Source organism: Streptomyces sp. NPDC050508 (assembly GCF_040655155.1).
Taxonomy (GTDB): Bacteria; Actinomycetota; Actinomycetes; order Streptomycetales; family Streptomycetaceae; genus Streptomyces.
In genome coordinates, this window is the sequence record NZ_JBFAJJ010000027.1 from 57,672 (window position 1) to 106,142 (window position 48,471).

Below are 48,471 nucleotides of genomic sequence, written 5' to 3' on the forward strand. Positions count from 1 at the left end.
GAGGCCTCCCTCGTCGCGAAGATGCACGAGCAGGGCGACGCCACCCGCTACTACCGCGCCACCAACATGCCGGAGTCGGCCTACCCCAGCATCCAGCGCGGGTTCACCGTGCCGACGATCGCCGTGTCCAACCTGCTGATGACCCGCAAGGACCTCAGCCCCAGGCTCACCGAGTGGATCACCAAGACCGTGATCAAGAGCCGGGACGGCATCGGCGCGCACGTGCACTCCGCGCAGCTCGTGGACCTGCGTACGGCGATCTACACCGACCCCCTGGTCCTGCACGAGGGCGCCCGGCGCTACTACCGCTCCGTGAAGCCGTAGGAGCGCTCAACCCGTGGGCCCGTGCGGGCCGTTGACGCCCCCTCAGGCCGTCGGCGCGCTCCTGGGTACCGACACGGTCACGCGCAGCCCGTGCGGCTCGTGGTGGTCGTACGTGAGGGAACCGCCGCCCGCGGCCAGCAGGACCTGGGAGATGGACAGGCCGAGGCCGGAGCCGTTGATGTTCTGGTGGCGGCCGCTGCGCCAGAAGCGGTCGCCGACGCGGGCGAGTTCCTCCTCGGTGAGGCCCGGGCCGCGGTCCGTGACGACGACGGTCGTGGTGTCGCCGTTCGACGCGACCGTCACCTCGACGGACTCGTCCTCGGGCGTGAACTTCACCGCGTTGTCGATCACCGCGTCCAGGGCGCTGGACAGCGTGACCGGGTCGGCCCAGGCCGTGGTGGGCGGGCAACTGCCCACCAGGCGCACGCCCTTGGCCTCGGCGGTCGGTGACCAGGCCGCGACGCGCTCGGCGGTGAGCGCGCCGATGTCGGTGATCCTGAGGTCCGCGTCGGCGTGTTCGGCCAGTGCCAGGTCGAGCAGGTCGTCCAGGACCTGGGTCAGACGCTTGCCCTCGGTGCGGACCGAGGCGATCTCGTCATTGTCCTCCGGCAGTTCGAGCGCGAGCAGTTCGATGCGCAGCAGCAGCGCCGAGAGCGGGTTGCGCAACTGGTGCGAGGCGTCGGCGACGAAGGCGCGCTGCTGCTCCAGCACGTCCTCGACGTTGTCCGCCATCTCGTTGAACGAGCGGGCCAGGCGCTGAAGTTCCGGCGGTCCGCCGGCGGGTGCGACGCGGGACTTGAGGCGTCCGGTGGCGATGTCGTGGGTGGTGGCGTCGAGGATCCGTACGGGCCGCAGGACCCAGCCGGTCAGCCGTAGGGCCGCGCCGACGGCCAGCAGCATCGCGCCGATCTCACCGGCGCCGATCGTCAGCCAGCCGCGCAGGGTCCGTGAACGCATCGGACCGGTGGGCGAGTCGGTGACCACGACCGCGATGACGTCGCCGTCACGGATGACCGGGGAGGCGACCACCAGGCGGTGACGCTGCCAGGGCCAGACCTGCTCCGGGTCGTGGCTGCGGCGGCTGAGGAGCGCCTCGTCGAACGCGTCGCGCACCTCACCGGTCCTGGGCAGCAGGAAGTCGTCCGGCGCGTTCGCCATGGAGGTGTCGGTGCGGTAGAAGACGCCCGCGCGGATGCCGTAGACCTCGTAGTAGCTGGCGAGTTCACGGTCCAGGGTCTGCTGGCGCTCGTCCGGGACCGTGGTGGCGGGGCGCGACCCTGTGGGCGCGTCAGTGACGAACTGGGCGAGTGCCGCGAACCGCGCGGTGTCGTCGATACGGTCGACGATCACCTTCTGCTGCTGCGCCCTGGCGACGCTGATGGCGAGCGGGACGCCCAGCGCGAGCAGGACGGCCGCCATCAGGACGATGAGCAGCGGGAGGAGACGTGTACGCACCCGTGCCCGCTACGCGGCCGGGGCGACGAGCCGGTAGCCGACGCCTCGTACGGTCTCGATCAGCGCGGGCATCCGCAGCTTGGCGCGCAGGGACGCGACATGCACCTCAAGGGTGCGTCCCGTGCCCTCCCAACTGGTGCGCCACACCTCGCTGATGATCTGCTCCCGCCGGAAGACCACCCCCGGGCGCTGCGCCAGCAGCGCCAGCAGGTCGAACTCCTTGCGGGTCAGTTGGACGACCGAACCGTCCACGCTGACCTGGCGGGTGGGCAGTTCGATGCGCACCGGGCCGAGCAGCAGCGCGGTGTCGCCGTCGCCGCTCGCGTCCTCGTGCACGCTGCGCCGGCTGACGGCGTGGATGCGGGCCAGAAGCTCCCCGGTGTCGTACGGCTTCACCACGTAGTCGTCGGCTCCGAGGTTGAGGCCGTGGATGCGGGAGCGTACGTCGGAGCGGGCGGTGACCATGATCACCGGAGTGCTGGTGCGTTTGCGGATCTTGCCGCAGACCTCGTAGCCGTCCTGGTCGGGCAGGCCGAGGTCGAGGAGGACGACACCGAAGCCGTCGCTCTCGGGGACGAGTGCCTGGAGGGCCTCCTCGCCGCTGCGGGCATGGGTGACGTCGAAGCCGTGCCGCGCCAGAACCGCGGACAGAGCGGCGGCGACATGGTTGTCGTCCTCGACGAGGAGCAGTCTCATCCCGGCCCCCTCCGGTTCATCGTTCGTATGGTCTCGGGCTGTACGAAAGCACGTCTCACGCGCGCGTGCACCCAGGCAGTCACGCTGATGGACGAAGACGCCGTCAAGCGGGTTCCGGTTGCGTCCGGCTTCCGTTACCCACCCGGTACGCGCCCCACCCGGTACGCGTCCCGCGACAAGTGCTACGACACGTGTCCGATTGCTATCCGATCGTGATGCTCAGATCTCGCTCAGATGTGATGACGCTGGTCGTAGGGCCTCACTACTGTCCTCCGCAACCGAGGAGGACGGAGCCAGCAAGCGATGACCAAAGTATCGGTGGCCAAGGAAGACGTGGTCGCGACCGGCGAACTGGTCGTCCTGAAGAGCGTCAACAAGCACTTCGGCGCGTTGCACGTACTCCAGGACATCGACCTGACGATCGCCCGCGGCGAGGTCGTCGTGGTGATCGGACCTTCCGGATCCGGAAAGTCCACCCTGTGCCGCACCATCAACCGGCTGGAGACGACCGACTCCGGCACGATCGAGATCGACGGCAAGCCGCTGCCCCAGGAGGGCAAGGAGCTGGCCCGGCTGCGCGCCGACGTCGGGATGGTCTTCCAGTCCTTCAACCTCTTCGCGCACAAGACCGTGCTGGAGAACGTGATGCTGGGCCAGGTCAAGGTCCGCAAGGCCGACAAGAAGCAGGCCGAGGAGAAGGCCCGCGCCCTGCTCGACCGGGTCGGCGTGGCCACCCAGGCGGACAAGTACCCGGCCCAGTTGTCCGGCGGCCAGCAACAGCGCGTCGCCATCGCGCGGGCGCTGGCCATGGACCCCAAGGTGATGCTCTTCGACGAGCCGACCTCGGCCCTCGACCCGGAGATGATCAACGAGGTCCTGGAGGTCATGCAGCAGCTGGCCCGCGACGGGATGACGATGATCGTCGTCACCCACGAGATGGGCTTCGCCCGTTCGGCCGCCAACCGAGTGGTGTTCATGGCCGACGGCCGCATCGTCGAAGAGGCCGTGCCGGACCAGTTCTTCAGCAACCCGCGCAGCGACCGGGCCAAGGACTTCCTGTCGAAGATCCTGCACCACTGACGATCAGCGCCGACGACCACTGACGATCAGCCACGCACGCTGACACACCGCTACAGCCAGCCACTGGCGGCCCGCCGACGACGGGCGGCCGCCGACTGCCGCTGGGGGCCCCGCACGCCCTCAGGGCCCCTGTCACGCGCCCTGACGGGCCCTCATCTCCTCACCAGCCAAAGGATGTTCCTCATGAAGCTCCGCAAGGTCACTGTCTTCGCGACCACCGCGCTCGTCCTCTCGCTCGCCGCGACGGCCTGCGGGAGCAGCGACAGCAACGACTCCGGTTCGGGCTCCAGCGGCGGCGGCAAGATCAAGGTCGGCATCAAGTTCGACCAGCCGGGCCTCGGCCTGAAGCAGCCGGACGGGACGTACGCCGGCTTCGACGTGGACGTGGCGACCTATGTGGCCGGGCAGCTCGGCTACAAGCCCAGCCAGATCGAGTGGGTCGAGACCAAGAGCGCCGACCGTGAGAACGCGCTGGCGCGCGGCGACGTCAAGTTCATCGCGGCCACGTACTCGATCACCGACGAGCGCAAGCAGAAGGTCGACTTCGCCGGCCCCTACCTGCTGGCCCACCAGGACCTCCTTCTCAAGAAGGACTCCACGATCTCCAAGGGCACGGACCTCAACGGCAAGAAGCTGTGTTCCGTGACCGGCTCCACCTCGGCGCAGAACATCCAGAAGTCGATCGCCCCGAAGGCCAACCTCCGTGAGTACAGCGGCTATTCGGAGTGCATCGCCGGCCTGCAGAGCGGTGCCGTGGACGCGGTGACCACCGACGACTCGATCCTCGCGGGCTTCGCCGCGCAGGACAAGTACAAGGGCCAGTTCAAGCTCGCCGGCCTCAAGCTCAGCAACGAGAACTACGGCATCGGCGTCAAGAAGGGCGACTCCGCGACCGTCACCAAGATCAACACCGCGCTGGAGAAGATGGTCAGCAGCGGCGCCTGGCAGACGGCGGTCACCAAGAACCTCGGCCCGGCCGACTACAAGAACGAGGCCGCCCCGAAGATCGGCACCATCGTCAAGTAACCCGAGAAAACACCGGTAAGGCAGGCCCCATACCCGGAAGCGCGGGAGATCGTGTTCGACTTTCTTCAAGGTTATGACGTCCTCGGGGCGTTCTGGATGACGGTGAAACTGACCGCCCTCTCCGCCCTCGGCTCCCTGGTCTGGGGCACGCTGCTGGCCGGGATGCGGGTCAGCCCGGTCCCACTGATGCGTGGTTTCGCGACCTTCTATGTCAACACCGTCCGGAACATCCCCCTGACGGTCATCATCGTCTTCTCCTCGCTCGGTCTCGCCGACATCTTCGGCGTCACCATGGGCGCGTCCGACGACTTCAAGGTGCAGGGTTTCCGGCTGGCACTGCTCGGATTCGTGGCGTACCACGCGGCCTTCGTCTGTGAGGCGGTGCGCTCCGGCATCAACACGGTGCCCGTCGGACAGGCGGAGGCGGCCCGCGCCATCGGGCTGAGCTTCAGTCAGGTGCTGCGGATCATCATCCTTCCGCAGGCGTTCCGCGCGGTCATCACACCGCTGGCCAACGTACTGATCGCGCTGACCAAGAACACCACCGTGGCCGCCGCGATCGGTGTCGCCGAGGCGGCCGCCCTGATGAAGACGATGATCGAGAACGAGGCCCAGACGATCGCCATCGGCGCGGTCTTCGCATTCGGCTTCGTGGTACTGACCCTGCCCACCGGCCTCCTCCTCGGCTGGCTGGGCAAGCGACTGGCGGTGAAGCGATGACCTCCGTCCTCTACGACGCGCCCGGCCCCCGCGCCAAGCGGCGCAACGTGATCTTCTCGGTCGTGTTCTTCGTCCTGCTCGCCCTCTTCTTGTGGTGGATCTGGCAGACGATGCACGACAAGGGCCAGCTGAAGTGGGCCCTGTGGCAGCCGTTCACCACGTCGGACGCCTGGACGACGTATCTGCTGCCCGGCCTGGGCACCACCCTGAAGGCCGCCGCGCTCTCCATGCTGATCGCCCTCCCTCTGGGCGCGCTGTTCGGCATCGCCCGGATGTCCGACCATCGGTGGGTGCGCATCCCGGCCGGCGTGGTGGTCGAGTTCTTCCGGTCGATCCCGGTCCTGCTGATGATGCTGTTCGCGAACGAGTTCTATGTCCGCTCCACGAGCATCGGCAGCGAGGAACGGCCCCTGTACGCCGTCGTCACCGGCCTGGTGCTCTACAACGCCTCGGTGCTCGCCGAGATCGTACGGGCGGGCATCCTGTCCCTCCCCAAGGGGCAGACGGAGGCCGCGTACGCGGTCGGGCTGCGCAAGGGCCAGACGATGACGAGCATCCTGCTCCCGCAGTCCGTCACCGTCATGCTGCCGGCGATCGTCAGCCAGCTCGTGGTGATCGTGAAGGACACCGCTCTGGGCGGCGTGATGCTGGGCCTCACCGAGCTGCTCAACTCGCGCAGCACCCTCGCGGCCAACTACGCCAATGTGGTGGCGAGCTTCATCGTCGTCGGGATCATCTACATCCTCCTGAACCTCGTTCTCACCACCTTCGCGAGCTGGCTGGAGCGCAGGCTGCGGCGCAGCAAGAAGAGCACGGGCGCGACCGTCGCCCTCGAAGACGCCACCGGGCTCAACCCCGCGCAGGTGGGGGGCAGTTTCGGAACCGGCGCCGGCGGCACGATCTGATGATCGGTCAATTGGCGTGAACGACACGGAGGCAGTGGCATGATCGCCACTGCCTCCGTCACTTGACGCAAGCACCGGCAATGGGTTGCATACGTTCTGTGATCGTGCACCCTGCTCCAACTTCCTGTTCACATGCGTCCCTGAGGACACCGTCATGGGCAGGAGGCGCCGCACCGTGGACCCGGTGATCATCGTCGGAGCGGGGCCCGTGGGGCTCACGCTCGCCCTGGCGCTGGCGCGGCAGGAGGTGCCCTCCGTCGTCCTCGACGAGGGCCCGGGCAAGGACGAACCGCGCCCGGCGCGCACCATCGTCCTGCGCGAGGACACCGCGGCGCTGCTGGAGCGGCTGACCGGCGCGCCGCTCGCCGAGCTCGGATCGCACTGGGCCGGATGGCGGTCGATGCGGCGCAAGCAGGTGATGCGCGAGATCACGTTCGACGGGACCGAACCCGCTCCGCTGCACATCGCCCAGCACGTGCTCACCGGCGCCCTGCGTCATGCGCTCGCGGGCGAACGGCTCGTGAAGATCTCCGTGGACAACCGCCTCGACTCGGTCGAACAGGAGTCCTCGGGCGTCACCGCGCACACCCGCGGCCCCAAGGGCACCTGGTGGCGCGGCAGTTACCTGGTCGGCTGCGACGGCCCGCGCTCCACCGTCCGCAAGCTCCTGGACATCCGTTTCCCCGGCCGTACGGCGGTGGAGCGACACGCCGTGGCCGCGCTGCGCACGGAACTTCCGTGGCCCGACGAGGCGTTGTTGCATCGGGCGCCGCCGTGGCGGACGTCGGGACCCTCGGCCGGGGAGGTCACCGGACGCCCCCTCCCCGACGGCGTGTGGCGCCTGGACTGGCTGCTGCCCCCGGGCAAGGACCTGGTCACGCCCGAGCTGCTGCTCGCCCGCATCCGGGAGACCCTCGCAGGCTGGACCGACGGGTCGACACCGCCGTACGAACTGCTCGACACCGGAGTGCACACCGTGCACCACCGGCTGGCGCGCCGTTGGCGGGTGGGGCGGGTGTTTCTCGCCGGGGACGCGGCGCATCTGCTGGGGGCGCTCGGGACGCAGGGGCTGGACGAGGGGCTGCGGGACGCCGACAACCTCGCCTGGAAGCTGGCGTCGGCCTGGCACCACGGGCCGCACGAGGCGCTGCTCGACAGCTATCAGGCGGAGCGGCGGGCGGTCGTCGCGGCCCGGCTGCGCGCCGCCGACCAGGCGCTGCCGCTGGTGCGCGGCGGCGCCGGGCTGCGTGCGGTCGTACCCGGCTCGGCACGCGGCCACGACTCACTGCTCACGGACGGTCACTTGGGTCGCGGCCCACTCGGTGCGCCGGGGGCGTACGCCGACTCGCCGCTCGCGCCCCGGCACCTGGAGGGAGAGGTCCCCGTCGACACCCTGCCCGGTGCGCCGGTCGCCGATGTCCTGGTCACCGCGGAGGACGGCTCCTTCGTACGGCTGCGGGACCGCCTCGGGCGCGGTTCCCTGCTGGTCGTGCTGGTCGCGCCGGGCACGGGCGTGTGGGAGCGCAAGCACTGGGTGACCGCCGGGGTCATGCCACGTCTGGCCGCCGCGGTGACGGCGCTGCCGCACCCGGCCGAGCTGCTGGTCGCCGAGAGCTACCCGGGCGCCGCGGCCCACACCGTCCTGCTCGTCCGGCCCGACGGCCACCTGGTCACCGCGCTGAGCGGGGTGCGCCCGGCCGACCTGTACGCGGCGGCCGAGGCGGCCCTGGGCGGCCCGGCTAAGACGGAGGCCACGGCCGGCTCGCGCTGAGGCCTCCCTGTCCAAACTGTCCACATAGTGACGCTGAGTTGACCGGTACGCACCGCCGTGCTGTACTCCGGATCGTGACCAACACCTCTGTCCACCTGTGGCGGAAGGTCCATCTGGACCTCGTCCGCTATGTGGGCTGTGTGTGTCACATCTCCTGCTGAATTCGCATCTCTCTCACTCGCGCGCGCCGCTTCGTGCCTGCGCGCGCTCTTCGCGAACGCTCATCAGGACGGTTTACGACGTGTCTGTCTCCCCTTCTGTCTCCAGCCCTGCGCCCGTCCAGGCGCCCACGCAGGCCGACCTCCTCGACTTCGTCCGGCGTACGGCCGCCGACGCGGAGCTGATCGCCTCGCTCCCCCTCGACCCCGAAGGCCGCACCTGGGTCCGGCTCGAAGGGCCCGGCGGCAGCGAGGCCTGGCTGATCGGCTGGCCGCCCGGCAGCGGAACCGGCTGGCACGACCACGCCGAGTCGGTCGGCGCCTTCCTCACCGCCGCCGGTGAGCTCAAGGAGAACTCGCTCGCCGCCCGGCTCCCGAGCGACGGCTGGAAGACCCTCGAACTGGAGGAGGGCGTGGACCGCGAGCGCCGGCTGCCGACCGGCAAGGGCCGCGCCTTCGGCCGCCACCACGTCCACGAGGTGCTCAACGAGTCCACCGAGGAGCACGCGATCTCGGTCCACGCCTACTACCCGCCGCTGCCGCAGATCCGCCGCTACAGCCGTACGGGCCCGGTGCTGCGCCTGGAGCAGGTCGAGCGCCCGGCGGACTGGCAGTGAGTGCCGTACGCGAACAGCCCCTTGGCATAGACGAGTTGCTGGAGCGGGTACGCGAGCGCTACGAGCGGATCGAGCCGCAGGCCGCGTACGAGGCGGCCCGCGACGGCGAAGCACTCCTGGTCGACATCCGCTACGCGACCCTGCGCGACCGGGACGGCCTCATCCCCGGCGCCCTGGTCGTCGAGCGCAACGAACTGGAGTGGCGCCTCGACCCCCGCGGCAGCCACCGCGCCCCCGAAGCCACCGATCACGACCTGCGTGTCGTGGTGATCTGCAACGAGGGCTACGCGTCCACCCTGGCTGCCGCGTCCCTGCACCAACTGGGCCTGCACCGCGCGACGGACCTGGTCGGCGGCTTCCAGACCTGGAAGGCAGCGGGACTGCCTGTCGCGTCGTAAACACTGTGTCTACGACGTGACACACCGGCCCGCTCAGGTCCCGTCGGAGGGGCAGTAGAGCGGTGCGGTGTCCGCGTTGGCCCTGGTGATCAGGCGGGCCGGTGTGGTGGCGATCTTCTCCACCTTCTCCTTACGGAGAAGGCTGATGGCGTTGGTGACGGCCAGTTCGCCGGTGTCCTTGGCCGAGTTGGAGACGGTGGCTGCGAGACGGCCGTCCTTGAGGGCGGCGAGGGCCTCGTCGGTGCCGTTGACCGTCACGATCTTGACGTCCTTGCCGCCGCCTGCGTCGAACGCCTTGCGGGCGGCGAACGCCATCTCCTCGTTGGCGACGAAGGCGTAGTCCAGATCGGGATGCGCCTTGATCATGCCCGCGGCGACGGTCTTCGCCCTCGCGGCGACGAACATGGCGGGCTGGTTCGCGACCACCTTCACGTTCGCCGGCAGCCCCTTGGTGAAACCGCCGACGAGCAGGTCGGAGGCTGCGCCGGGCGCACCCGCGATGACGGCCACCTGCACCTCGCGCCCCGCCGCGTCGTCCTCGATCCAGTCGGCGTCCAGCTTGCCCACCGCCTTCAGGTCGACCACGACGGCCCCGAGAATGTCGGACGGATCAGGGCTCACCGAGGTCAGGAAGATCGGGATGTGTGCGCTCTTGGCCTTGGTGATGTCGCTCTTGAGCGCATCGGTGTCGACGGTCTGCACGATGATCGCGTCGACATGGCGCACGATCATGGCCTGGATGTTGGAGAGTTCCTGGGCTGCGTCCTGATGCGAGTCGGCCGTGACGAGCTTCGCGAAGTTGCTCCTGGCCGTGTTCGCGATCGACTCCTGCAGACAGGTGTGGAACTCGGTGCTGCCGCCGTTGACGAACCCGAGGGTGATCGGCCCGTCGTCGGCGGGCGTGGCGCCGGACTCCAGTCCGCAGCCACTCAACAAGAGACCGGTACCGACCAGGGAGGCCACCAGCGTTCTTCGGTGGCGGGCGGGCAGGGACAAGAACAAGGCCGGCCGCCTTTCAGGGCGTACGAGAACCGGTCGGCGAAGCGGCCGGAGGCACTCAGGCAGGCCTGGCTGCGGCTCAGCAGGCGGGGAGGGCCGAGGGACGGCAGCAGAAACTACTCCCGCCCCAAACACACGCACCCTTCACGGAACGCACACTAAGTCTGCGGAACGTGGATCCCTGGCCGGTTCCCGCGCCCACTCCCCTACTCCCTGGCGGTCGCCACGGTCACCGCCCGCACCCGGAGCGCCACCCGCCCCGGCAGTGCCGTGGCGACGAGCGCGAGCACCGCGGCCACCGCCACCACCGCGAGGTACACGAGAGGAGTGACCGATGGTGCGGCCCTGCCGGTCATGCCGACGCTGAACGCGGTCAGGACGGCGAGGGCGATACCGCTGCCGAGCGCCGTGGCGAGCAGCACCACCGACAGTGCCTCGGTGCGCAGCATCCGCAGCACCTGACGGCGGGTCGCCCCCGCGAGACGCAGCAGCGCGAACTCCCGCACCCGCTCGGCGACCGACATGGCGAGCGTGTTGACCACGGCGATGGCCGTGAAGGCCAGGACGAGGCCCATGGCCAGGTAGTTGACCTCCGCGTTCGCCTGCTGCCGCTGCGCCTGGAGCGAGTCGGCGGCGGCCGGCGCGAGGACACGGATGCCCGGGAACTCACGGAGGGTAGTCGCGAGTTGTGTCTGTGTACGGAGCGTGCTGACGAGGACGGAGGAGGCGAGCGGGTTGTCGACATGCCGGGCGACGAAATCGTGCGCAAGGGTGAGATCGCCGAAACCGAGACCCCTGGCGTAGACGGCGACGACGGCGAGCGTGGCGGGCGTGCCGTCGCCGAGCGTGAGCTTCAGGGTGCTGCCCGGCCTCAAGTGGAGCTGATCGGCGGCCAGTTCGCTTACGGCCGCGGTGTGCTGGGTGAGTCCGTCGAGCGATCCGGCGGTGACGTCGGGGTCCCAGGTGCGGGTGAGTCCGGCGGGGGTGACGCCTTCGGCCGCGTATTTGGCGAGGCCCACGCGCACGGTCGTACGGACGACTTCGGTGACGACGTCGTGCCGCGCGCGGAGTCGCCCTGCGGCCTCGGCCGGGACGCCCGGCCCCTGGGAGGCGACGACCCAGTCGGCGCGGACGCCTTCGCGGGCCTGGGCACGGGCGGCGTCACCGAGGGTGGGCTGAACGAACAGGACGGTGCAGGTCATGCCGATCAGAAGGGTGAGCGGGGTGACGACGGAGGCCATGCGGGTGGCGTTGCCTCGGAGGTTGGCGACGGCGAGCCGACCGCTCGGACCGGTGATCCGGAGCGGGCCGCGGAGGACGAGGACGGCCCCCTTGACGAGGAGCGGTCCGAGGAGGGCGACGGAGGTGGACAGGACGACAACGGCCAGGAAGGTCACGGGAGTTGAGGCAGGCTCGGTACGCAGCGCGCTGAGCACGGCGACCAGCACGACACCGCCGGCGAGGAGAACGATCCCGGCGAGGAGGCGGCCCCGCGTGAGTCGGGTGCGTGTGAGTCGGGTGCGCGTGGACCCGGGTTCGGCCCCCGGTTCGGCTCCGCCTCCGGCTTCGGCGAGTGCCTGGGCCGGGCGGATCCGGGAGATACGGCGGGACGCGACCCGGGCGGCGGCCCAGGCGCCGAACACGGTCGCGGCGAGGGCGGCCAGCGGCGGAACGACGCCGGTGGTGTGCTGGAGTGCGGCCGGGACGGCGCCCAGCGCGACGAACCTGTCGTAGAGCCAAGTGCCCAGCGGCAGCCCGAGCAGAGCGCCCGCGACACCGGCGGCCGCGCCGACGATCAGGGCCTCGCGGCCGAGGAGTCCGCGGATCTGGCCGGAGGTGGCGGCCACCGCGCGGAGCAGGGCGAGTTCGCGGTGGCGCTGTTGGACGGAGAGCACGAAGGTGCCGACGACCACGAGTACTGCTACGAGCAGCGAGGTGCCGCCCATCGCACCGCCGATGCTGACCAGCCGGGTCCTGGCCGTGGCGGCATCCAGGAACTCGACGGGGCCGCGTGCGTCGCCGGTGGTGACTTGAGCGGTGGTGCTGCGCATGGCGGTGGTGCCGGGGGCCGCTGTGGTTGCGTGCGGACCGGTGGTTCCCTGCGGACCGGTGGTTCCGTAGAGGGCTGTGGCGAGCGCCTGCCGCAGCCGGGCCACGCTCGTGCCCCTGTCCGGGAGCACTCCGAACGCGGTGACCTGGCCGGGGTGCGCGGCCAGGCGGCGGGCCTCGCCAGCGGAGAAGAAGAGCGACGTCTGATGGCGTACGGCTGTGGCGGGAGCGGCGATTCCGGTGATCCGGTAGCTGCGCGGGGCCTGTGTGGACTGGACGGTGAGCCGGTCGCCGGGCCGGAGCCGGGCCCGCTCGGCGAGGTCGCGGTCGATCACGAGATCGGTGGCGGCCCGTGGAGCGCTGCCGGTGACGAGCCGGTACGGCGTCAGCGCGGCGGAGTCCCAGGCGTGCCCGTAAGGGGTCCGGCCGCCTGTGCCGGTGGGTGTCAACGGCTGGGCGAGGAAGGTCAGTTCGGGGATGACCCGGGCGACACCCGGGGTCCGTGCGAGCGTGCTCTCCAGGCTCTCGGGGAGCCAGGCGCGCTCGGCGATCGGTTTCGCCTTGTGCTTGACCTTGGTCTTGCCCTTCTTGTGTTTGACGGTGGTCCGGTGGACGTTCTGGTCGGCGGAGACCACGACGGGGCTCGCCGCGTAGCGCTCGGTGCGGATGGTGCCGCGCAGGCCGGTGTCGAGGAGGGTGCCACAGGCCGTGATGAGGGCGGCCGCGCACATCAGGGCGAGAAAGGCGCCGAGGAAACCGGCCTTGCGGGCGCGGACGGTCCGGAGCGCGTAGCGCAGCATCATGAGGGCTCGGTCTCTTTCCTGTTGTGCGCCGGGTCGGCTTCGGCCAGCGGTGCCGGGTAGGCGAGGAACCTGGTGAGCACAATGCGGGCACCGGCCGGAGTATCGGCTTCGGGGCGCTTGTAGCGGTTGAGGAGGGCGATGTACTCCTCGAAGAAGGCCCCGAGTTCGGGCAGGGTCAGCCGGATGGTGCCGCGGGAGTACGGGAACGCGTCCGCCCACGGCCCGGTCTCGGCGGAGTCCCGCTGGAGCTGCTCGAAGAGCTCCAGGTCGGCGGCGTACGCATGGTGGTTGAGCTCGTCCATGACGTGCCGCATCTCGGCGCTCTGGCGGCTGCGCGGCGGGAAGCGGCGGTCGCCGGGAACGACCCGCCACCAGCGCTCGCGGCCATGCCCGGGTGTGCGCCCCGTCTCCCCTTCCAACCCCTCTTCCACCTCCGCCTCTGCCTCCGTCTCCTCGACGAAGCCGTAGCGGGCGAGTTCACGGAGGTGGTAGCTGGTGGAGCCGGTGTTCAGGCCCAGTGCGCGGGCGAGCGTGGCCGAGGTCGCGGGGCCGTGCAGGGTGAGGTGCTGGAGCACGCGTTGCCGGCGGGGCTGCGCGAGGGCCTTCAGCGCGGCGAGGTCGGAGAGTTCGACCGGTGCGGGTGTCGCCGGGGTCCGCTCGGCGGGCGTCTCCGCGCCCGGTGTGCCGGGTTCCTGTGCCATGCGTACACAGTTGTTTGTGCACAGGTGTCTGTGCACTGGGGCAATCCGGCGTCTTCAACCGGGGGTTGGCCCTACCTCGGGCACGGGCCCGGTGCTTGCCTGAACGCGGTCGGCGCCCCCGCGCGTCCACCGTGTTCAGGACGTTTGCACCATCGAGGGGTCAGAGCCGGATCAATTCCGGGTCAGTACCCCTCGTCCCCGAGGAACTCCGTGTCCTCGCCCTCTTCCTCCAGCGCCTGCCGGACCACTCTGAGGGCCATGCCCTGGGAGTAGCCCTTGCGGGCCAGCATGCCCGCGAGGCGGCGCAGCCTCTTGTCGCGGTCGAGGCCCCGGGTGGACCGCAGCTTGCGGTCGACCAGTTCGCGTGCCGTCGCCTCTTCCTGCTCGGAGTCGAGCTGGGAGACGGCCTCGTCGATCAGCGTCGGGTCGACGCCCTTGGTGCGCAGTTCCTGGGCGAGCGCGCGCCGCGCCAGTCCCCTGCCGTGGTGCCGGGACTCCACCCAGGCGTCCGCGAAGGCACCGTCGTTGATCAGTCCGACCTCCTCGAACCGCGACAGCACCTCGTCCGCCACCTCGTCCGGGATCTCCCGCTTGCGCAGGGCGTCCGCGAGTTGCTTGCGGGTGCGCGGGTTCCCGGTGAGCAGGCGCAGACAGATCCCCCGCGCCCGCTCAGCCGGGTCCGCCGACGGCTCCTCCTTCTCGGCCCTCGACGAGGAGAAGTCACCCCCGTCCTCTCCGGACGGCTCTCCGAAGCCGCGGCCACGGCGCCCACGCCTACCGCGTGCGCCGTCACCGCGCGTCATACCCCCGCGCGAGCCGCCCTGGTCACGTGCTCCACGGCTGCGGCGCGAGCCGCGGCCGGGTGCATCGTCGTCGGCGGACCCGCCGCGGGGCGAAGTGTCGCCAGGCGCCGAGCTTCTGAAAAGCCGACCGGTGTCCGCTGAAGCATCGCCGGACTCCGAGCCGCCGAAAGGCGGACCGGCCTCACCCGCGAAGCCACCGGCCGACCACTCGCCGTACGGCCCGTCCATGCCGTACGGCTCCTCGGACCCGCCGTCCGCGCCGTAGGCCAGGCCGTCGCCGCCTCCCCCGCGCCCCTGCGGGGCGCCGGGATCCGCGTACTCGGCCCAGTCCGTTCGTCGTGTCACGGGTCAGCTCTTGGCTGCCGTGGCCTTGGACTTGGTGACCTTGGCCGCAGCCGGAGCGGGCACCGCCTTGGCGGCGTCGTCCGTGGCGGTGGAGACCGCCGCGTCCACGACCGGTTCAGCGGTGGGCTGCTCCGGACGGACACCCACGCCCAGCTTCTCCAGGATCTTCTTCTCGATCTCGTTGGCCAGGTCGGGGTTGTCCTTCAGGAAGTTGCGCGCGTTCTCCTTGCCCTGGCCGAGCTGGTCGCCCTCGTACGTGTACCAGGCGCCCGCCTTGCGGACGAAGCCGTTCTCCACGCCCATGTCGATCAGGCCGCCCTCGCGGCTGATGCCGTGGCCGTAGAGGATGTCGAACTCGGCCTGCTTGAAGGGCGGGGCGACCTTGTTCTTGACGACCTTGACGCGGGTGCGGTTGCCGACCGCGTCCGTGCCGTCCTTGAGCGTCTCGATGCGACGGATGTCGAGTCGCACCGAGGCGTAGAACTTCAGCGCGCGGCCACCGGTCGTGGTCTCCGGGGAGCCGAACATCACGCCGATCTTCTCGCGGAGCTGGTTGATGAAGATCGCGGTGGTCCCGGACTGGTGGAGCGCGCCTGTGATCTTGCGGAGCGCCTGGCTCATCAGACGGGCCTGGAGACCGACGTGGCTGTCGCCCATCTCGCCCTCGATCTCCGCGCGCGGGACGAGTGCCGCGACGGAGTCGATGACGATGAGGTCGAGGGCGCCAGAGCGGACCAGCATGTCCACGATCTCCAGGGCCTGCTCGCCGTTGTCCGGCTGGGACAGGATCAGGTTGTCGATGTCGACGCCGAGCTTCTTCGCGTACTCGGGGTCGAGGGCGTGCTCCGCGTCCACGAACGCGACCTGGCCGCCGGCCCGCTGGGCGTTCGCCACCGCGTGCAGGGTCAGGGTCGTCTTGCCAGAGGACTCCGGGCCGTAGACCTCCACCACTCGGCCGCGCGGCAGGCCGCCGACGCCGAGGGCGACGTCCAGTGCGGTCGACCCGGTGGGGATGACCTCGATGGGCTCGTTCGGCCGCTCGCCGAGGCGCATCACCGCGCCCTTGCCGAATTGCCGTTCAATCTGTGCGAGTGCGGCGTCCAACGCCTTCTCGCGGTCGGTTCCTGCCATGGGTTCCACCCGGTTTGCTTGAGTCGATCGCTTCACGTCAAAGACGCTAACGCCTGCCACTGACAATGCGTCCCGACGCCCGCCCAGCCTGTGGATAACTCGGACACTTCACCATCAAAAGCCTGCCGAAATGCCCGTCATGGCCTCGCCGGAGCTTCCATGAGAATGGATGTTCGATTTTCGTGTCAAGCGCACCACGCGGCACTCGCGTCATCGATGTCCTGTGACGCCTCACGCCGTGGCGACGCTTCGAATGACATGGAAATCCTTCCCGTGCCGGGGGTCGGGCCCGTTGACTTGCGGCAGCCAACGACAACCGACGCAGGGAGAGTTCGATGAAGATGTGGAAGCGCGCGGGGATCGCGGCCGTGCTGGTCACGGCGACCGTCGGCATCATGAGTCCGGCGGCGTCGGCCGCTCCCATACCGTGGGAGACCAGCCTCGTGCACCGGCCCGCGCCGACACAGGGCACGGCGATCACCTCGGCCGGCGAGAGCGGCACCGTCACCGTCCGGTGCGGTCCTCCTTGCTACCAGTAGGAATCTCCGCGAGCTCCGCGCACCGCCGAACCGTCGGATTGCCCCGGCGTGCCCTCGAACCCCGGTGCCGCAGGACGATCACGTCCCGACCGGCCGACAGCGCACGTTCACCGCGGCCGCGTGGTCATGACCGTTCAGCAGCCTGAGCCGGACCGGGACGCCGCCGGGGTTGTCGAAGAGCCGGATGCCGTCACCGAGCAGCACCGGAACGATGTGCAGGTCGATCTCGTCGATCAGTCCTCGCTCCAGGAGTTGTCGGCCGATCGTGGGCGAGAGCACTTCGAGGTTCTTGCCGCCGGCGGCCTCCAGCCCGATCCGGACGGCCTCGGCCACGTCGCAGTTCAGGAAGGTCACTCCGGTGGCGGGCGGCGCGTCGTCGGGGTGGTGCGTGAGGACGAACACCGGCCCCTGCCACGCGCCGCCGTAGATGCCGCCGGCATCGGGGTACGCGTCGAAGCCGTCCCGGCCGCCCAGTACGGCACCGGTCGTAGCCGCGTACTCCTCGACGAGGCCGGCCCGGAACGAGAACCCCGTCATCCAGTCCATCGCGTGGTCCGGCCCGGCCACGAACCCGTCCAGCGACATCGTGAAGTGCCACAGCACCTTGCCTGCGGCGGTCTGCCGTTCGGTGTCCGCCAGCTGCGGGGCGGGCATGGGGTCGACGCCCTGGGGGGCCTTTGCGGTGGACATGATCGATCCTCGCTTCTGGGGTCACCGTTCCGCGGATTCCGGGCGGCTTTCACCTCCATGGACCTCGGGCGCCCCCGAAACTCATCGCCACGCCTCGGGGAGCCCTACTTCCGCCGGCGTACGGCGGGTGCATTCGGCCGTACGACGACTGCGCGGCGGGTTCCCGCGAGGCTCGGCCCATGAAGAGCCACGTACGTCCCGCGGAGCGTCTCTGCCATGCGACCGGTGCCTTGTTGATCCTCTCCGGCCTGGTGCATCTGGGGGTGTTCGCGGTCGACGGCGGCCCCTGGTACGGGCCCGTCTCCTGGCGCAAGCCCGTCACGTTCGGGCTCTCCTTCGGGGCGACGTTGATCGCGGTCACCTGGGTCACGTCGTATCTGCGCGTCGGGGCCCGGCTGCGTACCGTGCTGCTCGTCGTGTTCGCCGCCGACTGTGTCGTGGAGGTCGGCGGCATCACCCTCCAGGCGTGGCGCCGGGTGCCGTCGCATCTCGACATGGAGACGCCCTTCGACACGGCGGTCTCCATGACGCTCGCGGTGGGCGGCGGTGTCCTCGTGGTGCTGCTCACCGTGTTCGCGGTGGCGTCCTTCCGGCATCGACCGACGGGGCCCACGGGGATGGCGCTCGCGGTGCGTTCCGGGTTCGCGATCCTGCTCGTGGCGCTGGCCTCGGGCGCCGCGATGATCGCGCGCGGGGTGGTCCTCGCCCGGACCGGCCACCAGGAGGCGGCGTACCACTCGACGGCCCCGCTCAAGCCGCTGCACGGGGTGAGCCTGCATGCCGTCCTGGTCCTGCCGGCACTGGCCTGGCTGCTGTCCCGCACGTCCTGGAGTGAGGCGGTACGGCAGCGGATCGTGACGGTGGCGGTCGGCTGCTACGCCGCCGCGGTGGCCGGGGCCGGGGTGTGGGCGGTGCTCACGTACTGACCGCGACGCCCCGGTGTTCTGGCCGGATCATCCCTCAGGAGGAGCCGGAGGAGCCCTCTCCGGAGTCCTTCGGTTCGGAGTCGGTCGGTTCCGAGTCAGTCGGTTCCGGGTCGGTCGGCCGGGAGTCGGCTGTCCCAGAGTCGGTCGTAGCGACGGAGTTGTTCGTAGCGGTGGGGTCGACCGCTGTGGGCTCCCCCGTCCCCGGCCGTCGCTCCCACAGCCGTCGCGCGCGGGTCACCAGGCCGGGTCCGTCGGAGCCGCGGTTCCGGTGTCCGTGGACCCGGGGATCGTCCGTGACGGCGTAGCGCTTCACATACGCCCCGAGGAACGCCTGCAGCGTGGCGACGGCCGGGATGGAGATCAGCGCGCCGACCGCCCCGAGGAGCGCGGTGCCCGCGATGACCGAGCCGAAGGCGACCGCGGGGTGGATGTCGACGGTCTTCGCGGTCAGCTTGGGCTGCAGCATGTAGTTCTCGAACTGCTGGTAGACCACGACGAAGATCAGCACCCACAGCGCGTACCAGGGGTCCACGGTGAAGGCGATCAGCATGGGCAGGGCGCCCGCGAGATACGTGCCGATGGTCGGGATGAACTGGGACACCAGGCCCACCCAGACGGCGAGCACGGGCGCGTACGGGATGCCCAGCGCCTGCAGCAGGATGTAGTGCGCCACCCCGGAGACCAGCGCCATGAGGCCGCGTGAGTATATGTAGCCGCCGGTCTTGTCGACGGCGATCTCCCACGCGCGCAGCACCTCGGCCTGCCGGGCGGGCGGCAGTACGGAGCACAGCGCGCGCCGCAGCCGCGGCCCGTCGGCGGCGAAGTAGAACGAGAACAGACCGATCGTCAGCAGCTGGAAGAGGCCCCCGAGTACCTGGGTGGACACGTCCAGCACGCCGGTGGCGCTGTTCTGCACGTACTTGCGCAGCCAGTCGGAGTGGAGCAGCCCCTCCTGGATGTCGACCCGTCTCAGGTCGGTGTGGAAGTGCGTGTTGACCCAGTTGATGACGGAGTCGAGGTAGTTCGGGAAGTCCTCGATCATCTTGATGATCTGGCCCGCGAGCATCGACCCGAGGAGGGTGACGAACCCGGCGCTCACGATCAGCAGGCCGAGGAAGACCAGGAAGGTGGCCAGCCCCCGGCGCATCCCCCGGTCCGCCATCCGGCTCACCGCGGGCTCGATGGCGAGCGCCAGGAAGAACGCGATGAGGATGTTGATCAGCAGCCCGAGGAGCTGGTGGAAGGCCCAACTGCCCAGCTGGAACACGGCGACGAGGGCGAGCGCGAGCACCATGGCGCGTGGCAGCCAGCGCGGCATGCCGGTGCCCGGCGCGGCGCCGTCGGCCGGGGGCCGGATCGGCGGCGTCGTACCGAACGGGGATGCCTGCTGGGCGTCGTGCCCGGTCTCGTCAGTGGGTGCCACGGTGCAAGTCTCGCCTACGACACTGACAACGGATCACCGTCGGCGATCTTCGTGACCGATCAGCGACTTTGCTGCGGAACGTTCATGACGGCGCAGACCACGCGCCATACGTCTTTTGCCTCCCAGCCCGCGTCCAGCGCCTCGTGCACCGTCCGCCCGCCGAGTTCCGTCATCACGTGATCGCGCGCGAAGCTCTCGGCGTACCCCGCGCCGAAGTGCTCCGTCATCCGCTGCCAGAAGACCGTCAACCGCATGACACCAGTATCCCGCCCCTGAGAGTGGGCCCGAGCCGGGACCGCTCGCCGAGACCGCTTTCCGTCCTACGGTCTGACGCATGGCCGAAACAGGAGCTTCCCCACTCCCCCCGACGCCCCCGGCGCACTCCCCGCTCTTCCGCGCCGAGCACTTCGTCTGGCTCACCGCGCGCGTGCTGGAACAGCGCCTCTTCGCGTACCACTTCCTCAACGGCGAACCCGATCCGGTGGAGACCGCGCTGGACGCCTACCGCAACGAGGACGGCGGGTACGGGCACGCGCTGGAACCCGATCTGCGCGGCCCGGTCAGCCAGCCGCTGCACACCGGTCACGCACTGCGTGTCCTGGACTCCATCGGGCGCTGCGGCGGACAGCGGGTGGAACGCGTGTGCCGCTATCTGACCTCCGTCTCCACGGCCGACGGCGCGCTGCCCGCGATCGATCCCGGCCAGCGCGGCTATCCGACGGCTCCCTTCGTGCCGATCGTGGACGACCCGCCCAGCGAACTCCTCGCCACCGGGCCGGTGGTGGGCCTGCTGCACCGCAACGAGGTGTGGCACGCCTGGCTGTTCCGGGCCACCGACTTCTGCTGGCAGGCCGTCGACTCCCTGGAGAAGTCGCACCCCTACGAGATCGAGGCGGCCGTCGCCTTCCTGGACTCGGCACCCGACCGCCCGCGCGCGGAGGCCGCCGCCGACCGGCTCGGCCGCCTGGTGCGCGAGCACCGGCTCGCCGCCCTGGACCCGGAGCACCTGGACGCCTATCCGGTCGCCCCCGGCTACGCGCCGGGCGAGCACCACTTCCCCTACGACTACGCGAGGACCCCGGGCTCCCTCGCGCGCGCGTGGTTCACGGACGACGAGATGGCCCGCTCCCTGGACCACCTGGCGGGCGATCAGCGGGAGGACGGCGGTTGGCCGATCCGTTGGCGCCAGTGGGCGCCGGGCGTCGCCCTGGAGGCACGCCCCATGGTGACGATCCAGGCACTGCGCACCCTGAAGGCGTACGGCCGCTCCGTGGGCTGACTCGGGGCCGCCTCAGCCGCCGATGGCCCGCACGCCCGCCGTCACCAGCACGGCCGCCGCGACGACGAGCAGGAACGGGGCACGCAGCACCAGTGCCACGGCCGCTGCCGCGAGCCCAGCGGCCCGGGCATCGAGCACGAGCGTGTGCCCCTCGGCGAAGGTCTGCTGGGCCGTGAGCGCGGCAAGCAGGGCGACCGGCAGCAGGGCGGCGAGCCGCCTCACCAACGGCCGCTCAAGGGCGCCCGCGGGCACCAGCAGACCGGCGAGCTTGACGACGTAGCAGCCGAGGGCGGTGGCCGCGATCGCGATCCAGACGGTCAACGGTCTTCCTCCTGTGCGGCGTTGCGGTTTTCCTCTGGTGGGTGGTTACGTGTCCCGTTCTGCCGACGGCCCTCCACGTAGAGGGCGATCGGCGCCGCGAGAGCCGCCACCAGGACCGGCACACCGGCCGGCAGCACGGGCAGCAGTCCCAGTCCCAGAAGGACCGCGAGTGCGGCGACCGCGCGCTCCGTGGTGGTCGTGAGCATGGGCGCGAGCAGTGCCAGGAAGACGGCGGGACCGGCAGCGTCGAGACCCCACGCGTTGGTGTCCCCGATGGCCTTGGCGCCCAGCGCGCCGAGCAGCGTGGTGAGGTTCCACAGCAGGTACAGGGTGAGCCCGGTGACGGTGAACCCGATCCGCGCGGCACGCCGCGTGGGCTGCGCGAGGGTGACGGCCGTCGTCTCGTCGATGACCCACTGGGCGGCGAACGGCCGCACTGCGCGCGGGAGGGCCAGCAACTGCGACAGGCGCAGCCCGTAGAAGGTGTTGCGCACGCCCAGGAAGAAGGCTCCCGCCGCAGCGGTGAGCGGATTGCCGCCGGCCGCGAGTGCTCCCACGAGCGCGAACTGGGAGGCGCCGGTGAACACCAGGAGGCTGAGGGCGCAGGTCTGCAGCAGGGTGAGCCCGCCACCGGCCGAGGTCACCCCGAAGGCGAACCCGGACAGCCCTACGGCGACCCCGACTCCCAGGGCGTCCCGTACGACGGCGGAGTCCGGCTTTCCTCCGGCTTCGAGGGCTCGTTTCCCTTCTGCTCCGGCGCGTATGTCTTCTGAAGCGATCTGTTCTGCCACGTGTCGGACGGTAGGAGCAGCCGCCGTTCCGCGTCTTGTACGTTCTTGCGCTCCCGCTGGTACGCGCCCGGGGGCACGCCCACGATCCGGGCGAAGTGCCGGTTGAGGTGCGGTTGATCTGTGAACCCGACGGCGACGGCGGCCTCGGCGGGCGCCGTACCCGCGTCCAGGAGCCGGCGTGCCCGGCGCACACGGGCATCGGTCAGCCAGGCGTGGGGCGGCATCCCGTAGGCACCCCGGAACGCGCGCAGCAGCGCGAAAGGACTGGTTCCCAGATCCCCGGCGAGCTTCTCCAGCGTGGGCGGATCCGCCATCCGCTCCTCCAGCACGGCACGCGCGCGTGCGGCGACCCGACCGCCGGCCGTGGGCACGACGCGCTGCGGCAGCGGTCCGCCGTTCAGCCGGAGCAGTCTGGTGACGGCGACCCGCAGCAGGGTGTCGGCGGCGAGCGCGTTGCCCTCGTCGGCCGCGCGCAGGATCTGATGGACGAGTCCGACGGTGTAGGGGTCGTCCAGCACGGGCCTGATGAAACCGGGAGTACCGCGGATCGAGGTCGTCTCGGCGGCTATCGCGGCCACCACCTCGGGCGACGGGTACACCGCCCCGTACCGCCAGCCCTCGGGCACACCGGCCCGGCCGGTGTGCGGAGTGTCCGGATTGACCAGCGCGAGCGCTCCCGCCCCGGCGGACACATCACCCCCACCGTGGTGGAACACCTCGACACCGTCCGCGATGGCGGCGATCACGAAGTTCTCGTGCGTGTGCCGTACGAACGTCTTGCGGATGTACCGGGCCCGCAGCAGGTCGACACCGGGCAGCTCCGTGTACCGCCAATGCCTCGCCAGCTCGCCCGAACCTGCCATGCGACCATTCTCCGCCACGGCGACGGGAAGAAGCGGTCCTGCCCACGGCGGCAAGAAGGCACCGAAACGGTTCTGCGGGCCGACGCAGGAGAGTTCCCGCAGGTCAGACGCATTGTCAGTGGTCGGGTGCAGGATGGACGCATGGTCAGTTCCGCACACCGAGCCCTCGACGGCTTCTCCCCCGCGACCCGCGGCTGGTTCACGGGGGCCTTCTCCGCGCCCACCGCGGCCCAGGCGGGCGCGTGGCAGGCCATCGGCGAGGGCTCGGACGTGCTGGTGGTGGCCCCGACCGGCTCCGGCAAGACCCTGGCCGCCTTCCTCGCCGCCCTGGACCAGCTCGCCGCGACGCCTCCGCCCGCCGACCCGAGGAAGCGCTGCCGCGTCCTGTACGTGTCTCCGCTCAAGGCCCTCGCGGTCGACGTCGAGCGCAACCTCCGCTCCCCGCTCACCGGCATTCGCCAGGAGTCCGTCCGCCTGGGCCTGCCCGAGCCCGAGGTCAAGGTCGGCATCCGCTCCGGCGACACCCCGCCCGCCGAGCGCCGCGCCCTGTCCACACGCCCGCCGGACATCCTGATCACCACCCCGGAGTCCCTGTTCCTGATGCTGACGTCGGCCACGCGCGACGCGCTGACCGGCATCGAGACAGTGATCCTGGACGAGGTGCACGCGGTCGCGGGCACCAAGCGGGGCGCGCATCTCGCGCTGTCCCTGGAGCGGCTGGACGAGCTGCTGCCGAAGCCCGCCCGCCGTATCGGCCTCTCGGCGACGGTGCGCCCGGTCGACGAGGTCGCCCGCTATCTCTCCCCGCACCGCAAGGTGGAGATCGTCCAGCCCAAGTCCGGCAAGGAGTTCGACCTCTCCGTGGTCGTACCGGTCGAGGATCTGGGCGAGTTGGGCGGCTCCCCGGTGGCCGACGGCAAGGAGGGCGCGGAGAAGCCGTCGATCTGGCCGCATGTCGAGGAGCGCATCACCGACCTCGTCCAGTCGCACCGCTCGACGATCGTGTTCGCCAACTCCCGCCGCCTCGCCGAGCGGCTGTGCAACCGGCTCAACGAGATCGCCTACGAGCGCGCGACCGGCGAGCCTCTGGACGAACACCACGCCCCGGCCGAGCTGATGGGCGGTTCCGGCGCCGCCCAGGGCGCGCCCCCGGTCATCGCCCGCGCGCACCACGGCTCGGTCTCCAAGGAACAGCGTGCCCAGGTCGAGGAGGACCTCAAGGCGGGCCGACTTCCTGCCGTGGTGGCCACGTCCAGTCTGGAGCTGGGCATCGACATGGGCGCCGTAGATCTCGTCATCCAGGTGGAGTCCCCGCCCTCCGTGGCCTCCGGCCTCCAGCGCGTCGGCCGCGCGGGACACCAGGTCGGCGCGGTCTCCACGGGTGTGGTCTTCCCGAAGTACCGGGGCGACCTCGTCCAGGCCGCCGTGGTCACCGAGCGCATGCGCACCGGCTCCATCGAGTCCCTGAAGGTCCCCGCCAACCCCCTGGACGTCCTCGCCCAGCAGCTCGTCGCGATGACGGCCCTGGACACCTGGCAGGTCGACGACCTGCTCGCCACGGTCCGCCGTGCCGCCCCCTTCGCCTCCCTCCCGGAGTCGGCGTTCACGGCCGTGCTGGACATGCTCGCGGGCCGCTATCCGTCCGACGCGTTCGCGGAGTTGCGCCCGCGCGTGGTGTGGGACCGCATCGCCGGCACGATCACCGGCCGCCCCGGCGCGCAGCGCCTCGCCGTCACCTCCGGCGGCACGATCCCCGACCGCGGTCTCTTCGGGGTCTTCCTGGCCGGCGCCGACCCCAAGAAGGGCGGCGGCCGGGTCGGCGAACTGGACGAGGAGATGGTCTACGAGTCCCGGGTGGGGGACGTCTTCACGCTCGGTACCTCCTCCTGGCGGATCGAGGACATCACCCGCGACCGCGTCCTGGTCTCCCCCGCGCCGGGCGTCCCGGGCCGGCTCCCCTTCTGGAAGGGCGACCAGCTGGGCCGCCCGCTCGAACTGGGCCGCGCGGTGGGCGCGTTCCTGCGCGAGGTCGGCTCGCAGCCCAAGGAGGACGCCCGCCTGCGCCTCCTCGCCGCAGGCCTCGACGCCTGGGCCGCGGAGAACGTGCTGTCGTACCTGGCCGAGCAGCGCGAGGCCTGTGGTCACATCCCGGACGACCGCACGATCGTCGTGGAGCGCTTCCGGGACGAACTCGGCGACTGGCGCGTGGTCATCCACTCCCCCTTCGGCGCCCAGGTCCACGCCCCCTGGGCCCTCGCCCTCGGCGCCCGACTCTCCGAGCGCTACGGCATGGACGCCCAGGTGATGCACGCCGACGACGGCATCGTCCTGAGGCTGCCCGACGCCGACCTGATGGGCCTGGACCTGCTCGACCAGGAACCCATGAAGGCCGGCACGGAGTACGACGCCGACCAGGCCCCCGTAGGCGCGGCGGACGTCGCCTTCGACAAGGGCGAGGTCAATCAGATCGTCACCGACCAGGTCGGCGGCTCGGCCCTGTTCGCGGCCCGTTTCCGCGAGTGCGCCGCCCGCGCGCTGTTGCTGCCGCGCCGCAACCCCGGCAAGCGCACCCCGCTGTGGCAGCAGCGCCAGCGCGCCGCCCAACTGCTCCAGGTGGCAAGCGAGTTCGGCTCGTTCCCGATCGTCCTGGAGGCGGTCCGCGAGTGCCTCCAGGACGTCTTCGACGTCCCCGGCCTCACCGAGCTGATGGGCGACCTGGAGTCCCGCAAGGTGCGCCTCGTCGAGGTGACGACCCCCGAGCCGTCCCCCTTCGCCCGCTCCCTCCTCTTCGGGTACGTCGCCCAGTTCCTGTACGAGGGAGACTCCCCGCTCGCCGAGCGCCGCGCAGCCGCCCTGTCGCTGGACTCCCACCTGCTGGCGGAGCTGCTCGGCCAGGCGGAGCTGCGCGAACTCCTCGACGCCGAGGTACTGACCGAGCTGGAGCGCGAACTCCAGTGGCTCACGGACGACCGCCGCATCAAGGACGTCGAGGGCGTCGCCGACCTGCTGCGGATGCTCGGCCCGCTCACCGACGCCGAGTTGGCCGAGCGGGGCGCCGCGCCGCAGTGGGCCCAGGACCTGGCCTCGGCCCGCCGCGCGATCCGGGTCCGTATCGGCGGTGCCGACCACTGGGCGGCGATCGAGGACGCGGGCCGCCTGCGCGACGCGCTCGGCACCGCACTCCCGGTCGGCGTCCCGGAGGCATTCACCGAACCGGTCAAGGACCCGCTCGGCGACCTCCTGGCACGGCACGCCCGCACCCACGGCCCGTTCACGTCGGCCACAGCAGCGGCCCGCTTCGGTCTGGGCGTGGCGGTCACCGACGGCGCGTTGCAGCGGCTCGCGGCCAACGGCCGTGTCGTACAAGGGGAGTTCCACCCGGCCGGGATCGGTCAGGAGTGGTGCGACGCGACGGTGCTGCGTCGCCTGCGCCGCCGGTCCCTGGCCGCGCTGCGGCACGAGTTGGAGCCGGTGCCACCGGCCGCGCTCGCGCAGTTCCTCCCCCAGTGGCAGCACATCGGCAAGGGCCACGGGCTGCGCGGCATCGACGGACTGGTGCGCGCCGTCGAGCAGTTGCAGGGGGCGTCCGTGCCCGCGTCCGCCCTGGAGAAACTCGTCCTGCCGTCCCGCGTGGCGAACTACACACCCGCCATGCTCGACGAACTCACCTCCGCCGGCGAGCTGGTGTGGGCCGGCGCAGGCTCCCTCCCCGGCAAGGACGGCTGGGTCTCCCTGTACCTCGCGGACGCAGCCCCCCTCCTCCTCCCGCCCCCGCACCCCCTCGAACTCACGGCGCTCCACCAGTCGGTCCTGGACACCCTCTCGGGCGGCTACGGCCTCTTCTTCCGGCAGATCACCGACCAGATCCGCGCGACCACCCACCCCGACGTCACCGACCCCCAACTGGCCGACGCCGTCTGGGACCTGGCCTGGTCCGGACGGCTCACGAACGACACGCTCGCCCCCATGCGCTCCCTGCTCGGCTCAGGCCGTACGGCAGGTTCCACGGCCCACCGCGCCAAGCGCGCGGTCCCGCGCGGGCGCTACGGCTCGCTCACCGCCGCCGCGCGCCCCGCCTCCCGCACCGGTCCGCCGACCGTCGCGGGCCGCTGGTCCCTGCTCCCCGCCCACGAACAGGACCCCACCGTGCGCGCCCACGCGCTGGCCCGCACCCTGCTCGACCGACACGGCGTGGTGACCCGGGGAGCGGTCGCCGCGGAGGGCGTAGAGGGCGGGTTCTCGGCGACGTACCGCATCCTGTCCGTCTTCGAGGAGAGCGGTCAGGCGCGGCGCGGCTATGTCGTGGAGGGGCTCGGCGCCGCCCAGTTCGCGATGGACGGCGCGGTGGACCGCCTCCGCGCGGTCGCCAACGCCCGCGACCGGGGCGACGACCTGCCCACACCGGGCCCCACGGACAACGACCCCTACGGCTTCGGAGCCCTCGCCGGCCCACCCACACCGACCTCCGGTCCCGACGACCGCTTCGCAGCCCCGGCCACCTACGACTCCCCCGACCACCACGGCCGGCACGACACATCCCACTCCCCCGGAACACCCGGCTCACCCGACTCACCCGACTCCCCCGGAGTCCACGACTTCGCCGACGCGTTCGGCCCCTTCACCGACTTCGACGACCTCGACGTCGCGGGCTCGCCGGACGGCCACCTCACGAACTCGGACGACCCCGCCTCACGGCACAACCGCACCCCCTCCTCCCACCCCCCGTCCCCGGGCGACTACATCTCGCCCCGCGACTTCCCTTCCCCGACCCCCCGGGCCAACCCCGCCTCCCCCTACGCCTCCGCCTTCGCGAACCACCGCACCCACCGCCCTGCCCTCTCCACCCGAGCCGTTGTCCTGGCCGCCGCGGACCCGGCGAACGCGTACGGCGCGGCCCTCCCCTGGCCCGAGCCCCCGACCGGCGCCGGACACAAGCCGGGACGTAAGGCGGGCTCGCTCGTCGTACTCGTCGACGGTGAGCTGACGCTGTACATGGAGCGCGGCGGCAAGACCCTGCTCGCCTGGCCCTCCGCGCCGGACACCACGGCCACCGAGGACCCACGCCTCCAGGCAGCCGCCGAGTCCCTCGCGGCAGCGGCCCGAGCCGGTGCCCTCGGCACGGTCACGGTGGAGCGCGTCAACGGCGCCTCGGCCCTGACCTCCCCCATCGGCACCCTTCTGGAAGGAGCGGGCTTCATCGCGACACCGCGCGGCCTGCGCCTCCGCGCATGAACCAAGCCGCCCATGAACCAAACCGCGACCGGCCCCAAGCCGTGCCCCACCCCATGCCACCCTTGACCCATGCCTGAGGGCGACACCGTCTGGCAGACCGCGAAGCGCCTCCACTCGGCCCTCGCGGGCAAGGTGCTGACCCGCAGCGACCTCAGGGTGCCCAAGTACGCCACGGCAGACCTCACCGGCCGCACCGTCCTGGGCGTCACACCCCGGGGCAAACACCTGCTGACCCGCGTCGAGGGCGGCCTCACCCTCCACTCGCACCTGCGGATGGACGGCACCTGGAAGGTGTACGCCAACGGTCAGCGCTGGAGCGGCGGCGGCCCGGCCCACCAGATCCGCGTGATCCTCGGCACCGCCGACCGCACGGCCGTCGGCTACCGCCTCCCCGTCCTGGAACTCCTCCGCACGACCGACGAACACCGCGCCGTGGGCCACCTCGGCCCCGACCTCCTGGGCCCCGACTGGAACCCCGAACAGGCGTTGGTCAACCTCCTCACGGACCCCACCCGCCCCCTCGGCGAGGCCCTGCTCGACCAGCGCAACCTGGCCGGCATCGGCAACATCTACAAAAGCGAGCTCTGCTTCCTCCTGGGCGCCACCCCCTGGCTCCCCATCGGCGTACTCCCGGCCGACCGCACCGCAAAGCTGCCCGCCATCGCCAAGAAGCTCCTGGAAGCCAACCGCGACCGCCCCGTCCGCACCACCACAAACACCCTCACGAACAGCACCCCGGGCCGAACCACAGGCCCCCGCACCCCCGACCTGTTCGTCTACGGCCGCGCACCCCGCCCCTGCCTGCGCTGCGACACCCCGATCCGCACGGCCGACCAGGGCGACGGCTCCCGCGAGCGCCCCACCTACTGGTGCCCCACCTGCCAGGTGGGCCCCGCGCCGGGCACCACCACTCCCCCCAAAACTCAGCACCGTACGACTAATTGACGACCCGTCAGAAACCCTCGTACGGTCCCCTCATGCCCGTCAAGGCGTACGACCTCACCGGACGCACCGCTTTCGTCACCGGCGCCGCCAGCGGTATCGGCCGCGCATCCGCCGCTCTGCTCGCCGAGGCGGGCGCCACCGTGCACTGCGCCGACCGCGACGCGCAGGGCCTGCACGAGACGGCGACCCTGATCAAGGACAAGGGCGGCACCGCCCGCACCCACCACCTCGACGTCACCGATCGCACGCAGGTCAGGCAGGCCGTCGAGTCCTGCGAGGACCTGCACGTGATGGCCGCGGTCGCCGGGATCATGCACAGCAGCACAGTGTTGGAGACCCGCGACGAGGATCTCGACCGGGTGCTGAACGTCAACTTCAAGGGAGTCCTGTACGCCTGCCAGGAGGCGGCCCGGCTGATGCTCGACCGCGGTACCGGGGGCAGCATCGTCACCATGGCGTCGGGCGCGATCGACACCGGAGGATCCGGGCTGCTCTGCTACGGCGCCGCGAAGGCGGCCGTCGTCCAGCTGACGAAGACCCTGGCGACGGAGATGGGCCCGCACGGCATCCGCGTCAACGCGATCGCGCCGGGCTGGATACGCACGCCCATGACCGACCACCACGAGGGTGAGGCGCAGGCCCGTACCGAAGCGCTGATGGCCCGGCTGTCGCCGCTGGGCCGGGTGGGCGAGCCGGAGGACATCGCCCACGCCGTGCTGTATCTGGCGTCCGACGCGTCGTCGTTCACGACGGGTCAGATCCTCCGTCCGAACGGGGGTGTGGCGATGCCTTGGTAGCAGGCACCGACTCGGCGCCCGACGATGATCCGGTGGCCGACGACGGCCAAGCGCCCGACGACGGTCCGCCCGCCGGCCACACCCCAACGTCCGTCCCATCGAGGTCCGGCGACACCCCGGCGACCGGCGTGCCGGACCCCCGCCAGGCTTCCCGCCACCGTCCCGTGGCCACGGCCCCCGCCGCCCCCACCTTGGGCATGCAGTGCACCGGGAGCAGGCTCAACCCCCACCCGCCGGCCGCTACGGCCCCCTCCAGCGCCCCCGCGTGCGGTGTCAGCGCGAGCCGCAGTACGGCCCACCACCACACCGCGCCGAGCCCCAGCGCGGCCCCCCAGCGCGCTATTCGCCCCGCCACGGCCCCACCTCCAGCCCGACGCTAGACCGTCACGGTCACTCTCAAGGAGGGCGCATCGACGGCACACGGACGCACCACACGCCTCAACCATGACCGCACCGAGCGACACCGGCAAACGGACCGCCACAGCCACACAGGGCACCCCGGTACGCGAAAACCCCGGCCGCGCCCCTCCAGGTCTCCCTGGAGAAGCCCCGGCCGGGGCTCGCACACATCGTTGAGACCGGTCAGCGCCTCATCGGTCTACATCGGCGTCACGTCAGCGTGAGCGTCACGCGGCGACCACGTCCACCGCCTCGGCGGGGGCCTTGATGGTCACCCGTTCCGGTGGCACACCGGTCACCGACACGGAACCCAGCATCGGACGTACCGACGTGGGCACAGAACCGGTGGCCGCAGCAGACTGGGCCAGCTCGGCGAGAGCGAGTTCGTCGCTCACTTCCCGCATGAGCTCGGACATCCGTACGTCCAACGCGTCGCAGATGGCGGAGAGCAGTTCAGAGGAAGCCTCTTTCTGCCCCCGCTCCACCTCGGAGAGATAGCCGAGTGAGACTCGGGCGGACGAGGAGACTTCGCGCAGAGTACGGCCCTGGCGCTGGCGCTGCCGACGCAGCACGTCACCCAGCAGGCGACGGAGCAGAATCATCGGTGGCTCCCTCCTCGGACCGCGTAGCCGCATCCTTCTCGCCCCACCGTACCGCCTTGCGCCGCGGCCGTGCGGGGAGCGATGTCGTGTTCACTCAGGGCTGCAAACATCAAAACCCCCCGTTCTGTTCCGTATCCTGTGTCCGCTCATTCCCGGTCTGTTCGCTCACGAGCCGCTCCAGAAGCAGCGCGAGTACGCTCCGTACACTCTCTCTACGAATTTCCGCCCGGCCGCCGTTCAACCGCAGCGCGGCCACTTTCCCGCCACCGGCGGCATCCGAATCCGGTGCAAAGGGTCCGTCCACGGCCACGAAAACGGTGCCCACGGGCTGTCCGTCCTGCGGCTCCGGGCCCGCCACGCCGGTGGTCGCGATGCCCCAGTCGGCGCCCAGCGCCTTCCGTACGCCGGCCGCCATCTGGGCCGCGACCTGCGCATCTACGGCTCCCCGCTCGGTCAGTAGGGTGGCGTCGACACCGAGCAACTGGTGCTTGAGCTCGGTCGCGTAGGCGGTGACCGAACCACGGAAGGCCTTGGAGGCTCCGGGCACCGATGTGATCTCCGCCGCAACCAGACCACCGGTGAGCGACTCCGCGACAGCGAGCGTCGCGCCGCTCACGGTCAGTAGTCGCACCACTTCAGTGGCCGTGGAACTCACGCTTCCGTCTCCTCCGACGCCGCCATGCGCTCGGCGATTCCCTGCCTGCGCAGCACAATGGCCTGTCTCACATAGTCGAACCCGGTCAGCACGGTCAGAATGACCGCCGCGGCCATCACCCAGAACCTCAGAGTGGCCAGCCAGCCCGTCAGCGCCAGCACGTACATCCCGACGGCCACGCCCTGTGTGAGCGTCTTCAGCTTGCCGCCGCGCGACGCGGGAATGACGCCGTACCGGATGACGAGAAAACGCAGCAGCGTGATCCCGAGTTCCCGGCCGAGGATGACGACGGTCACCCACCACGGCAGATCGCCGAGCGAGGACAGACAGATCAGCGCCGCGCCCATGATCGCCTTGTCGGCGATGGGGTCGGCGATCTTCCCGAAGTCGGTGACGAGGTCGTACGTCCGCGCCAGATGGCCGTCGAACAGGTCGGTGATCATGGCGATGGCGAACGCCGCCCAGGCGAACGAGCGCATCGCCGGGTCGTACCCGCCGTCGGCCAGCATCAGGGCGACGAAGCCGGGGACGAGCAGCAGTCGGAGCATGGTCAGGAAGTTGGCGATGTTCCAGACGCTCGCCTGGTTGACCGCCGCGGCCACGACCTTCGCACCGCGCGCAGGCCTCGGACCACCGGGCACACCGGAAGCGCCGCCCTGGACAGCACCGGACGGGGTGGCACCAGAGACACTGCCCGACATCGCGCCGGAAGAGGCGCCACCGGAGGCCGCACCGGAACCCGCGCTCGCGGGCGCGCCGTTCGCGCTGGAGGTGCCGCCCGCCGCCGATGCCGGGACTCCGGTCATCTGCCCGCCTCCTCACTACACGCGAGCGAGCCCAGGAGCGGCTCGGCCACCAGGTCGACACCTTCCGTACCGACCACCTTGGCCTCGACCATACGGCCGACGCTCAGGCCCTCGCCGCTCGTGAGGAGCACCTGGCCGTCCGTCTCGGGCGCCTGGTGCTCGCCGCGGCCGTAGGCGCCGTCCTCGGAGTCGACCGACTCCACCAGCACGTGCACGGTCTCGCCGACGCGCTCCTCGGCGCGCTGCGAGACGAGTTCCTCGGCGAGCCGGGAGATGTGCGCGAGCCGCTTGTCCACGACGTCCTGGTCGAGCTTCTTGTCGTACGTCGCCGCCTCCGTGCCCTCCTCGTCGGAGTAGCCGAAGACTCCGATGGCGTCCAGGCGCGCGCCGTTCAGGAAGCGCTCCAGTTCAGCCAGGTCGGCCTCGGTCTCGCCGGGGAAGCCGACGATGAAGTTCGAGCGCACGCCGGCCTGCGGGGCCTTGGAGCGGATGGTGTCGAGGAGTTCGAGGAAGCGGTCGGTGTCTCCGAAGCGGCGCATCGCGCGCAGCACATCGGGGGCGGAGTGCTGGAAGGACAGGTCGAAGTAGGGCGCGATCTTCGGTGTCGAGGTGAGCACGTCGATGAGTCCGGGGCGCATTTCGGCGGGCTGGAGGTAGCTGACGCGCACCCGCTCCAGGCCGTCGATGTCCGCCAGCTCGGGCAGCAGCGTCTCCAGGAGGCGGATGTCGCCCAGGTCCTTGCCGTAGGACGTGTTGTTCTCGGAGACCAGCATGATCTCCTTGACGCCCTGCTCGGCCAGCCAGCGTGTCTCGTTCAGTACGTCGCTCGGGCGGCGGGAGATGAAGGAGCCGCGGAAGGACGGGATGGCGCAGAAGGAGCAGCGCCGGTCGCAGCCGGAGGCGAGCTTCACCGAGGCGACCGGGGAGCCGTCCAGGCGGCGGCGCAGGGGCGCGCGGGGGCCCGAGGCGGGCGCGAGGCCGTCCGGGAGGTCGACCGGGCCGTGGCCGGGCAGCGCGACGTCGGCGGCGGACTCCTGCCGCTCGGCGGGGCTGATCGGCAGCAGCTTGCGGCGGTCGCGCGGGGTGTGCGAGGCGTGGATGCCGCCGTTCAGGATGGTCTGCAGGCGGTCGGAGATGTCGGCGTAGTCGTCGAAGCCGAGCACTCCGTCGGCCTCGGGCAGCGCCTCGGCGAGCTCCTTGCCGTACCGCTCGGCCATGCAGCCCACGGCCACGACGGCCTGCGTTCTGCCGTGACCCTTCAGGTCATTGGCTTCGAGGAGGGCGTCGACGGAGTCCTTCTTGGCGGCCTCGACGAAGCCACAGGTGTTGACGACAGCGACGTCCGCGTCCTCGGCGTCCTCCACGAGTTGCCAGCCGTCCGCCTCCAAGCGGCCTGCGAGCTCCTCCGAGTCCACCTCGTTACGGGCGCAGCCAAGAGTGACGAGTGCGACGGTACGGCGTTCAGGCATGGGCTCAAGACTACTTGTTCCCACTGACACCCCACGTCGAAGGGGTTGGCCGATCTTGGCCAACCCCTTGAACAACCACCCCGTCGGACCGCTCAGCCGACCTCGGGGTCGCCCTTCGTGTACGTGAGGCGCTCCACCGCGCCGGGCTGGAAGTCGTCCTCGATCTTCTTGCCGTTGACGTAGAGCTGGATCGCGCCGGCGTCGCCGAGGATCAGGTTGACCTTCGAGCTGTCCTGGAAGGTCTTGGACTCGCCCTTCTTGAGGAGTCCGTCGAAGAGCATCCGGCCGTTGTGGTCCTTGGCGGAGATCCAGCTGCGGCCGTCGACCGCGCTCACCTGGACCGTCACCTTGTCCTGCGGCGCGGCGGCGATGGCGCTGTCGGAGGGGTCGGATTTGGGCGTCGCGGAGTCGGTGTTCGAGGGCGTCGGCTTGGCGGGCTTGCTGGCGCTGGGCGAGGCTCCCTGGGCGACTGCGTTGGCGCCGCTGTCGCTGTCGCCGCCCTTGAACGCCGTGAACCCGACGAAGCCGACCACGGCGACGATCGCGGCGACCATGGCCGCGGTCCAGTTGGGCCCCCGGCGCTCCGGACGGATACGTTCCGCCTCGAAGAGGGGCGCCGCCGGCGTCGGGGCCGGGCGTCCGCCGTGATCGTCGTCGTAGCGCGCGAGGAGGGGGACGGGATCGATGTGGACGGCCTTGGCGAGGGTCCTGATGTGCCCGCGGGCGTAGACGTCACCGCCGCAGGGCGTGAAGTCGTCGGCCTCGATGGCGTGCACGATGGCGATGCGGACCCGGGTGACACCGCTGACGTCGTCGACGGTCAGCCCGGCGGCGATACGTGCCTGCTGCAGGGCTCGGCCGACGGAAGGGCGGGCTTCTTCCTCATGACCGTCTTCGGAACGACCGTCTTCGAACGGAGGGTCGCCTTCAGGGGAGTTGCCGATGGACACGGGGGCGCCTTTCGAGCGTGTAGCCACCTGTGCTGGAAATTCAGTCTAGGGGGGGTACCGAAGGGTGGGGCAACCGGGCGGTAGGACTTTGTACGCCATCGGTATGGCCGGACACCCCGATGGCGAGCCAGGCACGGACCCCATGGTGGGAGCCCGATCTGTCTTCTCGCTCAACTTGACGTACGGCAAAGGGAAACGGTTGCCCGACGATCTCTAACGGGTGGATCACGGTCGCATCCTTTCGGCGGACCCTTCGGCGGACGCCTACCCCTCAGACTCCCCGCGGATCACCGCGAGCACGCCGTCCAGCTCGTCACCCTTCACAAGAACGTCACGCGCCTTGGATCCCTCGCTGGGTCCGACGATGCCCCGGGACTCCATGAGGTCCATGAGCCGCCCGGCCTTGGCGAAGCCGACGCGCAGTTTGCGCTGGAGCATCGACGTGGAGCCGAACTGCGTGGACACGACCAGCTCGGCCGCCTGGCACAGCAGATCGAGGTCGTCGCCGATGTCCTCGTCGATCTCCTTCTTCTGCTTGCTGCCCACGGTGACGTCTTCCCGGAAGACCGGCGCCATCTGGTCCTTGCAGTGCTGGACGATCGCCGCGACCTCGTCCTCGGTGACGAAGGCGCCCTGCATACGGGTCGGCTTGTTCGCCCCCATCGGCAGGAACAGCCCGTCGCCCTTGCCGATCAGTTTCTCGGCGCCGGGCTGGTCGAGGATGACCCGGGAGTCGGCGAGCGAGGAGGTGGCGAACGCGAGCCTGGAGGGCACGTTCGCCTTGATCAGACCGGTGACGACGTCGACGGACGGCCGCTGCGTCGCGAGCACAAGGTGGATGCCGGCCGCGCGCGCGAGCTGCGTGATGCGCACGATCGAGTCCTCGACGTCCCGCGGCGCGACCATCATCAGGTCGGCCAGCTCGTCGACGATGACCAGCAGATACGGATAGGTCTTGAGCTCCCGCTCGCTGCCCTCGGGCGTCTTCAGCTTGCCGTCGCGGATGGCCTGGTTGAAGTCGTCGATGTGCCGATACCCGAAGGCCGCGAGGTCGTCATACCTGAGGTCCATCTCGCGTACGACCCACTGGAGCGCCTCAGCGGCCCTCTTCGGGTTGGTGATGATCGGCGTGATCAGGTGTGGAATGCCTTCGTAGGCGGTCAGTTCGACGCGCTTGGGGTCGACGAGGACCATGCGCACGTCCTCGGGGGTCGCGCGCACCATGACGGAGGTGATCAGGCAGTTGATGCACGACGACTTACCGGAACCGGTGGCTCCGGCGACCAGGACGTGCGGCATCTTCGCCAGGTTGGCCATGACGTAGCCGCCCTCGACGTCCTTGCCGAGCGCCACCAGCATCGGGTGGTCGTCCTCGGCCGCGTCCGCGAGGCGCAGTACGTCACCGAGGTTGACCATCTCGCGGTCGGTGTTCGGGATCTCGATGCCGACCGCGGACTTGCCGGGGATCGGGCTGATGATCCGCACATCGGGGCTGGCGACGGCGTAGGCGATGTTCTTGGTGAGCGCGGTGATCCGCTCGACCTTGACGGCGGGGCCCAGCTCGACCTCGTAGCGCGTGACCGTCGGCCCGCGCGTGAAGCCGGTGACCGCCGCGTCGACCTTGAACTCCATGAAGACGTTCTGCAGGGAGGCGACCACGACGTCGTTCGCGGCGCTGCGCGTCTTTCCCGGACCGCCGCGCTCCAGGAGGTCGAGTGACGGGAGCGAGTAGGTGATGTCGCCGGACAACTGGAGCTGCTCGGCCCGCGGCGGCAGGTCGCGCATCTCCTCCGGGGCGGACTTCGTCAGATCCGGTACGACCCGCTCGACCGGCTCGGCCTTGAGCTTCTCCTGCTTGGGGCGAGCGGCCGGGGCCGGGACGGGCGTCGGTGTCGTGTCCTCGCGGTCGCCCACCCGCACGCCCTGGGTGAGGTCGGCGACGATCGGCGAGGGCGGCATGCCGTGCAGGACGGCCCCGTCGAGGGCTGCTGCGGCGGCCGCTGCGACGTCCACGGCGTCCATGGGGCGGTGCATGTCGGGCTGGGGCACGGCGGAGCGCCTGGGGCGGCTCCGGCGCCTGGAGAGGGCGTCCTGCTCGGCGCTGTCGGGGTCGTAGGCCTCGGCGCTCCCGCGCTTGCGGGGGCGCGCGGGCAGCGCGTCGCGCCACTGCTCGTCGTAGCGCTCGTCGTCCTCGCCGAACTCGTCCTCGTCGTCGTAGTCGTGGACGATGCCCAGCTTCACGCCGAGCAGCCTGAGGCGCTGCGGGATCGCGTTGACGGGCGTGGCCGTGACGACCAGCAGCCCGAAGATCGTGAGCAGCACGAGCAGGGGTACGGCGAGCACCTCGCCCATGGTGTAGGTCAGCGGGGTCGCCACGGCCCAGCCGATGAGGCCGCCGGCGTCCCTTATGGCCTGCATGCCGTCGCTGCGGGCGGGTGCGCCGCAGGCGATGTGGACCTGGCCGAGGACGCCGATGACGAGGGCGGACAGGCCGATCACGATGCGGCCGTTGGCCTCGGGCTTCTCGGGGTGCCGGATGAAGCGCACGGCGATCACCGCGAGCAGTATCGGCACGAGCAGGTCGAGACGCCCGAAGGCGCCGGTCACCAGGATCTCGACGAGGTCGCCGACCGGGCCGCGCAGGTCTGCCCACGTACCGGCGGCGACGATGAGCGCGAGGCCGAACAGCAGCAGGGCGACGCCGTCCTTTCGGTGGGCCGGGTCCAAGTTCTTCGCGCCCTGCCCTATCCCGCGGAACACCGCGCCGACGGCGTGCGCGGTGCCGAGCCAGACGGCGCGCACGAGCTTGACGATGCCCCCGGTGGGGCTGGGGGCCGGCTTGGGCGCCGGGCGGGCGGTCCTCTTGGCGACCGCCTTCTTCGCCGGGGCCCGTTTCGCAGCGGCCTTCTTCGCCGGAGCCTTCGCCGGAGCAGCCCTCTTGGCGGGCTGCTTCTTGGCTGCGGAGGGACGTGAGGCCATAGGTGTGAGGTTACCTGTGGAGAAGGCAGGGGACACGTGTGCCCACTGCTTCACCCGTTCGTGTCGCCCGTGCGGGACGGGGAGCTGACGCTCACTCACGCACAACTGCGCCCGCGGCGGACGTCAGTTCTGCGACGGCACCGAGGGGGCTCCGCTGCCGGTGCCCGGCTCCAGGGCGTCGAGTGCCCGGCGCAGCCCGGTGAGTTTGCGTTCGAGATGAGCCGCGGTGGCCACGGCCGCCGCGTCCGCCGACTCGTCGTCGAGCTGCTTGGACAGCGCCTCGGCCTGTTCCTCGACGGCCGCGAGCCTCGCCGAGAGCTCGGCGAGCAGTCCGGCCGGTTCCTTGGCCGCGCCGACCGCGGGCTTGCCGTCCAACTGGAGCCGCAGCAGCGCCGCCTGCTCCCGCAGTTGGCAGTTCTTCATGTAGAGCTCGACGAAGACCGAGACCTTCGCGCGCAGCACCCACGGGTCGAACGGCTTGGAGATGTAGTCGACCGCGCCCGCCGCGTAACCCCGGAAGGTGTGGTGCGGGCCGTGGTTGATCGCGGTGAGGAAGATGATCGGGATGTCCCGGGTCCGCTCCCGCCGCTTGATGTGCGCGGCGGTTTCGAAACCGTCCATGCCCGGCATCTGGACGTCCAGCAGAATGACCGCGAAGTCGTCCGTCAGCAGTGCTTTGAGCGCTTCCTCCCCGGACGATGCCCGAACCAGTGTCTGATCGAGCGCAGAGAGGATGGCCTCCAGCGCCAGCAGATTCTCCGGCCGGTCATCGACCAGGAGGATCTTGGCCTTCTGCACCATGGCCCGCCCTCCTCGCCCCGGATGTGCACCGGGCGCCGCCCCAGGGGACGACTCTCTTGCGCCGTCCGTCCTTGTGCCGGTCATGGTAGCCGCACCCCGCCTGTCGCCACACCCTGTCACCGCGATGTCACTGTGCACGTAGCAGAAACGCAGCGGGAGACCAGAAGGTTCCCCGAATCCCGTGCTTCTACACGACTTCGGCCACACTGAGTCAGCAACTCCGCGTGGCCACCGAACGTTCCCCGCACCGTTCCCACTGCTTTCCCGTCAAGTCCGGTCGTTTCCTTCACTCCGTACGCATCCACTGCTCCATCACCGACAGCAGATGATCGGGGTCGACCGGCTTGGTGACGTAGTCCGAGGCGCCGGACTCGATCGCCTTCTCCCGGTCGCCCTTCATCGCCTTCGCGGTCAGCGCGATGATCGGGAGCCCGGCGAACTGCGGCATCCTGCGGATCGCCGTCGTCGTCGCGTATCCATCCATCTCGGGCATCATGATGTCCATCAGAACGACCGTCACATCGTCGTGCTGCTCCAGGACTTCGATGCCCTCCCGCCCGTTCTCCGCGTACAGCACGGACAGCCCGTGCTGCTCCAGGACACTGGTCAGCGCGAAGACGTTGCGGATGTCGTCGTCGACGATCAGCACCTTCTCACCACTGAACCGGATACCCCGGCGCGACGCCTGCGCCGTCTCCTCGGCCGCCCACTGGTCCCGCACGGTCTGCCCGAGTTGCATGGACTGCTCGACGGCCCTGCGGCGGCGCCTGAAGAGCGCGGCGGCCCCGTTCTGCGTCTCGTGGTACGACTTCACCTCGGCCGGCGTCTCGATGTCCACGCCGCTGCGCTCGGACAGCTCGGCGAGTTCCGCCGCGGACACCACGAGGTCGCCCGCCTCCAGCGCGGGCAGCTGCTGGTAGCCCTGCGGGGGCAGTTCACTCGGGTGCAGCGGCAAATACAGCGTGAACGTCGAGCCGCGTCCCGGTTCGCTCTGCGCGTGGATCTCACCGCCGAGCAGCTGCGCGATCTCCCGGGAGATCGACAGACCGAGGCCCGTGCCGCCGTACTTGCGACTGGTCGTACCGTCCGCCTGCTTGAACGCCTCGAAGATCACCCGCATCTTGCTCCCCGCGATCCCGATGCCGGTGTCGGTCACCGAGAACGCGATCAGGTCGGCGTCCGCGTCCCGCAGCGAACCGGCCTCCAGGAGCTGCTCGCGGATCGCCATCGGCACATCCGCGCCGGCCGGCCGGATGACCAGTTCGACCGCCCCGGAGTCGGTGAACTTCACCGCGTTGGACAGCAGGTTGCGCAGCACCTGGAGCAGCCGCTGCTCGTCGGTGTGCAGCGTGGCGGGCAGTTCCGGCGACACCCGTACGGACAGGTCCAGGCCCTTCTCCGCGGTCAGCGGACGGAAAGTGGCCTCTACGTAGTCGACGAGTTGGACGAGCGCGATGCGCGTCGGAGAGACGTCCATCTTGCCCGCCTCGACCTTCGACAGGTCCAGGATGTCGTTGATCAGCTGGAGCAGGTCGGAACCCGCGCCATGGATGGTCTCGGCGAACTCGACCTGCTTCGGGGAGAGGTTCCCCTCCGCGTTGTCGGCGAGCAACTTGGCCAGGATCAACAGCGAGTTGAGCGGTGTACGCAGCTCGTGCGACATGTTGGCGAGGAACTCGCTCTTGTAGCGCATCGACACCGCGAGCTGCTCGGCGCGCTCCTCCAGAACCTGCCGTGCCTCCTCGATCTCCGTGTTCTTGACCTCGATGTCCCGGTTCTGCTGGGCCAACAGCTCGGCCTTCTCCTCCAGTTCGGCGTTGGACGACTGGAGCGCCTTCTGGCGGTTCTCCAACTCGTCCGACCGCTCGCGGAGTTGCTCGGTCAGCTCCTGCGACTGCTTCAGCAGGACCTCGGTCTTGGTGTTGACGGAGATCGTGTTGACGCTGGTCGCGATCATCTCGGCGATCTGGTTGAGGAAGTCCTTCTGGATGTGCGTGAAGGGCGTGAAGGAGGCCAGCTCGATGATGCCGAGCACCTTCCCCTCGAACAGCACCGGAAGCACGATCACCTGCGCGGGCGGCGCTTCCCCGAGCCCCGAGGAGATCTTCAGATAGCCACTGGGCGCGTTCTCCACGAGGATCGTGCGCCGCTCCTGGGCGGCCGTCCCGATCAGCGCCTCACCGGGCCTGAACGAGGTCGGCATGGAGCCCATGGAGTAGCCGTACGACCCGAGCATGCGCAGTTCGTACGCCTCCTCGCCCTCCACGTCCGCCAGGGGCAGCGCGAGGAAGAACGCGCCGTGCTGTGCCGATACCACCGGCGTCAGCTCGCTCATGATCAGCGAGGCCACGTCGTCCAGGTCGCGGCGGCCCTGCATCAGCGCCGAGATACGGGCGAGGTTGCCCTTGAGCCAGTCCTGCTCCTTGTTGGCGATCGTGGTGTCGCGCAGGTTGGCGATCATCTTGTTGATGTAGTCCTGGAGTTCCTGGATCTCGCCGGACGCGTCCACGTCGATCTTCAGGTTCAGGTCGCCCCGGGTCACCGCGGTCGCCACGCGCGCGATGGCACGCACCTGCCGGGTGAGGTTCCCGGCCATCTCGTTCACGGACTCCGTGAGGTCGCGCCAGGTGCCGTCGACGTCACGCACGCGTGCCTGACCGCCCAACTGGCCTTCCGTGCCCACCTCGCGGGCGACGCGGGTGACCTCCTCGGCGAAACTGGACAGCTGATCAACCATGGTGTTGATCGTCGTCTTGAGTTCGAGGATCTCACCGCGGGCGTCAATGTCGATCTTCTTGGTCAAGTCGCCCTTGGCGATGGCCGTGGTGACCATCGCGATGTTGCGCACCTGACCGGTCAGGTTGGACGCCATGCCGTTCACCGAGTCGGTGAGGTCCTTCCACGTGCCCGCCACACCCGGCACGTGTGCCTGCCCGCCCAGGATGCCGTCCGTGCCCACCTCACGGGCCACCTTGGTGACCTGGTCGGCGAACGAACTCAGCGTCTTCACCATGGTGTTGAAGGTGTCGGCGAGCTGCTGGACCTCGCCGCGCGCCTCGATCGTCACCGTGCGCGTCAGGTCGCCGTTCGCGACTGCCGCCGCGACCTGGGAGATGTTCCGCACCTGCACGGTCAGGTTGTTGGCCATCAGGTTGACGTTGCCGCTGAGGTCCTTCCAGATGCCCGTGATGCCCGGCACGTGCGCCTGGCCGCCCAGGATGCCCTCGGTGCCGACCTCGCGGGCGACCCGGGTCACCTGCTCGGCGAACGACGACAGTTGATCAACCATGGTGTTGACCGTCGTGACGAGCTCAAGGATCTCGCCCTTGGCGTCAACAGTGATCTTCTTGGACAGGTCGCCCTTGGCGACGGCCGTCGTGACCTCGGCGATCTGGCGCACCTGGATGGTCAGGTTGTTCGCCATGAAGTTCACCGACTGCGTGAGGTCCTTCCAGGTGCCGGAGACACCCTGCACCTCGGCCTGACCGCCCAACTGCCCCTCGGTGCCCACCTCGCGGGCCACTCGCGTGACCTCCTCGGCGAACGAGGACAGCTGGTCGACCATCGTGTTCAGGGTGTTCTTCAGCTCCAGGATCTCCCCGCGCGCGTCCACGGTGATCTTCTGGGACAGGTCACCCCGGGCCACCGCGGTCGCGACCTGCGCGATGTTGCGGACCTGGGCGGTGAGGTTGCCGGCCATGCCGTTCACCGAGTCGGTCAGGTCGCGCCACACACCGGCGACGCCGGGCACCTGCGCCTGCCCGCCCAGACGCCCCTCCGTGCCCACCTCGCGGGCGACCCGGGTCACCTGGTCGGCGAAGGCGGAGAGCTGGTCGACCATCGTGTTGATGGTGTTCTTCAGCTCCAGGATCTCGCCGCGCGCGTCCACGTCGATCTTCTGGGACAGGTCGCCCTGGGCCACGGCCGTGGTCACCTGGGCGATGTTGCGCACCTGGGAGGTCAGGTTCCCGGCCATCGAGTTGACGGAGTCGGTGAGTTCCTTCCAGGTGCCCGAGACGCCGTCCACGCGCGCCTGGCCGCCCAGCCGTCCCTCGGTGCCCACATCACGGGCCATCCGGGTCACCTGGTCGGCGAACGACGACAGTTGATCGACCATCGTGTTGACGGTGTTCTTCAACTGAAGCATCTCGCCGGACACGTCGACGGTGACCTTCTGCGACAGGTCGCCGTTGGCCACGGCCGTCGTCACCTGCGCGATGTTCCTCACCTGCCCGGTGAGGTTGCGGAACGCCGTGTTGACGGAGTCCGTCAGGTCCTTCCACGTCCCTGCCGCACCCGGCACCTGCGCCTGGCCGCCCAGTTCACCCTCGACACCGATCTCACGCGCCACGCGCGTCACCTCGGCACCGAACGAGGACAGTTGATCAACCATCCCGTTGACGGTGTTCTTCAGTTCCAGCATCTCGCCGGCCACGTTCACGGTGACCTTCTGGGACAGGTCACCGCTCGCCACGGCCGTCGTCACGGCGGCGATGTCCCGCACCTGGATGGTCAGGTTCCGGAAGACCGTGTTCACCGAGTCGGTGAGGTCCTTCCACGTCCCTGCCGCACCCGGCACGTTCGCCTGCCCGCCGAGCTGCCCCTCGGCACCGACCTCGTTGGCCACACGCGTGACCTCATCGGCGAAGGTACGCAGCGTCTCGGTCATCTGGTTGATCGTCTCGGCGAGCTGGGCGACCTCGCCCCGCGCCGACACGGTCACCTTCTGCGACAGGTCACCGTTGGCGACAGCCGTCGTCACCTGCGCGATCCCGCGCACCTGGGCCGTCAGGTTGCCGGCCATGATGTTCACCGAGTCGGTGAGGTCCTTCCACACCCCGGCCACACCCGGCACCTGCGCCTGGCCGCCCAGCTCGCCCTCGGTACCCACCTCGCGGGCGACTCGCGTCACCTCGGAGGAGAACGACGAGAGCTGGTCCACCATCGTGTTGACGGTGTTCTTGAGCTCCAGCATCTCGCCGGCGACATGAACCGTGACCTTCCGGGACAGGTCACCCTTCGCGACCGCCGTGGTCACCAGCGCGATGTCCCGCACCTGGGCCGTCAGCCGGTACGCCATCGTGTTGACCGACTCCGTGAGGTCCTTCCACGAGCCGGACATGCCACGCACGCGTGCCTGCCCGCCGAGCTTGCCCTCGGTGCCCACCTCGCTGGCCACCCGCGTGACCTCGTCGGTGAACGTCGACAGTTGGTCGACCAGGTTGTTGACGGTCCGCCCGACCTTCAGGAACTCCCCGCGCAGCGGATGCCCGTTCCCGTCGTCCTGCGCCTGCGTCCGCAGCTCCATGCGCGGCGACAGGTCGCCCTCCGCCACCGCGGAGAGCACCCGTCCGACCTCGGAGACGGGCCGTACGAGGTCGTCCACGAGGGCATTGGAGGCGTCGATGGCGGTCGCCCAGGAACCCTCGTAGGCGCCCGCCTCCAGCCGCTCCGTGAGCTTTCCCTCACGGCCCACCATGCGCCGCACCCGGGACAGCTCACCCGTGAGATGCAGATTCCGGTCGGCGACCTCGTTGAAGACGGCGGCGATCTCCGACATCACGCCGTCGCCGGACACCGTGAGCCGCTTGCGGAAGTTCCCGTCCCGCATGGAGACAAGAGCCGTCAGCAGCCGGTCCAAGGAGGCCGCGTCCACCTCCGTGGTCCCGTTGCGCGGTTTGCGCTGGTTCTTCAGGGACTGTCCGCCTTTCGCGCGCGTCTTGGTGGCCCGCGTCGCTGCGCCAGACTCCACTGTGTCCCTCCCGCAGGGGTCGACCGTTACTGCTGTGCTCGGGTGCTACTGCTCGACGTATCAGTTACTGCCGCGTATCTCTGCCCGGTTTACCGGGCTTCAACAGGACCTGCTGCCCTCCATACACAGAAGACACCCAGCCTGCCCGGACCTTCACCAGAATCCTGCCCAGTGTTTCACCCTGCCTGAACCAGGCCATAACAGTTCGGCAGCTTCGCACACGGTCCGCACACCCTGAGGACGGAAACACTGCGGACCGGCATCCGCATGGACGGTGAAGGTAAGTAACCTTGCATGCGGCTGTCCAGCCGCGCCGGTTCCGTCCGGCCTGGGCGGTGGCACGAGCACGAGCGGGCAGGCATCGGAGGGGCACCGCACCATGACCACCGGACTGCATCCCGGGGGAACACCCCAGGATCCCCCGCCGACCGGAAACCAGCCGTTGCCCCGGCAGGCGCCGATCGGCCAAGGTGCCCTGCCCGCCGACAACAGGCCGAGGAGTTCTGTGATCACCGCGCGCGCGGCAGCCAGCTTCGAGCCCGTCGGACGATCGGTCGCCACCGCGCGGTCCTTCGTCCGCGACACTCTTCAGGGCTGGGGCTTCTCCGACATCGTCGACGACGCCGTGGTCCTCACCAGCGAGCTGGTGACCAACGCCGTGGTGCACGCGGGCACGGCCGCGGACGTCCTGTGCCTGCGCAGTGACGACGGCGCGAGGATCGAGGTCGCCGACCACTACCCGGAGCGCGAGATCCCCCTCCAGGGGGCCGCGATCACCATGAGCAGCCCTGATCGCGAGGGCGGCCGGGGCCTCCAGCTGTGCGCGGCCCTGGCCAGCCGATGGGGCGTCGACTACACGCCCACGCAGAAGCTGGTCTGGTTCCAACTCGACCTCCCCGCACGCCCGGTGGGCACCCGCACGGCCGGCCCGTCACTGCCGGCCGCCCTGCTCCCGCTCGCCGACGGCAGGGTCCGCGTAGCGGTCGTCCAGATCGACCGTACGGGCTCCATCGCGTCCTGGAACGAGGACGCCGAGGAACTCTTCGGCTACGCCGCCGAGCAGGTCACCGGCAAACCCCTCACCGACCTCGCCGCCTGGCCGCACACCCCGGGCACCAGCACCGGCATCGCCGAGGCACTCCGCCTCTCGCGCTGGGAGGGCAGTTACGGCATCCGCGGCGCCGACGGCCGCGTGACCCCGGTGTACGCCTCCCACCTCCGCGTCCGCGACACGGACGGCGAGCCGTCAACCGTGTGCCTCCTGGTACGGGACCACGAACGCGCGGTTCTCCAGACGCCGTTGCGCGGCCCCGCCCCCGACGCCGCGTCCACACCGGACGGCCAGAACACCGATCCCTTCGAGGTGTTCATCGGCTCCCCCGCGCCGGACGACCTCGACGGCCTCCTCCAGCGCACGGTCGAGCGCGCCCGCGACATGCTCGACGGAGACTCCGCCTTCCTCCTCCTCGCGACCGACGACGAAACGGAGTTGGAGGTCCGCGCCTCCACAGGCCTGCCCTCCGCCCGCCAACGCTTCGCGCGCGTGCCCGTCGAAGCCGGCCCCGGCCGCTACGGCTCCGCCCGCATGCCGGCCGTCCACGAGGACCTCCAGGCCGTCCCGGGCGCCGTACCGCTCCTCAGCGGCACCGGAATGCGCTCGGTCGTCACAGTCCCCCTGAAGGTGGAGGGCCGCCTCACCGGCTCCCTCGGAGTGGCCGCCGAAGGCCCCAACAAATACTCGAACGAAGAAGCCCTGCGCCTCCAATTCGCCGCCGACCGCATCGCGTTGGCGGTCGAGTCGGCCCGCCTGGGCGAACTGGAACGCCTGCGCCGCGGCTCGCTCAGTTTCCTGGTCGAGGCCTCCGACCTCCTAGCGGGCACCCTGGACCGCGACCAAACCCTGGCCCTGATGGCCCAGATGACGGTCCCGACCCTCGCCACCTGGTGCGCGGTCTACACGATCGCCGACCGGTCCTCGGACCCGTACCTCTCGTACGTCCTGCACGAGGACGAGGAACTCATCGACGGCATCAAGTCGTTGCTCTCGAAGATCGCCCCTCCGGACCCGGTCCCCACCCCCGGCGCCCGCGTCTGGGCCGCCCCCGCCGAGGCCGCCCACCAGGCCGCCCTGCGCACGTCCATGCGCAGCCTCGGCCTCGGCGAACCGACCCGCCGCGTCAGCTCGGGCATCGGCCCAACTCTCGCTACGGCCTCGGCAGTCGGCGGCGAAACAGTCGTCCTCCCCCTGGTCGCCCGCAACCGCGTCATCGGCATGCTGACCCTCGGCAAGCCCACCGACGAACACTTCCGCCAGGAAATCCTGGAACTGGCCGAGGACTTGAGCCGCCGAGCAGCCCTCGCCCTCGACAACGCCCGCCTGTACTCGGAGCGCACGGCCATCAGCCAGTCCCTCCAGCGCAGCCTCCTGCCCCCCGACCTCCCCCACATCGAGGGCGTCGAGGTCGAGGTCATCTACCGCGCGGCCGGCGAGGGCAACGAAGTGGGCGGCGACTTCTACGACCTCTTCCCCATCCGCGACGGCGTCTACGGCTTCGCCATCGGCGACGTCTGCGGCACCGGCCCCGAGGCCGCCGCGGTCACCGGCCTGGCCCGCCACGCCCTCCGTCTGCTCGCCAGAGAGGGTTTCGGCGGCCCCGCGGTCCTGGAGCGCCTCAACTCCGCGATCCTCGACGAGGGCGCCCGCAGCCGCTTCCTGACGCTCCTCTACGGCGAGTTGTGGCCCCAGGAGGACGGCAGCGCCAAGCTGAAGGTGGTCTGCGCCGGCCACCCGCTCCCGCTCCGCCTCCGCCAGGACGGCACGGTCGAACCGGCCGCCGAACCCCAGCCCCTGCTCGGCGTCATGGAGGACCTGGAGCTCTACGAGCAGACGGTCACCCTCGACCCCGGCGATGTCCTCCTGTGCGTCACCGACGGCGTCACGGAACGCCGCGAAGGTACCCGCATGCTGGGCGACGACGGCCTGACAGACGTCCTCACCACCTGCACGGGCCTCACGGCCGGCGCGGTCGCGGCCCGCATCATGCGAGCGGTGGAGCGCTTCGCGTCGGACGCCCCGTCCGACGACATGGCCATCCTGGCGATGCGCGTCCCGGGCCTCCAGAAGGACTGACCCCGAACACGCAGAAGGCCCCGCCCAATTGGGCGGGGCCTTCTGATATCTGGAGCCCTCTAACGGAATCGAACCGTTGACCTTCTCCTTACCATGGAGACGCTCTACCGACTGAGCTAAGAGGGCCTGTCGCTTTCCCGAGGTTTCCCTCGCGGCAACGAAAAGAATCATACCCCGAACAGGCCCGTGCGCCCAACCACCGCCGCTCGACCCCGACTCGGTCAGAAAGCGGGCTGCAACAATCCCCCGAGTGCGTTGCACGCGGACACGATCCGCTGCATCTCCCGCTTCGTCAACGAGGCGTCCACCGGCAGCGCCAGCGTCTCGTCCGAGGCCCGCTCGGTCTCCGGCAGAGCCACACACCGCCGGTACTCCGGCAGCCGATGCACAGGCGTCTTCACCGGCACCCGGCACTCAACTCCCCTACCGCGCACGGCCCGAGCGAAGGCATCGCGATCCGGCCGCCCGTTCCCCGGCACCCGCACGACGTACTGCTGGTAGGTGTGCCCGTCCCCACCATCGGGCGTCCGCACCCCCCGCAACTTTGCATCAAGGTAGGAGGCCCGCTCCCGCCGCTGAGCAACCTCGTCGTACGGCGCCTCGGACTCCCCCTGCTGCAAGACCAGCAGCCCATGCCGCTGCCCAACCCCGAGCAGCCGCGCGAGATCAGCGGACCGCCCGAATCGATGCACGACAACTATGGCCGCCGTACGCGGAGTTACGGCCGCTTCGACAGCGGACGCGTCCAGGCAGTAGGTCACCGGATCTATGTCGGCGAACACCGGCAGCCCACCCGCGAGGGTGACAGCCTCGGCGACTTCCACGTTCCCGAACGCCGGCACGACGACCTCGTCACCGAGTCCGACTCCGGCGGCCCTGAGCATTGCAGCAGTACCCATGCTCGGATGGTGATTGCGCAACGTGAACTTCAAGTGACAGCAAACAAAAAAGGGCTGGACCCCGAACCGAAGTTCAGGATCCAACCCTTTCAATATTTGTTCGGCGGCGTCCTACTCTCCCACAGGGTCCCCCCTGCAGTACCATCAGCGCTGTAAGGCTTAGCTTCCGGGTTCGGAATGTAACCGGGCGTTTCCCTCACGCTATGACCACCGAAACACTATGAAACAGACAACCGCACCAT

The 48,471-nt window shown here is 70.2% G+C and carries 38 protein-coding genes, 1 tRNA gene and 1 rRNA gene (1 of these 40 cut by a window edge); 15 read left to right on the plus strand and 25 right to left on the minus strand.

Annotated elements, in window-relative coordinates:
* Positions 1–324, plus strand: partial view of a TAXI family TRAP transporter solute-binding subunit gene (locus AB0I69_RS44355; protein WP_363101512.1) — the 3' portion only. The gene continues 675 nt to the left of window position 1, outside the view; 324 of the gene's 999 nt are visible here — the last part of the coding sequence; its start codon lies beyond the left edge, outside the window; its stop codon occupies positions 322–324.
* Between the two features lie 42 nt (positions 325–366).
* Here AB0I69_RS44355 and AB0I69_RS44360 read toward each other — a convergent pair whose 3' ends face one another.
* Together AB0I69_RS44360 and AB0I69_RS44365 are read right to left on the minus strand one after the other, a co-directional pair.
* The gene (locus AB0I69_RS44360; protein ID WP_363101513.1) at positions 367–1,779 is read right to left on the minus strand and encodes a HAMP domain-containing sensor histidine kinase; all 1,413 of its coding nucleotides are present in this window, start codon (positions 1,777–1,779) and stop codon (positions 367–369) included.
* A 9-nt stretch (positions 1,780–1,788) separates the two neighbouring features.
* Positions 1,789–2,475 (minus strand): response regulator transcription factor, encoded by a 687-nt coding sequence (locus AB0I69_RS44365; RefSeq protein WP_363101514.1) that lies wholly within the window; start codon positions 2,473–2,475, stop codon positions 1,789–1,791.
* A gap of 303 nt (positions 2,476–2,778) precedes the next feature.
* On the opposite strand from AB0I69_RS44365, the gene AB0I69_RS44370 reads away from it, so the two are divergent.
* From AB0I69_RS44370 to AB0I69_RS44400, 7 genes are all read left to right on the plus strand, one after another.
* Complete coding sequence (locus AB0I69_RS44370; RefSeq protein ID WP_363101515.1) at positions 2,779–3,555, plus strand: amino acid ABC transporter ATP-binding protein; 777 nt, start codon at positions 2,779–2,781, stop codon at positions 3,553–3,555.
* Positions 3,556–3,738: 183 nt separating this feature from the next.
* Positions 3,739–4,581 carry a glutamate ABC transporter substrate-binding protein gene (locus tag AB0I69_RS44375; protein ID WP_363101516.1) on the plus strand — a complete coding sequence of 281 codons (843 nt, stop codon included), beginning with the start codon at positions 3,739–3,741 and terminating at the stop codon, positions 4,579–4,581.
* Between the two features lie 51 nt (positions 4,582–4,632).
* A complete protein-coding gene (locus AB0I69_RS44380; protein ID WP_363101517.1) occupies positions 4,633–5,301 on the plus strand; it encodes an amino acid ABC transporter permease in 669 nt (222 codons plus the stop codon).
* The gene (locus tag AB0I69_RS44385; protein WP_363101518.1) at positions 5,298–6,206 is read left to right on the plus strand and encodes an amino acid ABC transporter permease; all 909 of its coding nucleotides are present in this window, start codon (positions 5,298–5,300) and stop codon (positions 6,204–6,206) included. The genes AB0I69_RS44380 and AB0I69_RS44385 overlap by 4 nt, the downstream gene beginning before the upstream one ends.
* Positions 6,207–6,381: 175 nt before the next feature.
* Positions 6,382–7,977: an FAD-dependent monooxygenase gene (locus tag AB0I69_RS44390; protein ID WP_363101548.1), complete on the plus strand. Its 1,596-nt coding sequence runs from the start codon at positions 6,382–6,384 to the stop codon at positions 7,975–7,977.
* A gap of 241 nt (positions 7,978–8,218) precedes the next feature.
* A complete protein-coding gene (locus tag AB0I69_RS44395) occupies positions 8,219–8,752 on the plus strand; it encodes a cysteine dioxygenase (protein WP_363101519.1) in 534 nt (177 codons plus the stop codon).
* Positions 8,749–9,150: a rhodanese-like domain-containing protein gene (locus tag AB0I69_RS44400; RefSeq protein WP_363101520.1), complete on the plus strand. Its 402-nt coding sequence runs from the start codon at positions 8,749–8,751 to the stop codon at positions 9,148–9,150. Before AB0I69_RS44395 ends, AB0I69_RS44400 begins: the two co-directional genes overlap by 4 nt.
* A 33-nt stretch (positions 9,151–9,183) precedes the next feature.
* On the opposite strand, the gene AB0I69_RS44405 is transcribed toward AB0I69_RS44400, so the two are convergent.
* From AB0I69_RS44405 to recA, 5 genes are all read right to left on the minus strand, one after another.
* A complete protein-coding gene (locus AB0I69_RS44405; protein ID WP_363101521.1) occupies positions 9,184–10,113 on the minus strand; it encodes a sugar ABC transporter substrate-binding protein in 930 nt (309 codons plus the stop codon).
* A gap of 242 nt (positions 10,114–10,355) precedes the next feature.
* Positions 10,356–13,001: an ABC transporter permease gene (locus AB0I69_RS44410; RefSeq protein WP_363101522.1), complete on the minus strand. Its 2,646-nt coding sequence runs from the start codon at positions 12,999–13,001 to the stop codon at positions 10,356–10,358.
* Positions 12,998–13,702: a helix-turn-helix domain-containing protein gene (locus AB0I69_RS44415; RefSeq protein WP_363101523.1), complete on the minus strand. Its 705-nt coding sequence runs from the start codon at positions 13,700–13,702 to the stop codon at positions 12,998–13,000. Before AB0I69_RS44415 ends, AB0I69_RS44410 begins: the two co-directional genes overlap by 4 nt.
* A 182-nt stretch (positions 13,703–13,884) precedes the next feature.
* A complete protein-coding gene (recX, locus tag AB0I69_RS44420; RefSeq protein ID WP_363101524.1) occupies positions 13,885–14,850 on the minus strand; it encodes a recombination regulator RecX in 966 nt (321 codons plus the stop codon).
* Between the two features lie 3 nt (positions 14,851–14,853).
* The gene (gene recA, locus AB0I69_RS44425) at positions 14,854–15,981 is read right to left on the minus strand and encodes a recombinase RecA (protein WP_363101525.1); all 1,128 of its coding nucleotides are present in this window, start codon (positions 15,979–15,981) and stop codon (positions 14,854–14,856) included.
* Between the two features lie 335 nt (positions 15,982–16,316).
* Here recA and AB0I69_RS44430 point away from each other — a divergent pair, with 335 nt between their 5' ends.
* On the plus strand, positions 16,317–16,520 hold the full coding sequence (locus tag AB0I69_RS44430; RefSeq protein WP_363101526.1) for a hypothetical protein: 204 nt from the start codon (positions 16,317–16,319) through the stop codon (positions 16,518–16,520).
* A gap of 78 nt (positions 16,521–16,598) precedes the next feature.
* On the opposite strand, the gene AB0I69_RS44435 is transcribed toward AB0I69_RS44430, so the two are convergent.
* Positions 16,599–17,210: a dihydrofolate reductase family protein gene (locus tag AB0I69_RS44435; protein WP_363101527.1), complete on the minus strand. Its 612-nt coding sequence runs from the start codon at positions 17,208–17,210 to the stop codon at positions 16,599–16,601.
* A 179-nt stretch (positions 17,211–17,389) separates the two neighbouring features.
* Here AB0I69_RS44435 and AB0I69_RS44440 point away from each other — a divergent pair, with 179 nt between their 5' ends.
* Positions 17,390–18,136, plus strand: a complete 747-nt coding sequence (locus AB0I69_RS44440) for a hypothetical protein (protein ID WP_363101528.1) — start codon at positions 17,390–17,392, stop codon at positions 18,134–18,136.
* A gap of 34 nt (positions 18,137–18,170) precedes the next feature.
* Here AB0I69_RS44440 and AB0I69_RS44445 read toward each other — a convergent pair whose 3' ends face one another.
* Together AB0I69_RS44445 and AB0I69_RS44450 are read right to left on the minus strand one after the other, a co-directional pair.
* Positions 18,171–19,454, minus strand: coding sequence for an AI-2E family transporter (locus AB0I69_RS44445; RefSeq protein ID WP_363101549.1), 1,284 nt, complete (start codon positions 19,452–19,454; stop codon positions 18,171–18,173).
* Positions 19,455–19,618: 164 nt separating this feature from the next.
* Positions 19,619–19,813 (minus strand): DUF3046 domain-containing protein, encoded by a 195-nt coding sequence (locus AB0I69_RS44450; protein ID WP_363101529.1) that lies wholly within the window; start codon positions 19,811–19,813, stop codon positions 19,619–19,621.
* Between the two features lie 80 nt (positions 19,814–19,893).
* Here AB0I69_RS44450 and AB0I69_RS44455 point away from each other — a divergent pair, with 80 nt between their 5' ends.
* Complete coding sequence (locus tag AB0I69_RS44455; protein ID WP_363101530.1) at positions 19,894–20,838, plus strand: hypothetical protein; 945 nt, start codon at positions 19,894–19,896, stop codon at positions 20,836–20,838.
* 12 nt (positions 20,839–20,850) lie between these two features.
* Here the strand turns inward: AB0I69_RS44455 and AB0I69_RS44460 are convergent, their stop codons facing one another.
* The 3 genes from AB0I69_RS44460 to AB0I69_RS44470 are packed head-to-tail and all read right to left on the minus strand — an operon-like array spanning position 20,851 to position 22,813.
* Complete coding sequence (locus AB0I69_RS44460; protein ID WP_363101531.1) at positions 20,851–21,159, minus strand: AzlD domain-containing protein; 309 nt, start codon at positions 21,157–21,159, stop codon at positions 20,851–20,853.
* Positions 21,156–21,923, minus strand: coding sequence for an AzlC family ABC transporter permease (locus tag AB0I69_RS44465; protein ID WP_363101550.1), 768 nt, complete (start codon positions 21,921–21,923; stop codon positions 21,156–21,158). The genes AB0I69_RS44460 and AB0I69_RS44465 overlap by 4 nt, the downstream gene beginning before the upstream one ends.
* On the minus strand, positions 21,827–22,813 hold the full coding sequence (locus tag AB0I69_RS44470; protein WP_363101532.1) for an AraC family transcriptional regulator: 987 nt from the start codon (positions 22,811–22,813) through the stop codon (positions 21,827–21,829). The genes AB0I69_RS44465 and AB0I69_RS44470 overlap by 97 nt, the downstream gene beginning before the upstream one ends.
* A 141-nt stretch (positions 22,814–22,954) precedes the next feature.
* Between AB0I69_RS44470 and AB0I69_RS44475 the strand changes: the two genes are divergently transcribed.
* The 3 genes from AB0I69_RS44475 to AB0I69_RS44485 all read left to right on the plus strand — a co-directional run bounded on the left by AB0I69_RS44475 (position 22,955) and on the right by AB0I69_RS44485 (position 29,787).
* Positions 22,955–28,045, plus strand: a complete 5,091-nt coding sequence (locus AB0I69_RS44475; RefSeq protein WP_363101533.1) for an ATP-dependent helicase — start codon at positions 22,955–22,957, stop codon at positions 28,043–28,045.
* A gap of 69 nt (positions 28,046–28,114) precedes the next feature.
* Positions 28,115–28,990 (plus strand): DNA-formamidopyrimidine glycosylase family protein, encoded by an 876-nt coding sequence (locus AB0I69_RS44480; RefSeq protein ID WP_363101534.1) that lies wholly within the window; start codon positions 28,115–28,117, stop codon positions 28,988–28,990.
* Positions 28,991–29,022: 32 nt separating this feature from the next.
* The gene (locus tag AB0I69_RS44485) at positions 29,023–29,787 is read left to right on the plus strand and encodes an SDR family NAD(P)-dependent oxidoreductase (protein ID WP_363101535.1); all 765 of its coding nucleotides are present in this window, start codon (positions 29,023–29,025) and stop codon (positions 29,785–29,787) included.
* Here the strand turns inward: AB0I69_RS44485 and AB0I69_RS44490 are convergent.
* From AB0I69_RS44490 to AB0I69_RS44530, 9 genes are all read right to left on the minus strand, one after another.
* A complete protein-coding gene (locus AB0I69_RS44490; protein ID WP_363101536.1) occupies positions 29,735–30,142 on the minus strand; it encodes a hypothetical protein in 408 nt (135 codons plus the stop codon). The two genes, AB0I69_RS44485 and AB0I69_RS44490, sit on opposite strands and share 53 nt — an antisense overlap.
* A 271-nt stretch (positions 30,143–30,413) precedes the next feature.
* Positions 30,414–30,788: a helix-turn-helix transcriptional regulator gene (locus AB0I69_RS44495; RefSeq protein ID WP_019060943.1), complete on the minus strand. Its 375-nt coding sequence runs from the start codon at positions 30,786–30,788 to the stop codon at positions 30,414–30,416.
* Between the two features lie 109 nt (positions 30,789–30,897).
* Positions 30,898–31,443, minus strand: a complete 546-nt coding sequence (locus AB0I69_RS44500) for a CinA family protein (protein WP_363101537.1) — start codon at positions 31,441–31,443, stop codon at positions 30,898–30,900.
* Positions 31,440–32,249 (minus strand): CDP-diacylglycerol--glycerol-3-phosphate 3-phosphatidyltransferase, encoded by an 810-nt coding sequence (gene pgsA, locus AB0I69_RS44505; protein ID WP_363101538.1) that lies wholly within the window; start codon positions 32,247–32,249, stop codon positions 31,440–31,442. The genes AB0I69_RS44500 and pgsA overlap by 4 nt, the downstream gene beginning before the upstream one ends.
* Positions 32,246–33,718 carry a 30S ribosomal protein S12 methylthiotransferase RimO gene (gene rimO / locus AB0I69_RS44510; protein WP_363101539.1) on the minus strand — a complete coding sequence of 491 codons (1,473 nt, stop codon included), beginning with the start codon at positions 33,716–33,718 and terminating at the stop codon, positions 32,246–32,248. Before rimO ends, pgsA begins: the two co-directional genes overlap by 4 nt.
* 92 nt (positions 33,719–33,810) lie before the next feature.
* Entirely contained in the window at positions 33,811–34,668 is an 858-nt protein-coding gene (locus tag AB0I69_RS44515) for a RodZ domain-containing protein (RefSeq protein WP_363101540.1), read from the minus strand.
* Positions 34,669–34,932: 264 nt separating this feature from the next.
* The gene (locus AB0I69_RS44520) at positions 34,933–37,647 is read right to left on the minus strand and encodes a DNA translocase FtsK (protein ID WP_363101541.1); all 2,715 of its coding nucleotides are present in this window, start codon (positions 37,645–37,647) and stop codon (positions 34,933–34,935) included.
* A 123-nt stretch (positions 37,648–37,770) separates the two neighbouring features.
* Complete coding sequence (locus AB0I69_RS44525; protein WP_363101542.1) at positions 37,771–38,448, minus strand: response regulator; 678 nt, start codon at positions 38,446–38,448, stop codon at positions 37,771–37,773.
* A 286-nt stretch (positions 38,449–38,734) separates the two neighbouring features.
* Entirely contained in the window at positions 38,735–44,200 is a 5,466-nt protein-coding gene (locus tag AB0I69_RS44530) for a HAMP domain-containing protein (RefSeq protein ID WP_363101543.1), read from the minus strand.
* Positions 44,201–44,579: 379 nt separating this feature from the next.
* Between AB0I69_RS44530 and AB0I69_RS44535 the strand changes: the two genes are divergently transcribed.
* Complete coding sequence (locus AB0I69_RS44535; RefSeq protein WP_363101544.1) at positions 44,580–47,330, plus strand: SpoIIE family protein phosphatase; 2,751 nt, start codon at positions 44,580–44,582, stop codon at positions 47,328–47,330.
* A 50-nt stretch (positions 47,331–47,380) separates the two neighbouring features.
* Here AB0I69_RS44535 and AB0I69_RS44540 read toward each other — a convergent pair.
* The 3 genes from AB0I69_RS44540 to rrf form a co-directional block, all read right to left on the minus strand.
* A tRNA-Thr gene (locus tag AB0I69_RS44540) sits at positions 47,381–47,456 on the minus strand.
* A gap of 95 nt (positions 47,457–47,551) precedes the next feature.
* The gene (locus tag AB0I69_RS44545) at positions 47,552–48,214 is read right to left on the minus strand and encodes a DegT/DnrJ/EryC1/StrS family aminotransferase (protein WP_363101551.1); all 663 of its coding nucleotides are present in this window, start codon (positions 48,212–48,214) and stop codon (positions 47,552–47,554) included.
* A gap of 113 nt (positions 48,215–48,327) precedes the next feature.
* Positions 48,328–48,444, minus strand: a 5S ribosomal RNA gene (rrf, locus tag AB0I69_RS44550).
* Positions 48,445–48,471: the final 27 nt, after the last annotated feature.

Coding starts and splice junctions, on each gene's coding strand:
- AB0I69_RS44445 (WP_363101549.1), bottom strand. CDS start 19,454: ATGCCGCGCTGGCTGCCACGCGCCATGGTGCTCGCGCTCGCCCTCGTC.
- AB0I69_RS44520 (WP_363101541.1), bottom strand. CDS start 37,647: ATGGCCTCACGTCCCTCCGCAGCCAAGAAGCAGCCCGCCAAGAGGGCT.
- AB0I69_RS44440 (WP_363101528.1), top strand. CDS start 17,390: ATGAAGAGCCACGTACGTCCCGCGGAGCGTCTCTGCCATGCGACCGGT.
- AB0I69_RS44525 (WP_363101542.1), bottom strand. CDS start 38,448: ATGGTGCAGAAGGCCAAGATCCTCCTGGTCGATGACCGGCCGGAGAAT.
- pgsA (WP_363101538.1), bottom strand. CDS start 32,249: ATGACCGGAGTCCCGGCATCGGCGGCGGGCGGCACCTCCAGCGCGAAC.
- AB0I69_RS44545 (WP_363101551.1), bottom strand. CDS start 48,214: ATGCTCAGGGCCGCCGGAGTCGGACTCGGTGACGAGGTCGTCGTGCCG.
- AB0I69_RS44495 (WP_019060943.1), bottom strand. CDS start 30,788: ATGATTCTGCTCCGTCGCCTGCTGGGTGACGTGCTGCGTCGGCAGCGC.
- AB0I69_RS44410 (WP_363101522.1), bottom strand. CDS start 13,001: ATGATGCTGCGCTACGCGCTCCGGACCGTCCGCGCCCGCAAGGCCGGT.
- AB0I69_RS44430 (WP_363101526.1), top strand. CDS start 16,317: ATGAAGATGTGGAAGCGCGCGGGGATCGCGGCCGTGCTGGTCACGGCG.
- rimO (WP_363101539.1), bottom strand. CDS start 33,718: ATGCCTGAACGCCGTACCGTCGCACTCGTCACTCTTGGCTGCGCCCGT.
- AB0I69_RS44475 (WP_363101533.1), top strand. CDS start 22,955: ATGGTCAGTTCCGCACACCGAGCCCTCGACGGCTTCTCCCCCGCGACC.
- AB0I69_RS44535 (WP_363101544.1), top strand. CDS start 44,580: ATGACCACCGGACTGCATCCCGGGGGAACACCCCAGGATCCCCCGCCG.
- AB0I69_RS44415 (WP_363101523.1), bottom strand. CDS start 13,702: ATGGCACAGGAACCCGGCACACCGGGCGCGGAGACGCCCGCCGAGCGG.
- AB0I69_RS44450 (WP_363101529.1), bottom strand. CDS start 19,813: ATGCGGTTGACGGTCTTCTGGCAGCGGATGACGGAGCACTTCGGCGCG.
- AB0I69_RS44485 (WP_363101535.1), top strand. CDS start 29,023: ATGCCCGTCAAGGCGTACGACCTCACCGGACGCACCGCTTTCGTCACC.
- AB0I69_RS44370 (WP_363101515.1), top strand. CDS start 2,779: ATGACCAAAGTATCGGTGGCCAAGGAAGACGTGGTCGCGACCGGCGAA.
- AB0I69_RS44455 (WP_363101530.1), top strand. CDS start 19,894: ATGGCCGAAACAGGAGCTTCCCCACTCCCCCCGACGCCCCCGGCGCAC.
- recA (WP_363101525.1), bottom strand. CDS start 15,981: ATGGCAGGAACCGACCGCGAGAAGGCGTTGGACGCCGCACTCGCACAG.
- AB0I69_RS44435 (WP_363101527.1), bottom strand. CDS start 17,210: ATGTCCACCGCAAAGGCCCCCCAGGGCGTCGACCCCATGCCCGCCCCG.
- AB0I69_RS44385 (WP_363101518.1), top strand. CDS start 5,298: ATGACCTCCGTCCTCTACGACGCGCCCGGCCCCCGCGCCAAGCGGCGC.
- AB0I69_RS44470 (WP_363101532.1), bottom strand. CDS start 22,813: ATGGCAGGTTCGGGCGAGCTGGCGAGGCATTGGCGGTACACGGAGCTG.
- AB0I69_RS44375 (WP_363101516.1), top strand. CDS start 3,739: ATGAAGCTCCGCAAGGTCACTGTCTTCGCGACCACCGCGCTCGTCCTC.
- AB0I69_RS44365 (WP_363101514.1), bottom strand. CDS start 2,475: ATGAGACTGCTCCTCGTCGAGGACGACAACCATGTCGCCGCCGCTCTG.
- AB0I69_RS44480 (WP_363101534.1), top strand. CDS start 28,115: ATGCCTGAGGGCGACACCGTCTGGCAGACCGCGAAGCGCCTCCACTCG.